51 protein-coding genes and 3 pseudogenes (1 of these 54 running past the window's edge) are annotated in these 56,639 nt (G+C 71.3%); 41 read left to right on the top strand and 13 right to left on the bottom strand.

Features of this window, described 5'->3' with window-relative positions; genetic code table 11:
- The 5 genes from QCN29_RS21815 to ftsH all read left to right on the top strand — a co-directional run.
- A protein-coding gene (locus QCN29_RS21815) for an ammonium transporter (protein WP_279930197.1) crosses the window boundary here: on the top strand, window positions 1-1,275 show its 3' portion. The gene continues 27 nt to the left of window position 1, outside the view; the window shows 1,275 of its 1,302 coding nt (coding positions 28-1,302); its start codon lies off the left edge, out of view; it ends in the stop codon at window positions 1,273-1,275.
- A complete protein-coding gene (locus tag QCN29_RS21810) occupies window positions 1,272-1,610 on the top strand; it encodes a P-II family nitrogen regulator (RefSeq protein ID WP_279930196.1) in 339 nt (112 codons plus the stop codon). The genes QCN29_RS21815 and QCN29_RS21810 overlap by 4 nt, the downstream gene beginning before the upstream one ends.
- Window positions 1,611-1,658: 48 nt before the next feature.
- Window positions 1,659-4,145: a [protein-PII] uridylyltransferase gene (locus tag QCN29_RS21805; RefSeq protein WP_279930195.1), complete on the top strand. Its 2,487-nt coding sequence runs from the start codon at window positions 1,659-1,661 to the stop codon at window positions 4,143-4,145.
- 97 nt (window positions 4,146-4,242) lie between these two features.
- Complete coding sequence (gene ffh, locus QCN29_RS21800) at window positions 4,243-5,796, top strand: signal recognition particle protein (RefSeq protein ID WP_279930193.1); 1,554 nt, start codon at window positions 4,243-4,245, stop codon at window positions 5,794-5,796.
- 162 nt (window positions 5,797-5,958) lie between these two features.
- Window positions 5,959-7,887 (top strand): ATP-dependent zinc metalloprotease FtsH, encoded by a 1,929-nt coding sequence (ftsH, locus tag QCN29_RS21795; RefSeq protein WP_279930192.1) that lies wholly within the window; start codon window positions 5,959-5,961, stop codon window positions 7,885-7,887.
- A gap of 135 nt (window positions 7,888-8,022) precedes the next feature.
- Here the strand turns inward: ftsH and QCN29_RS21790 are convergent, their stop codons facing one another.
- Window positions 8,023-8,940 carry a class I SAM-dependent methyltransferase gene (locus QCN29_RS21790; protein WP_279930190.1) on the bottom strand — a complete coding sequence of 306 codons (918 nt, stop codon included), beginning with the start codon at window positions 8,938-8,940 and terminating at the stop codon, window positions 8,023-8,025.
- Between the two features lie 223 nt (window positions 8,941-9,163).
- Between QCN29_RS21790 and proS the strand changes: the two genes are divergently transcribed.
- The 18 genes and pseudogenes from proS (at window position 9,164) to QCN29_RS21700 (ending at window position 24,256) form a co-directional block, all read left to right on the top strand.
- Window positions 9,164-10,579 (top strand): proline--tRNA ligase, encoded by a 1,416-nt coding sequence (gene proS, locus QCN29_RS21785; protein WP_279930189.1) that lies wholly within the window; start codon window positions 9,164-9,166, stop codon window positions 10,577-10,579.
- Between the two features lie 117 nt (window positions 10,580-10,696).
- Window positions 10,697-11,326 carry a hypothetical protein gene (locus tag QCN29_RS21780; protein ID WP_240136830.1) on the top strand — a complete coding sequence of 210 codons (630 nt, stop codon included), beginning with the start codon at window positions 10,697-10,699 and terminating at the stop codon, window positions 11,324-11,326.
- Window positions 11,327-11,651: 325 nt separating this feature from the next.
- Window positions 11,652-12,095, top strand: coding sequence for a 30S ribosomal protein S16 (rpsP, locus tag QCN29_RS21775; protein ID WP_279930187.1), 444 nt, complete (start codon window positions 11,652-11,654; stop codon window positions 12,093-12,095).
- 2 nt (window positions 12,096-12,097) lie between these two features.
- Window positions 12,098-12,337: an RNA-binding protein gene (locus QCN29_RS21770; protein WP_240136832.1), complete on the top strand. Its 240-nt coding sequence runs from the start codon at window positions 12,098-12,100 to the stop codon at window positions 12,335-12,337.
- 94 nt (window positions 12,338-12,431) lie between these two features.
- Window positions 12,432-13,019: a ribosome maturation factor RimM gene (gene rimM / locus QCN29_RS21765; protein ID WP_279930185.1), complete on the top strand. Its 588-nt coding sequence runs from the start codon at window positions 12,432-12,434 to the stop codon at window positions 13,017-13,019.
- Window positions 13,019-13,840: a tRNA (guanosine(37)-N1)-methyltransferase TrmD gene (gene trmD / locus QCN29_RS21760; RefSeq protein WP_279930184.1), complete on the top strand. Its 822-nt coding sequence runs from the start codon at window positions 13,019-13,021 to the stop codon at window positions 13,838-13,840. The genes rimM and trmD overlap by 1 nt, the downstream gene beginning before the upstream one ends.
- Before the next feature lie 131 nt (window positions 13,841-13,971).
- On the top strand, window positions 13,972-14,322 hold the full coding sequence (rplS, locus tag QCN29_RS21755) for a 50S ribosomal protein L19 (RefSeq protein WP_279930183.1): 351 nt from the start codon (window positions 13,972-13,974) through the stop codon (window positions 14,320-14,322).
- 72 nt (window positions 14,323-14,394) lie between these two features.
- Window positions 14,395-15,204: a signal peptidase I gene (lepB, locus tag QCN29_RS21750; RefSeq protein WP_279930182.1), complete on the top strand. Its 810-nt coding sequence runs from the start codon at window positions 14,395-14,397 to the stop codon at window positions 15,202-15,204.
- A pseudogene (gene lepB, locus QCN29_RS21745) lies at window positions 15,197-16,305 on the top strand (signal peptidase I). The gene lepB (QCN29_RS21750) and the pseudogene lepB (QCN29_RS21745) overlap by 8 nt, the downstream one beginning before the upstream one ends.
- Window positions 16,232-17,095, top strand: a pseudogene (gene lepB / locus QCN29_RS21740) (signal peptidase I); the annotation flags it as partial. The pseudogenes lepB (QCN29_RS21745) and lepB (QCN29_RS21740), both read left to right, overlap by 74 nt.
- 303 nt (window positions 17,096-17,398) lie before the next feature.
- Window positions 17,399-18,199 (top strand): signal peptidase I, encoded by an 801-nt coding sequence (lepB, locus tag QCN29_RS21735; RefSeq protein ID WP_279930179.1) that lies wholly within the window; start codon window positions 17,399-17,401, stop codon window positions 18,197-18,199.
- Window positions 18,189-18,749, top strand: coding sequence for an NUDIX hydrolase (locus QCN29_RS21730; RefSeq protein WP_279930177.1), 561 nt, complete (start codon window positions 18,189-18,191; stop codon window positions 18,747-18,749). The genes lepB (QCN29_RS21735) and QCN29_RS21730 overlap by 11 nt, the downstream gene beginning before the upstream one ends.
- A gap of 55 nt (window positions 18,750-18,804) precedes the next feature.
- Complete coding sequence (locus QCN29_RS21725; RefSeq protein ID WP_003965949.1) at window positions 18,805-19,113, top strand: DUF2469 domain-containing protein; 309 nt, start codon at window positions 18,805-18,807, stop codon at window positions 19,111-19,113.
- Between the two features lie 130 nt (window positions 19,114-19,243).
- Window positions 19,244-19,606 (top strand): YraN family protein, encoded by a 363-nt coding sequence (locus QCN29_RS21720; RefSeq protein ID WP_240136839.1) that lies wholly within the window; start codon window positions 19,244-19,246, stop codon window positions 19,604-19,606.
- Window positions 19,606-21,222 carry a YifB family Mg chelatase-like AAA ATPase gene (locus QCN29_RS21715; RefSeq protein ID WP_279930176.1) on the top strand — a complete coding sequence of 539 codons (1,617 nt, stop codon included), beginning with the start codon at window positions 19,606-19,608 and terminating at the stop codon, window positions 21,220-21,222. The genes QCN29_RS21720 and QCN29_RS21715 overlap by 1 nt, the downstream gene beginning before the upstream one ends.
- Window positions 21,219-22,538: a DNA-processing protein DprA gene (gene dprA / locus QCN29_RS21710; RefSeq protein ID WP_279930175.1), complete on the top strand. Its 1,320-nt coding sequence runs from the start codon at window positions 21,219-21,221 to the stop codon at window positions 22,536-22,538. Before QCN29_RS21715 ends, dprA begins: the two co-directional genes overlap by 4 nt.
- Before the next feature lie 245 nt (window positions 22,539-22,783).
- A complete protein-coding gene (gene whiG, locus QCN29_RS21705; RefSeq protein ID WP_279930173.1) occupies window positions 22,784-23,620 on the top strand; it encodes an RNA polymerase sigma factor WhiG in 837 nt (278 codons plus the stop codon).
- Window positions 23,621-23,692: 72 nt separating this feature from the next.
- Entirely contained in the window at window positions 23,693-24,256 is a 564-nt protein-coding gene (locus QCN29_RS21700; RefSeq protein ID WP_279930241.1) for a TetR/AcrR family transcriptional regulator, read from the top strand.
- Between the two features lie 361 nt (window positions 24,257-24,617).
- On the opposite strand, the gene QCN29_RS21695 is transcribed toward QCN29_RS21700, so the two are convergent.
- Window positions 24,618-25,106: a M23 family metallopeptidase gene (locus QCN29_RS21695; protein WP_279930171.1), complete on the bottom strand. Its 489-nt coding sequence runs from the start codon at window positions 25,104-25,106 to the stop codon at window positions 24,618-24,620.
- A gap of 273 nt (window positions 25,107-25,379) precedes the next feature.
- Between QCN29_RS21695 and rpsB the strand changes: the two genes are divergently transcribed.
- From rpsB to QCN29_RS21650, 9 genes are all read left to right on the top strand, one after another.
- The gene (rpsB, locus tag QCN29_RS21690; RefSeq protein WP_279930169.1) at window positions 25,380-26,261 is read left to right on the top strand and encodes a 30S ribosomal protein S2; all 882 of its coding nucleotides are present in this window, start codon (window positions 25,380-25,382) and stop codon (window positions 26,259-26,261) included.
- Window positions 26,262-26,367: 106 nt separating this feature from the next.
- Window positions 26,368-27,222 carry a translation elongation factor Ts gene (gene tsf, locus QCN29_RS21685; protein WP_279930167.1) on the top strand — a complete coding sequence of 285 codons (855 nt, stop codon included), beginning with the start codon at window positions 26,368-26,370 and terminating at the stop codon, window positions 27,220-27,222.
- A 160-nt stretch (window positions 27,223-27,382) separates the two neighbouring features.
- The gene (pyrH, locus tag QCN29_RS21680; RefSeq protein ID WP_279930166.1) at window positions 27,383-28,174 is read left to right on the top strand and encodes a UMP kinase; all 792 of its coding nucleotides are present in this window, start codon (window positions 27,383-27,385) and stop codon (window positions 28,172-28,174) included.
- 116 nt (window positions 28,175-28,290) lie between these two features.
- Window positions 28,291-28,848, top strand: coding sequence for a ribosome recycling factor (gene frr, locus QCN29_RS21675; protein ID WP_240136847.1), 558 nt, complete (start codon window positions 28,291-28,293; stop codon window positions 28,846-28,848).
- On the top strand, window positions 28,848-29,993 hold the full coding sequence (locus QCN29_RS21670; RefSeq protein WP_279930164.1) for a phosphatidate cytidylyltransferase: 1,146 nt from the start codon (window positions 28,848-28,850) through the stop codon (window positions 29,991-29,993). Before frr ends, QCN29_RS21670 begins: the two co-directional genes overlap by 1 nt.
- Window positions 29,994-30,161: 168 nt before the next feature.
- A complete protein-coding gene (gene rlmN / locus QCN29_RS21665) occupies window positions 30,162-31,274 on the top strand; it encodes a 23S rRNA (adenine(2503)-C(2))-methyltransferase RlmN (protein ID WP_279930162.1) in 1,113 nt (370 codons plus the stop codon).
- Window positions 31,275-31,532: 258 nt separating this feature from the next.
- Entirely contained in the window at window positions 31,533-32,639 is a 1,107-nt protein-coding gene (locus tag QCN29_RS21660) for a thiamine ABC transporter substrate-binding protein (protein ID WP_279930161.1), read from the top strand.
- Entirely contained in the window at window positions 32,615-34,318 is a 1,704-nt protein-coding gene (locus QCN29_RS21655) for an ABC transporter permease (protein WP_398859653.1), read from the top strand. Before QCN29_RS21660 ends, QCN29_RS21655 begins: the two co-directional genes overlap by 25 nt.
- Window positions 34,318-35,358, top strand: coding sequence for an ABC transporter ATP-binding protein (locus QCN29_RS21650; RefSeq protein WP_279930160.1), 1,041 nt, complete (start codon window positions 34,318-34,320; stop codon window positions 35,356-35,358). The genes QCN29_RS21655 and QCN29_RS21650 overlap by 1 nt, the downstream gene beginning before the upstream one ends.
- A 7-nt stretch (window positions 35,359-35,365) precedes the next feature.
- Here QCN29_RS21650 and QCN29_RS21645 read toward each other — a convergent pair whose 3' ends face one another.
- The 5 genes from QCN29_RS21645 to QCN29_RS21625 form a co-directional block, all read right to left on the bottom strand.
- Entirely contained in the window at window positions 35,366-35,815 is a 450-nt protein-coding gene (locus tag QCN29_RS21645; RefSeq protein WP_279930239.1) for a nuclear transport factor 2 family protein, read from the bottom strand.
- A gap of 165 nt (window positions 35,816-35,980) precedes the next feature.
- A complete protein-coding gene (locus tag QCN29_RS21640; RefSeq protein ID WP_279930159.1) occupies window positions 35,981-37,165 on the bottom strand; it encodes a hypothetical protein in 1,185 nt (394 codons plus the stop codon).
- Window positions 37,147-37,878: an ABC transporter ATP-binding protein gene (locus QCN29_RS21635; RefSeq protein WP_279930158.1), complete on the bottom strand. Its 732-nt coding sequence runs from the start codon at window positions 37,876-37,878 to the stop codon at window positions 37,147-37,149. The genes QCN29_RS21640 and QCN29_RS21635 overlap by 19 nt, the downstream gene beginning before the upstream one ends.
- Window positions 37,879-38,074: 196 nt before the next feature.
- The gene (locus QCN29_RS21630; RefSeq protein ID WP_279930157.1) at window positions 38,075-39,454 is read right to left on the bottom strand and encodes an aspartate aminotransferase family protein; all 1,380 of its coding nucleotides are present in this window, start codon (window positions 39,452-39,454) and stop codon (window positions 38,075-38,077) included.
- Window positions 39,439-39,957, bottom strand: a complete 519-nt coding sequence (locus QCN29_RS21625) for an Lrp/AsnC family transcriptional regulator (protein WP_240136856.1) — start codon at window positions 39,955-39,957, stop codon at window positions 39,439-39,441. The genes QCN29_RS21630 and QCN29_RS21625 overlap by 16 nt, the downstream gene beginning before the upstream one ends.
- Window positions 39,958-40,159: 202 nt before the next feature.
- Between QCN29_RS21625 and QCN29_RS21620 the strand changes: the two genes are divergently transcribed.
- The gene (locus tag QCN29_RS21620) at window positions 40,160-41,599 is read left to right on the top strand and encodes a gamma-aminobutyraldehyde dehydrogenase (protein WP_279930238.1); all 1,440 of its coding nucleotides are present in this window, start codon (window positions 40,160-40,162) and stop codon (window positions 41,597-41,599) included.
- Between the two features lie 135 nt (window positions 41,600-41,734).
- Window positions 41,735-42,523, top strand: a complete 789-nt coding sequence (locus tag QCN29_RS21615) for a hypothetical protein (protein ID WP_279930154.1) — start codon at window positions 41,735-41,737, stop codon at window positions 42,521-42,523.
- Window positions 42,524-42,679: 156 nt separating this feature from the next.
- On the opposite strand, the gene QCN29_RS21610 is transcribed toward QCN29_RS21615, so the two are convergent.
- On the bottom strand, window positions 42,680-43,366 hold the full coding sequence (locus QCN29_RS21610; protein WP_279930235.1) for a glycerophosphodiester phosphodiesterase: 687 nt from the start codon (window positions 43,364-43,366) through the stop codon (window positions 42,680-42,682).
- A 32-nt stretch (window positions 43,367-43,398) separates the two neighbouring features.
- A complete protein-coding gene (locus tag QCN29_RS21605) occupies window positions 43,399-44,424 on the bottom strand; it encodes an adenosine deaminase (protein ID WP_240136859.1) in 1,026 nt (341 codons plus the stop codon).
- Between the two features lie 124 nt (window positions 44,425-44,548).
- Here QCN29_RS21605 and QCN29_RS21600 point away from each other — a divergent pair, with 124 nt between their 5' ends.
- Window positions 44,549-45,271, top strand: coding sequence for a DUF4190 domain-containing protein (locus QCN29_RS21600; protein WP_279930153.1), 723 nt, complete (start codon window positions 44,549-44,551; stop codon window positions 45,269-45,271).
- Between the two features lie 613 nt (window positions 45,272-45,884).
- On the opposite strand, the gene QCN29_RS21595 is transcribed toward QCN29_RS21600, so the two are convergent.
- Window positions 45,885-46,457 (bottom strand): NADAR family protein, encoded by a 573-nt coding sequence (locus QCN29_RS21595; protein ID WP_279930152.1) that lies wholly within the window; start codon window positions 46,455-46,457, stop codon window positions 45,885-45,887.
- A gap of 175 nt (window positions 46,458-46,632) precedes the next feature.
- On the opposite strand from QCN29_RS21595, the gene QCN29_RS21590 reads away from it, so the two are divergent.
- The 6 genes from QCN29_RS21590 to QCN29_RS21565 all read left to right on the top strand — a co-directional run bounded on the left by QCN29_RS21590 (window position 46,633) and on the right by QCN29_RS21565 (window position 53,885).
- Window positions 46,633-48,147, top strand: coding sequence for a gamma-aminobutyraldehyde dehydrogenase (locus QCN29_RS21590; protein ID WP_279930151.1), 1,515 nt, complete (start codon window positions 46,633-46,635; stop codon window positions 48,145-48,147).
- 69 nt (window positions 48,148-48,216) lie between these two features.
- Window positions 48,217-49,476, top strand: a complete 1,260-nt coding sequence (locus QCN29_RS21585) for a polyamine ABC transporter substrate-binding protein (RefSeq protein ID WP_240136863.1) — start codon at window positions 48,217-48,219, stop codon at window positions 49,474-49,476.
- Window positions 49,477-49,521: 45 nt separating this feature from the next.
- A complete protein-coding gene (locus QCN29_RS21580; protein WP_240136864.1) occupies window positions 49,522-50,688 on the top strand; it encodes an ABC transporter ATP-binding protein in 1,167 nt (388 codons plus the stop codon).
- Entirely contained in the window at window positions 50,685-51,632 is a 948-nt protein-coding gene (locus QCN29_RS21575; protein WP_279930150.1) for an ABC transporter permease, read from the top strand. Before QCN29_RS21580 ends, QCN29_RS21575 begins: the two co-directional genes overlap by 4 nt.
- A complete protein-coding gene (locus QCN29_RS21570) occupies window positions 51,632-52,444 on the top strand; it encodes an ABC transporter permease (protein WP_279930148.1) in 813 nt (270 codons plus the stop codon). The genes QCN29_RS21575 and QCN29_RS21570 overlap by 1 nt, the downstream gene beginning before the upstream one ends.
- A gap of 25 nt (window positions 52,445-52,469) precedes the next feature.
- Entirely contained in the window at window positions 52,470-53,885 is a 1,416-nt protein-coding gene (locus tag QCN29_RS21565) for an NAD(P)/FAD-dependent oxidoreductase (RefSeq protein WP_279930146.1), read from the top strand.
- A gap of 62 nt (window positions 53,886-53,947) precedes the next feature.
- Here the strand turns inward: QCN29_RS21565 and QCN29_RS21560 are convergent, their stop codons facing one another.
- From QCN29_RS21560 to QCN29_RS21550, 3 genes and pseudogenes are all read right to left on the bottom strand, one after another.
- Window positions 53,948-54,508 (bottom strand): phosphatase PAP2 family protein, encoded by a 561-nt coding sequence (locus QCN29_RS21560; RefSeq protein ID WP_318036731.1) that lies wholly within the window; start codon window positions 54,506-54,508, stop codon window positions 53,948-53,950.
- Window positions 54,509-54,933: 425 nt separating this feature from the next.
- On the bottom strand, window positions 54,934-56,268 hold the full coding sequence (gene gabT, locus QCN29_RS21555; protein WP_279930142.1) for a 4-aminobutyrate--2-oxoglutarate transaminase: 1,335 nt from the start codon (window positions 56,266-56,268) through the stop codon (window positions 54,934-54,936).
- Between the two features lie 191 nt (window positions 56,269-56,459).
- Window positions 56,460-56,639, bottom strand: a pseudogene (locus QCN29_RS21550) (hypothetical protein); the annotation flags it as partial.

Raw genomic sequence — 56,639 nt, 5'->3', positions numbered from 1 at the left:
TTGATCAGTGCCGCGCTCGTCATGCTGATGACGCCCGGCTTGGCCTTCTTCTACGGCGGCATGGTCCGCGTGAAGAGCGCCCTCAACATGCTCATGATGTCCTTCATCTCGCTCGGCATCGTCAGCGTGCTGTGGGTGCTCTACGGGTACTCGCTCACTTTCGGTGACGACATCGGCGCGGGCCTGCTCGGCAACTTCGACCACATCGGGTTCCAGGGCATCAACGCGGAGACGCTGACCGGCGAGGGCGGCATCCCCGTCTTCGCGTTCGCGCTCTTCCAGCTGATGTTCGCCGTCCTGACCCCCGCCCTGATGAGCGGCGCCCTCGCCGACCGCGTGAAGTTCACCGCCTGGTCGCTGTTCATCGCCCTGTGGGTGACCGTGGTCTACTTCCCGGTCGCACACTGGGTGTGGCAGGCCGACGGATGGCTCTACAAGCTTGAGGTGATCGACTTCGCCGGCGGCACCGCCGTCCACATCAACGCGGGCATCGGCGCGCTCGCCGCCGTCCTCGTCGTCGGCAAGCGCATCGGCTTCAAGAAGGACGCCATGCGGCCGCACAGCCTGCCGCTCGTCGTCCTGGGCGCCGCACTGCTGTGGTTCGGCTGGTTCGGCTTCAACGCCGGCTCCGCCCTCGCCGCCGACGGCACCGCGGCCACCATGGCCTTCAACACCCAGATCGCCACCGGCGCCGCCATGATCGGCTGGCTGATCTACGAGCGCATCCGCCACGGCGCGCTCACCACGCTGGGCGCCGCCTCCGGCGCCATCGCCGGTCTGGTCGCCATCACCCCGTCGGGCGCCCACGTCAACCCCTTCGGCGCCCTCCTCATCGGCGTCGTCGCCGGCGCCGTCTGCTCCTGGGCCGTCAGCCTCAAGTTCAAGCTGGGCTACGACGACTCCCTCGACGTGGTCGGCGTCCACCTCGTCGGCGGCGTCGTCGGCACCCTGCTCGTCGGCGTCCTCGCCGTCGACGGCGTGGGCGGCTTCTCCCAGCTGGGCAAGCAGGCTGTCGGCGCCTTCGCGGTCATGGGCTACTCCTTCGTCGTCTCCTGGATCCTCGCCAAGTTCGTCGATGTGACCATCGGCTTCCGGGCCTCCGAGGACGACGAGGTCAGCGGTGTCGACATGGCCTTCCACGCCGAGTCCGCCTATGACTTCAGCGCTGTGGGAGGCTCGCCCGCGGGCCGTGCCGTCGCCGCGCCGACCGCCGACCAGGACGGGACCTCCGCTGCCGCGCAGCAGCAGTCGCAGAACAAGAAGGTGGACGCATGAAGCTCATCACCGCAGTCGTGAAGCCGCACAAGCTGGACGAGATCAAGGAGGCCCTCCAGGCCTTCGGCGTCCAGGGCCTCACGGTCACCGAGGCCAGCGGCTACGGCCGGCAGCGCGGCCACACCGAGGTCTACCGGGGCGCGGAGTACCAGGTCGACCTGGTACCCAAGATCCGCATCGAGGTGCTCGTCGAGGACGACGACGCCGAGGAACTGGTCAATGTGATCGTCAAGGCCGCCCGCACCGGGAAGATCGGCGACGGCAAGGTATGGGCCCTGCCCGTCGACACGGCCGTACGGGTCCGCACCGGCGAACGCGGCCCGGACGCGCTGTAAGCCGCACCGGACCGACCACGCCGGACACGGAAAAAAAGGAGCTGCTGGGTGACGAGCCTCGATCTGACTGCCGAAGCCGAAGACTCGGGACCCAGCGGCTACGCGGCGGCCCGGCTGCGCCTTCTCACCGAGAAGGCGCAGCCCGGGCCGCCGCGCCGTGCCGCGCTCGCCGAGCTCACCGACTCCTGGCTGGCCGCGCTCTTCACCGCCGCCGCCCAGGACACCGGCGTCCGCGGCGCCGCGCTGGTCGCCGTCGGCGGCTACGGCAGGGGAGAGCTGTCCCCGCGCAGCGACCTCGACCTGCTGCTGCTTGCCGACGGCTCGGCCGACCCCGGCGCGCTCGCCGCGCTCGCCGACCGCCTCTGGTACCCGGTCTGGGACCTCGGCCTCGCCCTCGACCACTCCGTACGCACCCCGGCCGAGGCCCGCAAGACCGCGGGGGAGGACCTCAAGGTCCAGCTGGGGCTGCTCGACGCGCGCCTTGTCGCAGGAGACCTCGGCATGGTCGCAGGGCTGCGCACCGCCGTCCTCGCCGACTGGCGCAACCAGGCCCCCAAACGCCTCCCCGAACTGCGTGAACTCTGCTGTGAACGCGCAGAACGCCAGGGCGAACTCCAGTTTCTGCTGGAGCCCGACCTCAAGGAGGCCCGCGGCGGGCTGCGGGACGCCACCGCACTGCGCGCCGTGGCTGCCTCCTGGCTCGCCGACGCGCCCCGCGAAGGGCTCGCCGACGCGCGCAGGCAGCTCCTCGACGCCCGCGACGCACTGCATCTGACCACCGGACGCGCCACCGACCGCCTCGCCCTCCAGGAACAGGACCAGGTCGCCGATGCCCTCGGCCTGCTCGACGCCGACGCCCTGCTCCGCCAGGTGTACGAGGCCGCCCGTACCGTCTCGTACGCCTCCGACGTCACCTGGCGCGAAGTCGGCCGGGTCCTCAAGGCCCGCTCGGCCCGCCCCCGGCTCCGCGCGCTGATCGGCGGCGGGCGCACCCCGCAACCGGATCGCAGCCCGCTCGCGGAGGGCGTCGTCGAACAGGAAGGCGAAGCGGTCCTGGCCCGCGCCGCCCGGCCCGAGCGCGACCCGGTGCTGCCGCTGCGCGCCGCCGCGGCCGCCGCCCAGTCCGGACTGCCCCTCTCCCTGCACACCGCACGCCGCCTCTCGGCAGCCGCCCGGCCGCTGCCCGTGCCCTGGCCCGCCGAGGCCCGCGAGGAGCTCGTCACGCTCCTCGGCGCGGGTGAGGCGACCGTGCCCGTATGGGAGGCGCTGGAGGCCGAAGGGCTGATCACCCGGCTGCTGCCCGACTGGGAGCGCGTACGGTGCCGGCCACAGCGCAACCCCGTGCACACCTTCACCGTCGACCGCCACCTCGTCGAGACCGCCGTCCGCGCCGCCTCGCTCACCCGGCGGGTCGGCCGCCCCGACCTGCTGCTGGTCGCCGCCCTCCTGCATGACATCGGCAAGGGCTGGCCCGGGGACCACTCCGTCGCGGGAGAGGTCATCGCCCGCGACGTCGCCGCCCGGATCGGCTTCGACACCGCGGACGTGGCCGTCGTCGCCACCCTCGTACGCAACCATCTGCTGCTGATCGACACCGCCACCCGGCGCGACCTGGACGATCCCGCGACCGTCGCCTCCGTCGCCCAGGCCGTCGGCTCCGCCGGCACCCTGGAGCTGCTGCACGCCCTGACCGAGGCCGACGCCCTGGCCACCGGGCCCGCCGCCTGGTCCTCCTGGCGCGCCTCGCTGGTGGCCGACCTGGTCAAACGCGTCGGCGCGGTCCTCGCGGGCGACACCCCCGCCGAACCGGACCCCGGCGAGCCCAGCGCGGAACAGGAGCGCCTCGCCGTCGAGGCCGTCCGCACCGGCGAACCGGCGCTCGCCCTGCACACGCAGAGCGAGCCGCCGGCGGAGGCCGAGTCCCACGGCGAGTCCCACGGCGAGTCCCAGGCCCCAGAGGCCGTCGGCGTCGAGTTGCTGATCGCGCTCCCCGACCAGCCCGGCGTCCTGCCCGCCGCGGCCGGCGTGCTGGCCCTGCACCGCCTCACCGTCCGCGCCGCCGACCTGCGCGCCATCGAACTGCCCAGCGAGCTGGGCCGCCGCTCGGATGTGCTGCTGCTGAGCTGGCGGGTCGCCGCCGAGTACGGCTCCCTGCCGCAGGCGGCCCGGCTGCGCGCCGATCTCGTACGCGCCCTCGACGGCTCCCTCGACATCGCCTCCCGCCTCGCCGAACGCGAGGCCGCCTACCCGCGCCGCCGCGGAGTGGCGGCCCCGCCGCCCCGTGTGACGGTCGCCCCGACGGGTTCCGCCCGTGCCACGGTCATCGAGATCCGTGCCCAGGACGCCCCCGGACTGCTGCACCGCATCGGGCGTGCGCTGGAGGACGCGCGGGTACGGGTGCGCAGCGCGCATGCCTCCACGCTGGGGGCGAACGCGGTGGACGCCTTCTATGTGACGGGCCCGGAGGGCGCGCCGCTGCCGGCCGAGGAGGCGGCACGGGTGGCCGGGGAGCTCGAGGCGGCCCTGCGGGTGTGAGGTGAGACCGCCCACAGGGCAGACCGCACCATGGGCGGCCGGATACCCTGGAGGACACTGTCCGCCTTCCCCCGAGACCTGAGGATCCGCGACCACCGTGTTCGATACCCTCTCCGACCGCTTGGCGAATACCTTCAAGAACCTGAGGGGCAAGGGCCGCCTCAGCGAGGCGGACATCGACGCCACGGCACGCGAGATCCGCATCGCCCTGCTCGAGGCGGATGTGGCGCTCCCGGTCGTCCGGGCCTTCATCAAGCAGATCAAGGAACGCGCGCTCGGCGTCGAGGTCTCGAAGGCCCTCAACCCCGCCCAGCAGGTCATCAAGATCGTCAACGAGGAGCTGATCGGCATCCTCGGCGGCGAGACCCGCCGGCTCCGGTTCGCCAAGCAGCCGCCGACCGTGATCATGCTGGCCGGTCTGCAGGGCGCGGGCAAGACCACCCTCGCCGGAAAGCTCGGCCAGTGGCTCAAGACCCAGGGCCACTCCCCGCTGCTCGTCGCCTGCGACCTCCAGCGGCCCAACGCCGTCAACCAGCTCTCCGTCGTCGCGGAGCGGGCCGGCGTCGGGATCTACGCGCCGGAGCCCGGCAACGGCGTGGGCGACCCGGTGCAGGTCGCCAAGGACTCCATCGAGTACGCGAAGTCGAAGGTCCACGACATCGTGATCGTGGACACCGCCGGCCGGCTGGGCATCGACCAGGAGATGATGCAGCAGGCCGCGGACATCCGAGACGCGGTCCAGCCGGACGAGATCCTTTTCGTCGTCGACGCGATGATCGGTCAGGACGCGGTCAACACCGCGGAGGCCTTCCGCGACGGCGTTGGCTTCGACGGCGTGGTGCTCTCCAAGCTCGACGGCGACGCCCGCGGCGGCGCCGCCCTGTCGATCGCGCATGTCACCGGGCGCCAGATCATGTTCGCCTCCAACGGCGAGAAGCTGGACGACTTCGACGCGTTCCACCCGGACCGCATGGCGTCCCGCATCCTCGGCATGGGCGACATGCTCAGCCTGATCGAGAAGGCCGAGCAGACCTTCAGCCAGGAAGAGGCCGCCAAGATGGCCTCCAAGCTGGCGTCCAGCAAGGGCAAGGACTTCACGCTGGACGACTTCCTGGCCCAGATGGAGCAGGTCCGCAAGATGGGCTCCATCAGCAAGCTCCTCGGCATGCTGCCCGGCATGGCCCAGATGAAGGACCAGATCAACAGCATCGACGAGCGGGACGTCGACCGCACCGCCGCGATCATCAAGTCGATGACTCCGGGCGAGCGCAACGACCCGACGGTCATCAACGGCTCGCGCCGGGCCCGTATCGCCCGCGGTTCGGGTGTGGACGTCAGCGCGGTGAAGAACCTGGTGGAGCGGTTCTTCGAGGCGCGCAAGATGATGTCGCGCATGGCACAGGGCGGCGGCATGCCCGGAATGCCGGGCATGCCCGGCATGGGGGGCGGCCCCGGCCGTCAGAAGAAGCAGCAGAAGCAGGCCAAGGGCAAGCGCAAGAGCGGCAACCCGATGAAGCGCAAGGCCGAGGAGCAGGCCGCCGCGGAGCGCAGGCAGGCCGCCCAGCAGCAGGGCGGGGCGTTCGGCCTCCCGCCCGGGCAGCCGGGCAAGGACTTCGAGCTGCCGGACGAGTTCAAGAAGTTCATGGGCTGATCCCCAGCTTCACGGGCCCGTGGCCGGGACGGACGGCCGCGGGCCCTCGGCATGTCTGCCGGGCAGCCGCGCCGGGGACGCCGTTGGACGCCGCTGACTGGCGGCGGACCCGCACCTGTGGGGAGATGGGCACAGGCGCCGGCGCAGAGGAGGGCAGCCAGCGTGGCCAACTCCGTACCTCCGCGCGACCGCACCGACCAGCCGTGGCGCTCCGAGGGCGCGCCGCCGCCGTCCCCGCCGAAGCGGCGGATTCCGGGCGGCTGGGGCTGGCTGCTGGTCGCGGTGGTGGCCGTCTTCCTGCTGACCAATCTGGTGCTGTCGCTGACGGGGGACGACGAGCCGACGACGGTCTCGTACACGGAGTTCAGCAAGCAGGTCGAAGACGGCAATGTGGAGAGGATCTACGCCAAGGGCGACCAGATCCAGGGCGATCTGAAGCAGAGCGCGCCGGTGCCCAACGGCGACGGCGGCACCTACGACCGGTTCGCCACCCAGCGGCCCGCTTTCGCCGACGACGATCTGTGGGCGGAGCTGACCCGGCAGAACGTCGTGGTCACGGCGGAGCCGGTGTACGAGGAACCGAACCTGCTGACCAATGTGCTGATCTCGCTCGCGCCGATCCTGCTGCTGGTCGCGCTGTGGGTGTTCATCACACGGCGGATGGCGTCCCGGCTGGGCGGCGCCGGGGGGATGCTGGGCCGCAAGGCGCCGCCCAGACCCGTCGAGCTGGAGACCGGCAGGCGCACCACGTTCGCCGACGTGGCGGGCATCGACGAGGTGCAGGGCGAGCTGAACGACGTCGTCGACTTCCTCAAGAACCCGGACGCCTACCGGCGGATGGGTGCGCGGATGCCCGGCGGCGTGCTGCTGTCGGGGCCGCCCGGGACCGGGAAGACGCTGCTGGCGCGGGCGGTGGCCGGTGAGGCGGGGGTGCCGTTCTTCTCGGCGTCGGCGTCGGAGTTCATCGAGATGATCGTGGGCGTGGGGGCGTCGCGGGTCCGGGAGCTCTTCGCCGAGGCACGCAAGGTGGCCCCCGCGATCATCTTCATCGACGAGATCGACACGATCGGGCGGGCGCGGGGCGGCGGCGCGGCGATGGGCGGCCACGACGAGCGCGAGCAGACGCTGAACCAGATCCTCACGGAGATGGACGGCTTCACCGGGTCGGAGGGGGTGGTCGTGGTCGCGGCTACCAACCGCGCCGACGTGCTGGACCCGGCGCTGACCCGGCCGGGGCGCTTCGACCGCACGGTGAGCGTCAGCCCCCCGGACCGGGGCGGGCGTGAGGCGATCCTGCGCATCCACACCCGGTACATCCCGCTCGACGCGAGAGTCGACCTGGCACAGGTGGCGCGCACCACCCCTGGGATGACGGGCGCGGATCTGGCCAATCTGGCGAACGAGGCGGCGCTGCTCGCGGTGAAGCGGGGGCGGCGCGAGGTGACCCAGTCGGATCTGTCCGAGGCGTTGGAGAAGGTCCAACTCGGCGCGGAACGGCCCTTGGTGATGCCGCCCGAGGAACGCCGCCGCACCGCCTACCACGAGAGCGGCCACGCCCTGCTCGGCATGCTCCAGCCGGGCGCCGACCCCGTCCGCAAGGTGACCATCGTGCCGCGGGGCCGGGCGCTGGGCGTGACGCTCTCCACGCCGGAGGCGGACCGGTACGCGTACACGGAGGAGTATCTGCGCGGCCGCATCGTGGGGGCGCTGGGCGGGATGGCCGCGGAGGAGGTGGTGTTCGGTGTGGTGACCACCGGGTCGGAGAGCGACCTGGAGCAGGTGACCGTGCTGGCGCGGGGGATGGTCGGGCGCTGGGGGATGAGCGAGCGGGTGGGGCGGCTGACGGCGATCCCGAGCGATGCGCAGCAGGCGTACGGGCTGTCGGCCGCGCCGGGAACGCTGGATGCGGTGGACACGGAGATGCGGCGGATCGTCGACGAGTGCTACGAGAGCGCATGCCGTCAGCTGCGCGACAACCGGGACCGCCTGGACTCTCTGGCGGGGGCGCTCCTGCAGAACGAGACCCTTGAAGAGGATGCCGCCTATGCCGCCGCGGGCATCCCCCGTCTGACGAAGGACCAGGAGACCTGAGACTCGCCCGCCCCCGCCGGGGCGGCGCGTCCGCGCCGCGCAAGGCCCGGTCCCCTCCAGGGGGCTGGGGCCAGGCCCCGGTCTCGGGACGGGACGGCGGAAGCTCGGGGCGGGACGGCGGAAGGGAGAAGGGCGCTACGCCGTCCGGGTGATCAGGTACCGGAAGACGTTCGGCATCCACACCGTCCCGTCCCCCCGCCGATACGGCTCCAGCGCCTCGTCGATCTCCTTCCGCACCTGTGCCTGGTCCGTCGCCCGCACCGCCTCCGAGTACAGCCCCGTCGACAACAGCCCCCGCACGGCGCTGTCGGCGTCGGCGTAGCCGAACGGGCAGGCCACGCGTCCCGAGCCGTCGGGCGCCAGGCCGGCCTTGGCGGCGACGTCCTCCAGGTCGTCCCGCAGGGCTGGACGCCAGGCGTCGCCCGGGCGGCCGTCCTCGGTGCGCAGACGTTCCGTCAGCCGGTCTGCGACCCGCAGGACTCCGGAGGTGGCGCAGCGCTCCGGCGGCCCCCATCCGGTGAGCACGACGGCGGCCCCGCGCGGGGCCAGCCGCACGGCCGCTTCGAGTTCCGCGACGAGTGCCTCGCAGTCGTCCGCCGTACAGCCGATCGGGTGAAACGCGACGATGACGTCGAAGGGGCCGGCCGACGCCGCGTCCGACGCCGCACCCTCCACGAGCACGGCGCGGGCCCGCCCGCCGTCCCCGCCGCCCGCGTCATCGGCGGAATCCAGCCGCTGTCGCGCCAGCGCCAGCCGCTCGAGGTCCGTGTCCACACCGGTCACTTCCGCCCCGCGGGCCGCTGCGAGCAGCAGTGCCAGCCCGGAGCCGCAGCCCAGGCCCAGGACTCTGGTCCCGGGACCGACCTCCAGGCGCTCGTACACCGCCTCGTACAGCGGCGCCAGCATCCGTTCCTGGATCTCGGCCCAGTCGCGGGCGGAGGCGGCGGCAGCGGACGTGTGCGCCGCGCTATGCGCCGTCGTGTCGTACCGGCCGTGCCGGCGGTGCTGGTGATCCTGGCGGTCCTGACGGTGCTGGACGAGCGTAGGAGTCATCGAAAGCGCCCCAATCCGACGAGCCGACGTGAGATCGCCCCCGTGTGCGTGCGTTGCGCTCCCCCCGGTGCCCTCCCCCTGTATGCCAGAGAACTCCGCATGCCTCCCCGCGTCCAGAGGGTGTGTGCGATTGCTTCGTGCCCCGGGCGTGCGCCCCAGTTGAGCCGCTTGATTCTCTTGCTGAATTCCCTTTTCCAACACTTCTCGCCGTACCATGCGCGCCATGGCAAAGGCACCCGTTCTCACGCCCCAGGCGGAAGACTTCCCACGCTGGTACCAGGACCTGATCAACAAGGCCGAGCTGGCGGACAACGGCCCGGTGCGCGGCACCATGGTCATCCGGCCGTACGGATACGGTCTGTGGGAGCGGATGCAGCAGGAGATGGACGCCCGCATCAAGGCGGCGGGCGCCTTGAACGCCTACTTCCCGCTCTTCATCCCCCAGTCTTACCTGACGAGGGAAGCTGAGCACGTCGAGGGATTCGCGCCGGAGCTGGCCGTGGTCACGCACGGCGGCGGCAAGGAGCTGGAGGAGCCCGTCGTCGTACGGCCCACCTCCGAGACGATCATCAACGACTACTTCTCGAAGTGGGTGCAGAGCTACCGGGATCTGCCGCTGCTGATCAACCAGTGGGCGAACGTGGTCCGTTGGGAGATGCGCCCGCGCGTCTTCCTGCGCACGACGGAGTTCCTGTGGCAGGAGGGGCACACCGCCCACGCCACATATGAGGACGCCCGTGACTATGCGGCCCACATCCACCGGAACGTCTACGCGGACTTCATGGAGAACGTCCTGGCGATCGACGTGGTGCTGGGCCGCAAGACGCCGCGCGAGCGCTTCGCGGGAGCCGTCAACACCCTCACCCTGGAAGGGATGATGGGCGACGGCAAGGCCCTGCAGATGGGTACCAGCCATGAGCTGGGGACCAACTTCTCCAAGGCGTTCAACACCACGTATCTGTCCAAGGAGGGCAGGCAGGAGCTCGCCTGGCAGACCTCCTGGGGCTCCTCCACCCGGATGGTCGGCGGGCTGATCATGTCCCACGGCGATGACGCAGGACTGCGGGTCCCGCCGCGTCTGGCCCCGGTCCAGGCGGTGGTGCTGGCCATCAAGGGCGACGACGCGGTGCTCGCCAAGGTCCGCGAGATCGGCGAACGGCTGACGGCCGCGGGCGTGCGGGTGCAGGTCGACGACCGCACGGACACGCCGTTCGGCCGCCGGGCCGTGGACTGGGAGCTCAAGGGCGTCCCGGTGCGGATCGAGGTCGGCCCGCGCGATCTGGAGGCGGGGACCGCGATGCTGGCGCGCCGGATCGCCGGCGGGAAGGAACCGGTGCGCATCGAGTCGCTTGCCGAACTGCTCCCGAAGGTCCTCGAAGAGGACCAGGCGCTGCTGCTGAAGCAGTCCCGGGACCGTCGCGAGGCCCGGACCAGCGACGTCTCCACGGTCACGGAGGCCGCAGAGGCGGCGAACGCCGGCGGCTGGGCCCGGATCCCGTGGGCGACTTTGGGCCAGGAGGGTGAGGCCGTCCTCGCGGAGCAGGCCGTGTCGGTACGCTGCCTGATCGCGGAGGACGGTTCCGTGCCGGAGTCGGACGACGAGCCCGGCGCGGTCGCCGTCGTGGGGCGCGCCTACTGAATGCGGCGGGCTCCGGTGGCCGCCCTCGGCGCTGTCAGGTACGTACCACCTTGGTGGGAGCTGTGTTGGCTCAATGGAAACTGACGGGTACGTGCAAATTATTTGAGATGCCCCGGAATGGAACCCGTGAGCGCTGCGGCTCGTTATCACGACGTGAGCACGACACCACCTGTTCTCGCAGCGGAGCTGGCACAGGCGTGGGCCGACATTCAACGGCACCACCCCGAGCTGCCGGATCTCGCCGCGCCAGAGTCCCTGATCGGAGAATCCTCGTCCGCTTGCGGCGCGGAGCTCTCCTTCGAGCGGCTGCTCCACGAGGCAGTCCACGGCATCGCCGCCGCGCGCGGCGTCCGTGACACCTCGCGTGCCGGCCGCTACCACAACCGCCGATTCCTGGCGATCGCCGAGGAGATGGGCCTGGACCACCCGGAGGAGCCACATCCCAGCAGCGGCTTCTCACTGGTGACGCTCAACCCCGAGGCGAAACGGCGCTATCGGCCCACGATCGAGAGACTGCAGCGCGCCCTGCGGGCGCACACGGCCGCCACGGCCGCCGACACCAAACGCTCCTTCCGCGGGCCGGCCGCCCGGCACGGCTCGTCGGGCGGCGGGGTGAGGGTGAAGGCCGTGTGCGACTGCGGGCGCAATGTCAGGGTCGTCCCCTCGGTGCTCGCCCAGGCGCCGATCGTCTGCGGCGGCTGCGGCAAACCCTTCCGCATCCCGGAGGCCCTGGGCGCGGCGAGCTGATCCGCGGTCCGCGCCTGACCGGGTCCGTGCCCGGCTCCCGGCACCGGTCACCGCCTGACCTGGTCCGCGCCCGGCGCCCGCCCGCGGCCCGACCCGCTCCGGACGCAGAGACCGGCCGCACAGCCGCGCCGGCCGGTGGCGTGCGGGCTGCGGGGGTACGCCGCTGCACCTCGCGGCGGTGTGGCACAATGGCTAGCTGTACTCGACAGCCGCACAGGACCCCTCTCGCCTCCGGCTGGCGCGTCCATCGGGCACCCCGAGTACCGCAACCCCACGTGGCATCTCGTTGTGCCCCACCACGTCAACACCAGGAGACACCACTCCCGTGGCAGTCAAGATCAAGCTGAAGCGTCTGGGCAAGATCCGTTCGCCTCACTACCGCATCGTCGTCGCCGACTCCCGCACCCGCCGTGACGGCCGGGCCATCGAGGAGATCGGCCTGTACCACCCGGTGCAGAACCCCTCCCGCATCGAGGTCGACTCGGAGCGTGCCCAGTACTGGCTGTCCGTCGGCGCCCAGCCGACCGAGCCGGTCCTCGCGATCCTGAAGCTCACCGGCGACTGGCAGAAGCACAAGGGCCTGCCGGCTCCCGAGCCGCTGAAGGTCGCCGAGCCGAAGGACAAGCGCGCCGCGTTCGAGGCCTTCACCAAGGCCCTCGAGGGCGACGAGGCCAAGGGTGAGGCCATCACCCCCAAGGCCAAGAAGGCCGACAAGAAGGCGGACGAGGCTGCTGAGGCGGCCGAGTCCACCGAGTCGACCGAGGCCTGAGCATGCTCGAGGAGGCTCTCGAGCACCTCGTGAAGGGCATCGTCGACTACCCGGACGATGTGCACGTGGCCTCGCGCAACCTGCGCCGCGGACGCGTGCTCGAGGTCCGGGTCCACCCCGACGATCTCGGCAAGGTGATCGGCCGCAACGGCCGCACCGCACGCGCGCTGCGCACCGTCGTAGGCGCCATCGGCGGCCGTGGCATCCGCGTCGACCTCGTCGACGTGGACCAGGTCCGCTGATCAGTTGGCTGTTTTACCTTCAGAGCGCCGGCGCGGGCCGGGGAGGGCTTACGGGCCCGCCCCGGCCCGTCGCCGTACGACAGGAGCAATGAGCGTGCAGTTGGTAGTCGCGCGGATCGGCCGTGCCCACGGCATCAAGGGCGAGGTCACCGTCGAGGTGCGGACCGACGAGCCGGAGCTGAGACTCGGCCCCGGCGCCGTACTGGCCACCGAGCCGGCCTCCGTCGGCCCGCTGGCCATCGAGTCCGGCCGGGTGCACAGCGGCAGGCTGCTGCTGCGCTTCGAGGGCGTACGCGACCGCAACGCCGCGGAGGCGCTGCGCAACACCCTCCTCATCGCGGAGGTCGACCCGGACGAGCTCCCCGAAGACCCCGACGAGTACTACGACCACCAGCTCATGGATCTGGACGTCGTCCTCGCCGACGGGACCGCCGTCGGGCGGATCACCGAGATCTCGCATCTGCCGTCGCAGGATCTGTTCATCGTGGAGCGCCCCGACGGCAGCGAGGTCATGATCCCGTTCGTCGAGGAGATCGTCACCGAGATCGACCTCGAAGAGCAGCGGGCCGTCATCACGCCGCCGCCCGGCCTCATCGACGACGGTCAGGCGGAGATCGCCTCCCCCGGGACGGCGGACGGCGCGTCGGCGGACGGCGCGTCGGCGGACGGGGGCGGCGACTGATGCGGCTCGACGTCGTCACGATCTTCCCCGAGTATCTGGAGCCGCTGAACGTCTCGCTCGTCGGCAAGGCCCGCGCCCGCGGGCAGCTCGGAGTGCATGTCCACGACCTGCGGGACTGGACCTACGACCGGCACAGCACCGTCGACGACACCCCCTACGGCGGCGGCCCCGGCATGGTGATGAAGACCGAGCCCTGGGGCGAGGCGCTGGACCAGATCCTCGCGGACGGCTATGAGTCGGGCGCCCGCGAACCCGCCCTCGTCGTCCCCACGCCGAGCGGCCGCCGCTTCACCCAGGAGGTCGCCCTCGAGCTCTCCCGGAAACCGTGGCTGATCTTCACCCCCGCCAGGTACGAGGGCATCGACCGCCGGGTCGCCGACGAGTACGCCACCCGGATGCCGGTGTACGAGGTGTCCATCGGGGACTATGTGCTGGCTGGCGGCGAGGCCGCTGTCCTGGTCATCACGGAGGCCGTGGCCCGGCTGCTGCCCGGAGTCCTCGGCAACGCCGAGTCCCACCGCGACGACTCCTTCGCCCCGGGCGCGATGGCCGACCTCCTGGAAGGGCCCGTCTACACCAAGCCCCCCGAGTGGCGCGGACGCGCCATCCCCGAGGTCCTGCTCAGCGGCCACCACGGGAAGATCGCCCGCTGGCGCCGGGACGAGGCCTTCCGCCGCACCGCCCGCAACCGGCCCGACCTGATCGAGCGCTGTGACGCCGCCGCCTTCGACAAGAAGGACCGGGAGATCCTCTCCATCCTGGGCTGGGAGCCGGAGCCCGACGGCCGATTTTGGCGCAGACGGGCGGACGTGGAAGAATGAGCCGCTGCTGTGCGTCCGGCCGGCGCCCCTGCCACAGGGGGACCGACGCCCGCCCGATGTGTACGGCACCCTGATTCTCATCACGATCATTCCGCTGATGACCTGTGGCATCGGCGAGGAAGCAGACCACCATGGCCCACCTGCTCGACGACGTCAACGCCGCTTCGCTGCGCACCGACGTCCCCGCCTTCCGCCCCGGCGACACCGTGAACGTCCACGTGCGCGTCATCGAGGGCAACCGCTCCCGCATCCAGCAGTTCAAGGGCGTCGTCATCCGCCGCCAGGGCGCTGGCGTGAGCGAGACCTTCACGGTCCGCAAGGTCTCCTTCTCCGTCGGCGTCGAGCGCACCTTCCCGGTGCACAGCCCGATCTTCGAGAAGATCGAGCTCGTCACCCGCGGTGATGTCCGCCGTGCCAAGCTGTACTACCTGCGTGAGCTGCGCGGCAAGGCTGCGAAGATCAAGGAGAAGCGCGAGAGCTGAGCCCTGCTGCCGACGGAGTCGGCCGCCGGCTCACACCGTGTTCACAGCGGGGCCGGATAGCATCTGGCCCCGATGGACACCGAAGCACTGCACACGGAGCGCGACCGCTCTTCCGCCCCTGAGACCGGGGAGGAGGGAGAGGGGTCGCGTTCCGTGCGTTCCGAGCGCGGGAGAGCGCGCGCTGCGGGCCGTACGGTGCTTCACCGGCTGAACCGGCGCCGTGCCGGCCTGCTCGGCGTCGTATGCGCGGTGTTCGTCCTGCTGCTGAGCCACTTCGTCATCCAGCCCTTCCAGATCCCCAGCGGCTCGATGGAGCCCACGCTCCAGGTCGGGGACCGGGTGCTGGTGAACAAGCTGGCGTACCGTTTCGGTGACCGGCCCGAACGGGGGGACGTCGTCGTGTTCGACGGGCGGGGGTCCTTTGTGCGCGAGGGCGCCGAGGAGAACCCGGTCAGCGCCTTCACCCGCGGCGCGCTGGCCATGGTGGGGCTCGCAGAGCCCGCGGAGACCGACTTTGTGAAGCGCGTGGTGGGCGTGGGCGGGGATCATGTGGTCTGCTGCGACGAGGGGGGCAGGGTCGAGGTGAACGGCGTACCGGTCGACGAGGCGTATCTGCACCCCGGCGACGCCCCCTCCCGGGTGCCCTTCGACATCGTCGTGCCCCAGGGCAGGCTCTGGATGATGGGCGACCATCGCAGCAGATCGCAGGACTCCCGCGACCACCTGGGACAGCCCGGCGGGGGAATGGTGCCGGTGGACAGGGTCATCGGGCGGGCGGACTGGATCGCCTGGCCGGCTGGCCGCTGGTCGTCCGTGTCCGGGACCGACGCCTTCGACGAGGTCCCGGACACCGCGCGAGGCACGGGCGGCGGCGATGGGTAACCGGGGGCGGCAGGCGAGTCACCGAGCGGACACCCGGCTGCCGACCGGGACACGCCCCACGGACGGCGGACGCGCCCTCCCTGGGCGTGCGGAGCGGCGCAGGCTGGCCCAGAAGGTCAAGCGCCGGCGTCGCCGTTCCGCCGCGAAGGAGATACCCCTCCTGATCACGGTGGCACTGCTGATCGCCCTGGTGCTCAAGACCTTCCTGGTGCAGGCATTCGTCATTCCTTCGGGCTCGATGGAGCAGACCATACGGATCCAGGACCGGGTGCTGGTCGACAAGCTCACCCCGTGGTTCGGCTCCAAGCCGCAGCGCGGCGACGTCGTCGTCTTCGAGGACCCGGGCGGCTGGCTGCAGCAGGAGCAGAACCAGCAGACGGGCGAGGATCCGGTCGGGATCAAGCAGATCAAGCAGGCACTGAGCTTCATCGGGCTGCTGCCTTCCGAGGACGAGCAGGATCTGATCAAGCGCGTGATCGCGGTGGGCGGTGACCGGGTGGTCTGCTGCAACGCGGACGGCCGCGTGACCGTCAACGGGACGCCCTTGAACGAGCCGTACCTCAACCCCGGGGACGCCCCCTCCGAGATCGCGTTCGACGTCCAGGTGCCCCAGGGGCGGTTCTTCGTCCTCGGCGATCACCGCTCCAACTCCGGCGACTCCCGTTTCCACCTCGACGAGCAGGGCGGCACCGTGTCGGAGGACTCGGTCGTCGGGCGCGCCGTGGTGATCGCCTGGCCGCTGAGCCACTGGCGCACACTGGAGGAGCGGGAGACCTACGCCTCGGTGCCCAACGCGCCGTCCGGGTCGACCGCCGCCCTGCCCGTGTCGCATAGGGTGTCACCTCAGGATCTCAAGGGAATGGTCCTGCTCCCGAGCCCTGCGGAACTCCCGCTCGTTATGGGAGTGGTGGGCTTGCGCCTCATTTGGCGCAGGCGGTTCGCACGGAGATGAGGAGTGGATGTGGGGGATGTGGCAGTCGGTGCACGATCCGGCCACGATGGGTCCGAGGACAGGCAGCCCCCAGCTGTGACGGATCAGTCGAACGAGCCGCAGGGACCGCAGGAACCCCAGGAACCACAGGGTTCCCAGGGACCGGGTGAGTCCCAGGGCGGCGGCGGTTCGGGTCAGAAGAAGCAGCGGTCCTTCTGGAAGGAACTGCCTCTTCTGATCGGCATCGCGCTGATCCTCGCCCTGCTGATCAAGACGTTTCTGCTGCAGGCCTTCTCGATCCCCTCGGATTCGATGCAGAACACTCTGCAGCGCGGTGACCGGGTGCTGGTCGACAAGCTCACTCCGTGGTTCGGCTCCGAGCCCGAGCGCGGCGAGGTCGTGGTCTTCGAGGACCCGGCCGGCTGGCTGGCGGGCGAGCCCACGGCCGACCCCAACGTGATCCAGCGGTTCCTCAGCCTCATCGGCCTGATGCCGTCCGTCGACGAGAAGGACCTGATCAAGCGGACGATCGCCATCGGCGGCGACACGGTGGAGTGCAAGAAGGGCGGCCCGGTCAAGGTCAACGGCAAGGCGCTGGACGAGCCCTACATCTACCCCGGGAACACGCCCTGCGACGACCAGCCCTTCGGGCCGTTCAAGGTGCCGGACGGCATGATCTGGGTGATGGGCGACCACCGTCAGAACTCCCAGGACTCCCGCTACCACATGGAGGACAAGAACGGCGGCTTCGTCCCGGTCGAGAAGGTAGTGGGGCGTGCCGTGGTGATCGCCTGGCCGGTGAACCGCTGGTCGACGCTGCCGGTGCCGGACACCTTCGAGCAGCCCGGGATCAACTCGCTCGCGATGCAGTCGCTCGGTACGGCCTCGGCGGCCGCCCCGGCGGCGCTGGGCCTCGCGGGCGCGCTGCCGGTCGTGCTGTGGCGCAGGCGGAGGCTGACCGCCCCCGGCGTCCGCACCGTCCCCACCGCCCCCGGCGTCCGCACCGTCCCCACCGCCCCCGGCGTCCGCACCGTCCCCACCGCCCCCGGCGTCCGCACCAGCCCCACCGCCCCCGCTGATCCCACCGTCCGCACCGGGGAGAGCGCACAGCGGACCGCGCAGGCCGTCGGCGAGACCGCACCGACGGCGGGGCAGGCCGCCTCGGGGCATACCGAAGGGTAGGACCGGCAGGTAGGGTGCCGTCCCAGAGCTCCGGCCCGCCGCGTGGGGGCCGGTGAGAACGCCGAGGCGGGGAGCGCTGGGATGGGCGGAACGGGACGTTCGGGCGGCGGCCGCGGCCGCCTCGGCAGTGCTCTGTCGGGGCTGGCCGTGGCCGTCGGCTGTGTGCTCTTCCTCGGCGGCTTCGCCTGGGGCGCCGTCGTCTACCAGCCCTACACCGTGCCGACCCGTTCGATGTCGCCGACCGTGCAGGCGGGCGACCGGGTGCTGGCCGAGCGGATATCCGGCGACGAGGTCAGACGCGGGGACATCGTCGTCTTCACCGACTCCACATGGGGCGATCTGCCGATGGTGAAGCGCGTCGTCGGGATCGGCGGCGACGAGATCGCCTGCTGTGACGCGCAAGGGCGGCTGACGGTCAACGGCACGCCGGTGGACGAACCTTACCTGAGCGCCGGCGGACCGGCCTCGCCGCAGGGCTTCAGCGCCTCGGTGCCGGAGGGGCAGCTGTTCCTGCTCGGCGACGAGCGCATGGGGTCGGTCGACTCCCGCGTCCACCTTCAGGAGCCCGGCGAAGGCTCCGTGCCGCGGTCGGCGGTGAGCGCCCGGCTGGACGCGGTGGCCTGGCCCCTCGACGGCGGCCTGGTGGAGCGGCCCGCTTCCTTCGCCGCGCTGCCGGGCGGGATCTCCCAGCCGGGGCCGGTGCGGCTGATCGTCGGGGCGATCGCGGCGGGCGTCGTGCTGATCCTGGGTGGTGCGGCGTACGGGCCGGTGGCGGCCCGACGGGCGGCACGCATGTCGCGGCGCGGGTCGCCGGGCCGCGCGGCGGCCGGAGGCGGAGCCGCCCGGGGCGGCGGTCGCGGGGTGACCTCCGATGCCCCCTGACTCGCTGACGCCCCCTGACGCCCTGGCGCCTGCCGGAGAGCCGACCCGTGACGCCCTGGCGTCTGGCGGCCCCCTGCGGAAGGTGGCGCGGGTCGTGCTGCTCGACCCCCGGGACCGCATTCTGCTGCTGCACGGCTATGAGCCCGGCGACCCGGCCGACTCATGGTGGTTCACGCCGGGCGGGGGCCTGGAGGGCGACGAGACCCGTGAGGCTGCCGCGCTGCGGGAGCTGGCGGAGGAGACCGGGATCACAGAGGTCGAGCTGGGCCCCGTGCTCTGGCGGCGCATCTGCTCGTTCCCCTTCGACGGACGCCGCTGGGACCAGGACGAGTGGTACTACCTGGCACGGACCGCCCAGACCGCCGCCTCGCCGCGCGGGCTGACCGAACTGGAGCGACGCAGCGTGGACGGTCTGCGGTGGTGGACCTCCGCCGAGCTGTCCGCGGCCCATGAGACGGTGTATCCGACCAGGCTCGCCGGGCTGCTGCGCACGCTGCTCGACGAGGGTCCCCCGCGTACGCCGGTGGTCCTGGCCCCGGAAATCGTCTAGGGGTGCGGATGGGTGACGCACAATGGGGGGACGCACGGCTGAAGGGGAACATGCCATGAGCGCCGAGGACCTCGAAAAGTACGAGACCGAGATGGAGCTGAAGCTCTACCGGGAGTACCGCGACGTCGTCGGGCTGTTCAAATATGTGATCGAGACCGAACGGCGCTTCTATCTCACCAATGACTACGAGATGCAGGTGCACTCGGTCCAGGGCGAGGTCTTCTTCGAGGTCTCGATGGCTGACGCCTGGGTCTGGGACATGTACCGCCCGGCCAGGTTCGTCAAGCAGGTACGCGTACTGACATTCAAGGATGTGAACATCGAGGAGCTGAACAAGAGCGACCTCGAGCTTCCGGGCGGCTGACCGGGAGCACCTGGCCAAGGCCCCCGTCACCGGACCGGGTGACGGAGTTGTCCACAGCGGACGGGTTTTCCACCAAGATCCACACATAGAGGTGTGACGCGTCACAGTCGGTGCCGGAGGTGGTGCCGACATGAACGCGACGGGGGCACTGGGACGGTACGGCGAGGAGCTGGCGGCACGGCTGCTGGCGAGCTCCGGCATGGCCGTGCTGGCGAGGAACTGGCGATGCGGCCGGTCCGGCGAGATCGACATCGTGGCGCGCGACGGGGACGCGCTGGTCGTCTGCGAGGTCAAGACGCGCAGGGCGGCCGCCTTCGAGCATCCGATGGCCGCGATCACCCCGCGGAAGGCCGCCCGGCTCAGACGACTGGCCGAATGCTGGCTGCAGCGGCACGACGGCCCACCGCCGGGCGGGGTGCGCATCGACCTCGTCGGTGTGCTGCTGCCCCGGCAGGGCGGGCCCGTGGTGGAGCACGCGCGAGGGGTGGCCTGATGGGATTCGCACGTGCGTGCTCCGTGGCGCTGGTCGGCGTCGAGGGCGTGGTCGTGGAGGTGCAGGCCGACCTCGAGCCGGGCGTCGCCGCCTTCACCCTGGTGGGACTGCCGGACAAGAGCCTCGTCGAGAGCCGGGACCGAGTGCGGGCGGCAGTGGTCAACTCCGGAGCGGAGTGGCCGCAGAAAAAGCTCACCGTGGGCCTCAGCCCCGCCTCCGTGCCCAAGTCCGGGAGCGGTTTCGATCTCGCCGTCGCGGTGGCCACGCTGGGGGCGGCCGAGTACATCTCTCCTGAGGACGTCGCCGACCTGGTGCTCATCGGCGAACTGGGCCTCGACGGCCGCGTCCGCCCCGTGCGCGGGGTGCTGCCCGCGGTCCTCGCGGCCGCGGAAGCGGGGTACCGCCAGGTCGTCGTCCCCGAGCAGACCGCCGGCGAGGCATCGCTGGTTCCCGGTGTGTCCGTCCTCGGTGTACGCAGCCTGCGGCAGCTCATCGCCGTCCTGACCAAGGAGCCCGTGCCCCGGGAGGAGCCGGGGCCGCCCGGCCGCCCCGACGCCATGCTCGCCGGCCTCATGGTGCCCGGCGCAGGAGTGGGCGCAGGGATCTCCGCCCCATCCGGCGACGCCCCGGACCTGGCGGACGTCGCAGGCCAGCGCGGTGCCCGCACCGCACTGGAGGTCGCCGCCGCGGGCCGTCACCATCTGCTGCTGCACGGCCCGCCCGGGGCGGGCAAGACCATGCTCGCCGAGCGGTTGCCCGGAGTGCTGCCACCGCTGACCCGGCGCGAGTCACTCGAGGTCACCGCCGTCCACTCCGTCGCGGGCATCCTGCCGCCCGGCGAACCCCTGGTGCGCACGCCGCCCTACTGCGCCCCCCACCACTCGGCGACCATGCCCTCCCTTGTCGGCGGCGGCAACGGCCTGCCCAGGCCGGGTGCGGTGTCCCTGGCTCACCGCGGAGTGCTCTTCCTGGACGAAACCCCAGAATTCTCCATGAAAGCCCTCGATGCGCTGCGGCAGCCGCTGGAGTCCGGCCATGTGGTGGTCGCCCGCAGCGGGGGAGTGGTGCGGCTGCCCGCCCGCTTTCTGATGGTTCTGGCCGCGAACCCCTGCCCCTGCGGCCGGCACACCCTCCACGGCGCGGGCTGCGAGTGCCCGCCCGCCGTCATCCGCCGCTATCAGTCACGGCTCTCCGGGCCACTGCTCGACCGGGTCGACCTGCGCGTCGAGGTGGAGCCCGTCGACCGCGGCGACCTTCTGGGCCAGGGCGGCCGCGGAGAGTCCACCCAGCAGGTCGCGGCCCGTGTGCTGGAGGCTCGTGAACGGGCCGCCGTACGGCTGAGCGGCACGCCCTGGAGCGTCAACAGCGAGGTGCCGGGCCATGAGCTCCGCACCCGGTGGCCCCTTGCCCCCGGCGCCCTCGCGGCCGCGGAGCGGGACATGGAGCGCGGCCTGCTCACCGCCCGCGGACTCGACCGGGTCGTACGCGTCGCCTGGACCGTCGCCGACCTCGCCGGACGGGACCGCCCGCACTCCCATGACATCGCCCTCGCCCTGGAACTGCGCACCGGTGTCGCGCGAGGCGCGCCGATGGCCGCGGCGGGAGGTGTCGTATGAGCGGCGGCGCGGCGCCCCCACCGGAACCTGATTCGGCTACGGCTACGGGCACGGACACGGACGCGGGCACGGGCACGGACGCGGACGCGGACGCGGGGCGCAGGGCCACGGCCGCAGCCGGCTCCCGGGGCTTCGGACGCGGACGCCGGGACCCGCGGGCGGCCGTCGAGGACGAGCGGACGGCACGGGCGGCGCTCACCAGGGTCATCGAACCGGGCGACGATCGCGGGGGGCGCTGGCTGCGGGAGTTCGGTGCACAAGGGCTGCTGGAGCGGCTCACCGGACCGCCGGACGAGCCCGACGCGCTGCCCGGGGCCACTCCCAGGGGGCTGGCCGGCTACCGCACACGGGCAGCCTCGGCCGACCCCGAGCGCGACCTCGCGGCCGTCGCCGCCGTCGGCGGCAGATTCATCGTCCCCGGTGATCCCGAGTGGCCCACGCAACTCGACGACCTCGGCGACGCCAGACCCATCGGGCTGTGGGCGTGTGGCAGGCCGGACCTGCGGAAATGGGCGCTTCGCTCGGTCGCCGTCGTCGGCGCGCGGGCCTGCACGCCCTACGGGGCGCACCTGGCCGCCGCGCTCGGCTCGGGACTGGCGGAGCGGGGCTGGGTCGTGGTCTCCGGGGCGGCCTTCGGCATCGACGGCGCAGCGCACAGGGGCGCGCTCGCCGCCGACGGGGCCACCGTCGCCGTGCTCGCCTGCGGAGTCGACGTGGTCTATCCGCGGGGCCATGCGCAGTTGATCCGCCGCGTGGCGGAACAGGGTCTGGTCGTCGGGGAGTTGCCACCCGGCGACCACCCCACACCCAGCAGATTCATCCTCAGGAACCGTGTGATCGCGGCGCTCACCCGCGGCACGGTCGTCGTCGAAGCCGAGTACCGCAGCGGCTCACTGGTCACCGCACGGGCAGCGCACCGGCTGGGCCGCCACACCATGGGCGTCCCCGGGCCCGTCACCAGCGGACTCTCGGCCGGGGTGCATGAACTGCTGCGCGGTGAGGCCACGCTGGTCACCGACGCCGCCGAAGTCGTCGAACTCGTCGGCGAGATGGGCGACCTCGCCCCGGAACGCAGAGGCCCCGTGCTGCCCCGGGATCTGCTCGACCCGCTCAGCGGGCGGCTGCTCGAGGCGTTTCCGGCCCGCGGCACGGCGGATTCCGGGGGCCTGGCGCGAGCCGTGGGGCTGACGCCGGACGAGACCGGCTGCAGACTGTATGAACTGCACTCTTTGGGGTTCGTCGAAAGGGTGGGTGACCGCTGGCAGTTGACGCGGTGTGCGAGTCAAGGACCGAACGTGCGGCGAGGCGGTGCTTGACCTGACGCATTCGGGTGACAGGGTGAGGCCGATGACCTCTGCAGCCCCGTCGTCAGCATCCGAGGGGCCGGCGCGTCTGGCGTCGGCCCTGGTTCGAAGGTGTGGGCGACGGGCTGTACCCGCACAGGTTCACTCCCCCGAGGATCGCCCACCGCGACGTGTCAGTCACGCTACGCTCACCGGAATTCCCTCACAGACGACGCCCGCCCCATCCCGCATCACAGCAGAACGGCTCAAGGCAACGCATGCCCCAGCACACCTCCGGGTCTGACCGCGCGGCAGTGCCCCCCGCTGCCCGCGGCGCCGTGCGGCCCTCCGCTCCCTCGTCGCTCGACGAGCTGTGGCGGTCGTACAAGGCCACGGGCGACGAGCGCCTGCGGGAGCAGCTGATCCTGCACTACTCGCCTCTGGTGAAGTATGTCGCGGGCCGGGTGAGCGTGGGGTTGCCGTCCAATGTCGAGCAGGCGGACTTCGTCTCCTCCGGGGTCTTCGGACTCATCGACGCCATCGAGAAGTTCGATCTCGACCGGTCGATCAAGTTCGAGACCTACGCCATCACCCGGATCCGCGGAGCCATGATCGACGAACTCCGCGCTCTGGACTGGATCCCGCGGTCCGTGCGGCAGAAGGCCAGGGCCGTGGAGCGGGCGTACGCGACGCTCGAGGCGCAGCTGAGGCGCACTCCGACCGAAGCCGAGGTGGCCTCGGAGATGGGCATCGCCGTCGACGAACTGCACACGGTTTTCAGCCAGTTGTCCCTGGCCAACGTGGTGGCCCTGGAAGAGCTGCTGCACGGGGGCGGCGAGGGCGGCGACGGGCTCAGCGTGATGGACACCCTGGAGGACACCGCGGCGGACAACCCCGTCGAGGTCGCCGAGGACCGGGAGCTACGGCGACTGCTGGCCAAGGCCGTCAACACCCTGCCCGAACGGGAGAAGACCGTCGTCACCCTCTACTACTACGAGGGCCTCACCCTCGCGGAGATCGGCAACGTGCTGGGGGTCACGGAGAGCAGGGTCAGTCAGATCCACACAAAGTCGGTGCTCCAGCTGCGGGCGAAGCTGGCCGACGTCGGACGCTGAGGATGCGTTTTCGCTGGAACGGGGCGGCCGGATCCGTACAGTAGTGGGGTGCCCAGGATTCGAGCGGCCTCCGTGGCCGAGCACCGGACGATGCAGCGCGACGCCCTGCTGGACGCCGCGCGTTCCCTGCTGTCGGAGGGCGGCACGGAGGCGCTGACATTCCCCGCCCTGGCCGAGCGCACGGGGCTCGCCCGGTCCTCCGTGTACGAGTACTTCCGCTCGCGGGCCGCCGTGGTCGAGGAGCTGTGCGCGGTCGACTTCCCCGTGTGGGCCGCGGAGGTCGAGGCCGCGATGGAGCGGGCGGCGACGCCTGAGGACAAGGTCGAGGTGTATGTGCGGCAGCAGCTCGAGCTGGTCGGGGACCGGCGGCACCGAGCCGTGGTCGCGATCTCGGCGAGCGAGCTGGACGCGGGGGCCCGGGAGAAGATCCGCGCGGCACACGGAGGCCTGGTCGCGATGATCGTCGAGGCGCTCGGGGAGCTGGGGCACGAGCAGCCCCGCCTGGCGGCGGTGCTCCTCCAGGGCGTGGTGGACGCGGCGGTCCGCCGTACGGAACTGGGTGCGGCGGAGGACCCCGCGAAGATCGCCGACGCGGCGGTCTCCATGGCTCTGAGCGGCGTGACCCCGCGGCACTAGCCACCCCAGCGGCCGGAGGCCGTGTCCGTCCCCCCTCCCCTTCCCCTTCCTTAAGCCGTGGATCTCGCCCCTGCCGCCTCCGGGGAAAGGCGCAGGGCTGCGTCGCCCCGTCCCCGTGCCCCCTGTATGCCGCGGCTTCGTGTCGGGCTGCGCGGCCCTGCACCCGTGGAGAGGGGACACCCGGTGTGTGCCCGCCCCGCCCGGCGCGGTGCTGATGCCTCCGCACAGCGGACGCGTCCGCCGGTGAAGGCGCGGGGGCGGCGGACCCGGGCTCCAGGGGCGAGAGCGAAGCCCCCTCGCACAGAGGCGGGGCCGCCCCCGGGGGCAACGAGGGGGGCCGTGGGAGAGGGGCCGCATGGGGCTACCGCGAGCGCGCGCCGGACAGCGGCAGCAGCCGGGACGGCGCGCGGGGGAGCAGCAGCAGCGGGTTGAGATAGGAGTCCGCGCGCAGCAGGCCCCAGTGGAGACACGGGCCCGTGCAATGCGAGGGCCCGGCGGCCAGGGTGGCCACGGTCTGTCCGGGCCGGACCGGGTCGCCGGCGCGCACCAACGGGCGGACGGGCTCGTATGTCGTCCGCAGCGGCGGCGCCCCCGTGCCGCTGAGCGCGATCACCAGCACGCCCCGGCCCGCCACCTTTCCGGCGAACAGCACCCGGCCCGCCGCCGCCGCGCGGACCTGCGCCCCGGCGCGGCCCGCCAGATCCACGCCCCGGTGCCCGGGGCCGTACGGCGACGGCGGTGGCTCCCAGCCCCTTACGACGTCAGGGCGAGGCGGGCCGAGCGGCCAGACGGCCTGACGGGGGAGGGCGGCGGGCAGGAGCAGGGCGAGCGTGAGGAGAAAGGTCGTCATGGCGGGAGCCTGCCCGGGTTGCCGGGCACCTCGCGGATCATGGGCCCGGCCTGTGGACTACTCCCCGGTTGTGGACAACGCCGTCACCCCGGCGGCGCGTCACCCGCCACCGCCCCCGTCCCGTACACTTCTTCTGGCGATCCGGGTCACCGGGTCGACTTCGCACGCCCCGCCACCGGACCCTCATCGGTCAGTGGCCGCGCCTCTCGGTCCTCTGTGGCACGGCGCGTCGGGGCGTCAGGACACAACCGAGAAACCCAAGGAGATACGGCCATGGCCGTCGTCACGATGCGGGAGCTGCTGGAGAGCGGCGTCCACTTCGGTCACCAGACCCGTCGCTGGAACCCGAAGATGAAGCGCTTCATCTTCACCGAGCGCAACGGCATCTACATCATCGACCTGCTCCAGTCGCTGTCGTACATCGACCGCGCCTACGAGTTCGTCAAGGAGACCGTCGCGCACGGCGGCTCCATCATGTTCGTCGGCACCAAGAAGCAGGCGCAGGAGGCCATCGCCGAGCAGGCGACCCGCGTCGGCATGCCGTACGTCAACCAGCGCTGGCTGGGCGGCATGCTCACCAACTTCTCCACCGTCTACAAGCGCCTTCAGCGCCTGAAGGAGCTTGAGCAGATCGACTTCGAGGATGTGGCCGCGTCCGGCCTCACCAAGAAGGAGCTGCTGGTCCTCTCCCGTGAGAAGGCCAAGCTGGAGAAGACCCTCGGCGGCATCCGCGAGATGCAGAAGGTGCCCAGCGCCGTCTGGATCGTCGACACCAAGAAGGAGCACATCGCCGTCGGCGAGGCTCGCAAGCTGAACATCCCGGTCGTCGCGATCCTCGACACCAACTGCGACCCCGACGAGGTCGACTACAAGATCCCGGGCAACGACGACGCGATCCGCTCCGTCACCCTGCTCACCCGCGTGATCGCCGACGCCGTCGCCGAGGGCCTCATCGCCCGCTCCGGCGCTGCGACCGGCGACCAGAAGCCCGGCGAGAAGGCCGCGGGCGAGCCGCTGGCCGAGTGGGAGCGCGACCTGCTCGAGGGTGAGAAGAAGGCCGACGAGGCGGCCAAGCCCGCCGAGGCCGAGAAGCCCGCCGAGGCCGAGAAGCCTGCCGAGGCCGAGAAGCCTGCCGCGGACGCCGAGCAGGCCTGACCTCAACGGTTCGGTTCCTGACGGCGGGGGACGGCGCAGCGTGAGCGCCGCCCCCGCCGCTCACCCGTAGATCTTCGACTTTCGACTTCGAGAGAGATTCAAGGACATGGCGAACTACACCGCCGCCGACGTCAAGAAGCTTCGCGAGCTCACCGGCGCCGGCATGATGGACTGCAAGAAGGCGCTGGACGAGGCCGAGGGCAACGTCGACAAGGCCGTCGAGCTGCTCCGCGTCAAGGGCCAGAAGGGCGTCGCCAAGCGTGAGGGCCGCTCCGCCGAGAACGGCGCCGTCGTCTCCCTCATCGCCGACGACAAGTCCTCCGGCGTGCTGCTTGAGCTGAAGTGCGAGACGGACTTCGTCGCCAAGGGCGAGAAGTTCCTCGCCGTGGCCGACGCGCTCGCCCAGCACGTCGCCGGCACCGGCCCGGCCGACATCGACGCGCTGCTCGCCTCCGAGATCGAGGCCGGCAAGACCGTCCAGGCATACGTCGACGAGGCCAACGCCAACCTCGGCGAGAAGATCGTCCTGGACCGCTTCGCGCAGTTCGCCGACGGGTACGTCGCCGCGTACATGCACCGCACCATGCCCGACCTCCCGCCGCAGGTCGGCGTGCTGGTCGAGCTGGACAAGGGGTCCGCCTCGGAGGAGACAGTCGCTGCGGTCGCCAAGGACGTCGCGCAGCACATCGCCGCCTTCGCACCGAAGTACCTCCGTCGCGAGGACGTCCCGGCCGAGGTCGTCGAGGCCGAGCGCCGCGTCGCCGAGGAGACCTCGCGCAACGAGGGCAAGCCCGAGGCCGCGCTCCCGAAGATCGTCGAGGGTCGCGTCAACGGCTTCTTCAAGGAGGTCACCCTCCTCGACCAGCCGTTCGCCAAGGACAACAAGAAGACCGTCCAGAAGGTCCTGGACGAGGCCGGTGTCTCGCTGAAGCGCTTCGCGCGCATCCGCGTCGGCGCCTGAGCCCGTAAGCGATCGACACAGGAGACCGCTAGGGTTTCCTACGCAGTCATCGGCCGGGTACGCGCCGCACGACCGCAGATCTGACGAGGAGGCCATTGCCGACAGGGACACCAGCACCCCAAGGCAGTGGCCTTCTTCGTATGTGCACGAGGAGATCTCCATGAACAAGGGCGCGAACGCCACCCAGGCAGCCGGCGACAAAGGCGACCACAACGGCGGCGACGGCAAGAAGGCCGTACGCTTCCTGCTGAAGCTGTCCGGAGAGGCGTTCTCCGGCGGCACGGGACTGGGCGTCGACCCCGACGTCGTACACAACATCGCACGCGAGATCGCCGCGGTGGTCCGGGACGGCGCGCAGATCGCGGTCGTCATCGGCGGCGGCAACTTCTTCCGCGGCGCAGAGCTCCAGCAGCGCGGCATGGACCGGGCGCGCTCCGACTACATGGGCATGCTCGGCACGGTCATGAACTGCCTCGCCCTCCAGGACTTCCTGGAGAAGGAGGGCATCGACTCCCGCGTCCAGACCGCCATCACCATGGGGCAGGTCGCGGAGCCGTACATCCCGCTGCGCGCGGTGCGCCATCTGGAGAAGGGCCGGGTCGTCATCTTCGGCGCGGGCATGGGCATGCCCTACTTCTCCACCGACACCACCGCCGCACAGCGTGCCCTGGAGATCGACGCCGCGGCTCTGCTGATGGGCAAGAACGGCGTGGACGGGGTCTACGACTCCGACCCCAAGACCAACCCCGACGCGGTGAAGTTCGACGCGCTGGAGTACGGCGAGGTGATCTCCCGCAACCTCAAGGTCGCCGACGCCACCGCCGTCACCCTCTGCCGCGACAACAACCTCCCGATCCTGGTCTTCGAGCTGCTGACGGAGGGCAACATCGCCCGCGCCGTCAAGGGTGAGAAGATCGGCACACTCGTGAGCGACCAGGGCACCCGGGCCTGATCGAGGGATGGACAACACCCCGCCGGTCGGACACCGTGCAGGGGTAGACGCGACACAGGTTCTTCCGCCGGCCCCCGCTGGACGCCGGGCCAACTCTAGACACGCAGGAGCAAGTGGTGATCGAAGAGACCCTCCTCGAGGCCGAGGAGAAGATGGAGAAGGCCGTCCTGGTCGCCAAGGAGGACTTCGCCGCGATCCGCACGGGACGCGCCCACCCCGCCATGTTCAACAAGATCGTGGCGGACTACTACGGCGCTGCGACGCCGATCAACCAGCTCGCCTCGTTCGCGGTCCCCGAGGCACGCATGGCCGTGGTGACTCCGTTCGACAAGAGCGCGCTGCGCAATATCGAGCAGGCCATCCGCGACTCCGACCTGGGCGTCAACCCCACCAATGACGGCAACGTCATCCGCGTGGTGTTCCCGGAGCTGACCGAGGAGCGCCGCCGCGAGTACATCAAGGTCGCCAAGGGCAAGGGCGAGGACGCCAAGATCTCGATCCGCTCGGTCCGTCGCAAGGCCAAGGAGGCCATCGACAAGCTGATCAAGGACGGCGGCGTCGGCGAGGACGAGGGACGCCGCGCGGAGAAGGAGCTCGACGACACCACCTCGAAGTATGTGGCGCAGGTGGATGAGCTGCTCAAGCACAAGGAAGCCGAGCTGCTCGAGGTCTGATGAACGACTCTTCCCGGGGGGCCGCCCCGCACCACCGGCAGCACGCCGGATACGCGGGTCAGCGGCCGCCGTCCGACCAGGGGCGCGCCCCGGCGGGTCCCGCATACGATGAGCGAGCCGCGCCGCAGACTCGGCCCATGCCCATCGTGCCGGACTTCCCCGACGCAGGTAGAGACGGTGAGAACCGAGGCAGCCGCGCAGACGGCCGCAGTGATCAGGAAGACCGCGACCGGGGGGCCGCTCGGCTGAGCGGCCCCCTGTTCCGTGACGAGATGCCGCAGGAGCCCATGCCCACCGCGCCGCCGACCGCGCCCACCCCGCAGCCGAAGAAGCGGGCAGGCCGTGACCTGCGGGCCGCCATAGGAGTCGGGATCGGGCTCGGCGCGGTCATCGTCGCCTCGCTCTTCATCGTCAAGGCCGTGTTCGTCGGCGTGATAGCGGTCGCCGTCGTCGTCGGCCTGTGGGAGCTCACCTCCCGCCTGCAGGAGCGCAAGCAGATCAAGGCCCCGCTGGTGCCGCTGGCCGTGGGCGGCGTGGCCATGGTGGTGGCCGGCTATGTGCGCGGCGCCGAAGGCGCCTGGGTCGCCATGGCGCTGACCGCGCTCGCGGTGCTGGTGTGGCGGATGACCGAACCGCCCGACGGCTATCTCAGGGACGTCACCGCGGGCCTGTTCGCCGCGTTCTACGTCCCCTTCCTGGCGACGTTCGTGGCCATGATGCTCACCGCCGAGGACGGGCCGCAGCGGGTGCTCACCTTCCTGCTGCTCACCGTCGTCAGCGACACCGGGGCGTACGCGGTCGGCTGGCGCTTCGGCAGGCACAAGCTGGCCCCCCGCATCAGTCCCGGCAAGACCCGTGAAGGTCTGGCCGGAGCCGTGGCGTTCGCCATGGCCGCGGGCGCGCTGTGCATGCAGTTCCTCATCGACGGCGGCGCCTGGTGGCAGGGGCTGCTGCTGGGCCTCGCGGTCGCCGTCAGCGCCACGCTGGGCGACCTCGGCGAGTCCATGATCAAGCGCGATCTCGGCATCAAGGACATGGGCACCCTGCTCCCCGGCCACGGCGGCATCATGGACCGTCTCGACTCGCTGCTGCCCACGGCGCCGGTGGTCTGGCTGCTGATGGTGATCTTCGTCGGGGCGAGCTGACCTCAGCGGGTACGCTGGAAGAGCCCGTGGCGCCGTACCGCGGGCCCTTTCCATCGGTCCCCGCCGACGCGGGGGCGGTCCCGTGAGGTCTCCCGGCTTCGGCATGGTCTTGCCGTTGTCCCCGCGACAGCGGGGGCCGGACCTCGTCGTCCTGAGGAGTTGCTCGACGTGGCACGCCCTGTCCCCGGCGAACTGACATTCGTCGCCCCGCGCGGAGCCAAGAAGCCCCCGCGGCATCTCGCCGACCTCTCGCCCGCCGAGCGCAAGGAGGCAGTCGCCGCCATCGGCGAGAAGCCGTTCCGCGCCAAGCAGCTCTCCCAGCACTACTTCGCGCGGTACGCCCACGACCCCGCCCAGTGGACGGACATCCCCGCCACGGCGCGCGAGAGGCTCGCCTCGGAGCTGCTGCCCGAGCTGATGTCCGTCGTACGGCACATCTCCTGCGACGACGACACCACCCGCAAGACCCTGTGGCGGCTGCACGACGGCACGCTCGTCGAGTCGGTGCTGATGCGCTACCCGGACCGGGTGACCATGTGCATTTCCTCGCAGGCCGGCTGCGGGATGAACTGCCCCTTCTGCGCCACGGGGCAGGCCGGTCTGGACCGCAATCTGTCCACCGCCGAGATCGTCCACCAGATCGTCGACGGCATGCGCGCCCTGCGCGACGGCGAGGTTCCCGGAGGACCCGCCCGGCTGTCGAACATCGTCTTCATGGGCATGGGGGAGCCGCTCGCCAACTACAAGCGGGTCGTCGGCGCCGTCCGCCGGCTCACCGACCCCGAGCCGGACGGCCTCGGCCTCTCCCAGCGCGGGATCACCGTCTCCACCGTCGGCCTGGTCCCTGCGATGCTGCGGTTCGCCGACGAGGGTTTCAAGTGCCGGCTGGCCGTCTCGCTGCACGCACCCGACGACGAGCTGCGCGACACCCTCGTCCCCGTCAACACCCGCTGGAAGGTCCGCGAGGTCCTCGACGCCGCGTGGGAGTACGCGGAGAAGTCCGGCCGCCGCATCTCCGTCGAGTACGCGCTGATCCGCGACATCAACGACCAGGCCTGGCGGGGCGATCTGCTGGGCCGACTGCTCAAGGGTAAGCGCGTCCATGTCAATCTGATCCCGCTCAACCCCACCCCCGGCTCCAAGTGGACGGCCTCCCGACCCGAGGACGAGAAGGCGTTCATCGAGGCCATCGCCGCCCACGGCGTGCCGGTGACCGTGCGGGACACCCGCGGCCAGGAGATCGACGGAGCCTGCGGCCAGCTCGCCGCCTCCGAGCGCTGAACCGGGCTGCCGGCCCCCGGAACGGCCCATGTAATGTGGCTGGAAAATATTTGCATATTCATTCCGACAGGGGAGCGCCACAGCGCTGAGAGTGCGACACCGTCAGGTCGCAGACCCTCTGAACCTCGCCCCGGTCATTCGGGGTAGGAAGTTCGGTCATCACTCACCAGCTGTTGCGCCCTGCCCGGCACCCGATCCGCTCGCTTCGGGGCCGGGCGGGGCCGCGTCTCTTCCTGGTCATCTCCAGGAGGAAATCCGATGAGCACCAAGAAGATCACGGCCGTCGTGGCCGCCACCGCGCTCGGCGTCGGTGTGCTCGCCGCCTGCGGCGGGGAGTCCGAGGACGCCAAGAGCGCCGAGGGCGCCGCCGCCACGGGCTCCGGCTCAAAGACCGTGACCCTCGTCAGCCATGAGTCGTTCGCCGCCTCCGAGGACGTGCTGAAGCAGTTCACGAAGGAGACCGGCTACACGGTCAAGGTGCTCAAGAGCGGGGACGCGGGCGAGGCGCTCAACAAGGAGATCCTCACCAAGGGCTCCCCGCAGGGCGATGTCTTCTTCGGCGTCGACAACACCCTGCTGTCGCGCGCCCTCGACCACGGCCTGTTCACGCCGTACGAGGCCAAGGGCCTGGCGCAGGTACGCGACGAGGTCCGCCTCGACAAGGAGCAGCACCGCGTCACCCCCGTCGACACTGGCGACATCTGCGTCAACTACGACAAGAAGTACTTCGCCGACAAGAAGCTCGCCCCGCCGCGGACCTTCGACGACCTGGCCAAGCCCGAGTACAGGAACCTCCTCGTCGTCGAGAACGCCGCCACCTCCTCGCCGGGCCTCGGCTTCCTCCTCGGCACCGTCGGCGCCTACGGAGCCGACGGCTGGCAGGACTACTGGAAGAAGCTCGACGCCAACGGCGTCAAGGTCGTCGACGGCTGGGAGCAGGCCTACAACGAGGAGTTCTCCGGCTCCGCGGGCGGCAAGAAGGCCGGAGCGGACCGGCCGCTCGTCGTCTCGTACGCCTCCAGTCCGCCGGTCGAGGTCCTCTACTCCGAGCCGCAGCCGGACGAGGCTCCCACCGGCGTCGCCACCGGCACCTGCTTCCGACAGATCGAGTTCGCCGGGCTGCTCAAGGGCGCGAAGAACGAGGCGGGCGGCAAGGCGCTGCTGGACTTCCTGGTCTCCAAGACCTTCCAGGAGGACATGCCGCTCAACATGTTCGTCAACCCCGTCCGCGACGACGCGAAGCTGCCCGAACTGTTCACCAAGCACGGCGAGGTCGTGGAGAAGCCCGCGACCGTGCCCGCGGACGACATCGCGAAGAACCGTGAGCAGTGGATCCAGTCGTGGTCCTCGCTCGTCCTGAAGTAGGCAGGCCGCCGCGCGCCCGCGGTGCGCGGCGGCGCGGCAGCGCGGCGCGGCTCGCCCTCATGGCCGGGCCCGTCGCGTTCTTCGCCGTCTTCTTCGCCTACCCCGTGGCCGCGATCGTCGCCCGCGGCCTCAAGACCGGCGGAAACTGGCAGTTCGGGCGCTTCGGCGAGGTGCTGGCCCGCTCCGACATCCAGCACGTGCTGTGGTTCACCACCTGGCAGGCGCTCGCGTCCACCGCGCTGACCCTGCTGCTCGCGCTGCCCGGCGCATACGTCTTCGCCCGGCTCGACTTCCCCGGGAAGCAGCTGCTGCGGGCCGCGGTCACCGTGCCGTTCGTGCTCCCCACCGTCGTCGTCGGCTCCGCCTTCCTCGCTCTTCTCGGACGGGGCGGACTGCTCGACGAGGCCCTCGGCTTGCGCCTGGACACCACCGTCTGGGCGATCCTGCTGGCCCATGTCTTCTTCAACTACGCCGTCGTCGTGCGGACCGTCGGCGGACTCTGGGCCCAGCTCGACCCGCGCCAGGAAGAGGCCGCGCGCGTACTCGGGGCCGGGCGGTTCGACGCCTGGCGGCGCGTCACCCTGCCTGCCCTCACACCCGCCGTCGCGGCTGCCGCGCTGATGGTCTTCCTGTTCACGTTCACCTCCTTCGGCGTCGTGCAGATCCTCGGCGGGCCTGCCTTCGCCACCCTGGAGGTGGAGATCTACCGGCAGACCGCCCAGCTGCTCGATCTGCCCACCGCGGCCGTGCTGACCATGCTCCAGTTCCTCGCCGTCGGCGCCGTCCTCGCCGTGCACGCCCGCACCGTGCGGCGCCGGGAGAGCGCGCTCCGGCTGACCGACCCGGCGCGCACGGCGCGCAGGCCGCGCGGAGCCGGCCAGTGGGCGCTGCTCGGAGGCGTCCTCGCCAGTGTGGCCGCCCTGCTGCTGACTCCCCTCGCCGTGCTCGTCGAACGCTCCCTCGACGGCCCCGGCGGCTACGGCCTGCACTACTACCGGGCCCTCACCACACTCGACGCACGCGGCGGGGCCTTCCTCGTGCCGCCCATCGAGGCCGTGTGGAACTCCCTCGAGTACGCGCTGGCCGCGACGGCCATCGCGGTCGCCGTCGGAGGGCTCGCGGCCGCCGCGCTCACCCGGCGCGCGGGAAGGCTCGTACGCGGCCTCGACGCACTGCTGATGCTGCCGCTCGGCGTCTCCGCCGTCACCGTCGGCTTCGGCTTCCTGATCGCCCTCGACGAGCCGCCGCTGGACCTGCGGGCCTCCTGGATTCTGGTGCCGCTGGCGCAGGCGCTGGTCGGCGTGCCCTTCGTCGTACGGATCATGCTGCCGGTGCTGCGGGCGGTGGACGAGCGGCTGCGGGAGGCCGCCGCGGTCCTCGGAGCGTCGCCGCTCCGCGCCTGGCGCGAGGTCGACTTCCCCCTGGTGCGGCGCGCCCTGCTGATCGCGGCGGGCTTCGCCTTCGCCGTCTCCCTGGGCGAGTTCGGGGCGACGGTCTTCATCGCCCGGCCCGACCGGCCGACGCTGCCGGTGGCGGTGGCGCGGCTGCTGGGACGGCCCGGCGAGCTCAACTACGGCCAGGCGATGGCGCTGAGCACCATTCTGATGGCGGTGTGCGCCGCCGCGCTGCTGCTGCTCGAACGAGTCCGCGGCTCGTCCAAGACGTCAGGGGAGTTCTGATGCCGTTGCTGCGGCTGGATGGTGTGACCGTGCGGTTCGGGGGCCGCGCGGCGGTCGACGCGGTGGACCTGGAGGTCGCCCGGCACGAGGTCGTCTGTCTCCTCGGCCCCAGCGGCAGCGGCAAGTCCACGCTGCTGCGGGCCGTCGCCGGACTGCAGCCGGCGGACGCGGGACGGGTGCTCCTCGGCGACGCCGACCAGGCAGGGGTGCCGGTGCACCGGCGGGGCGTCGGGCTGATGTTCCAGGACCATCAGCTCTTCCCGCAGCGCGATGTCGCAGGGAACGTCGCGTTCGGCCTGCGGATGCACAAGGTCGCCCGCCGGGAGCGCGACCGCCGGGTGGCCGAACTGCTGGACCTCGTCGGACTGCCCGGCGCGCAGCGGCGCGCCGTCGCGTCCCTGTCCGGCGGCGAACAGCAGCGGGTCGCGCTGGCGCGGGCGCTCGCCCCCGAGCCGCGGCTGCTGATGCTGGACGAGCCGCTCGGGCAGCTCGACCGCGGGCTGCGGGAGCGGCTCGTCGGTGAACTGCGGGAACTCTTCGGGCGCCTGGGTACGACCGTGCTCGCCGTCACCCACGACCAGGGGGAGGCGTTCGCGCTCGCCGACCGCGTGGTGGTCATGCGGGACGGCCGCATCGCGCAGACGGGCACCCCGCTGGAGGTCTGGCAGCGGCCCGCCTCCGCGTTCGTGGCGCGCTTCCTCGGCTTCGACAACATCGTCGACGCCACGGTTTCCGGCGCGGCCGCCGACACCCCCTGGGGCAAGATCCCCGTACCCGACGGCTCCCCGCAGGGGGTCCGAAAGCTGCTGGTCCGGCCGGCCGGCGTGCGGCTCGTCCCACCCGCCGAAGGCCTGCGCTGCACGGTCGAGGCCCGCACCTTCCGCGGCACGCATGTGGCCGTGCTGCTCCGGCCCCGCATGCCCGCCGCGGACAGCCCTCCCCTGGAGGCGGAGTGCCCGCTGCGTGACGCTCCCGCGACGGGAGCGGAGACCGGCGTGGTCTTCTCGGCCGAGGAGGCCGTGGTGCTGGAGGGGGAGTGAGCGGCAGTCAGTCCACTGGAACACCGGGCCCGTCCGGATTGCAGGCGGCGGCGATCGCCAGGCTGTCCTCGTAGACGCGGTAACGGGTGATCAGGCCGTCCTCCACGGTCAGCCGCATCGCGAACGGCGAGGTGAAGTACTTGCCGGTGGCCCGCACGGTCCCGGCGAGCCGGCCGCTCAGCATGGCTTCCGAGCCCTCGACGACGACCACGTCGACGGCGGTGGCGTCGGGGTCGGGCTGCTGGCCCTCGGCGAGCTCACGGAAGTGGGCCGCGACCTCGGCGCGGGTGGAGCGGGGGCGGATCCAGGGGACGGAGGGGTTGCCGGCGATCTCCCAGTCGACGTCATGGGCGAAGAGCGCGGCGATGTCGTCGGGGGAGGCGGCCGCGGTCCTGGCGAGGAACTCCTGGACGGTGGCGCGGGTGTGGCCCTGGCGGTGAGTGGGACGTGACGGCAGGGCATCGAGCCCTGCTGGCGATTGAGGCGTGAGGGCAGCACATCCAGCCCCGCCGGCGTTTGAGGCGCGGGGGTCCGGGGGCGGAGCCCCCGAGAAAGGGGGTCTGGGGCGGAGCCCCGGGTTCGGGAAGGGGCGGGGTGGGGGAACAAGCCCCGCAGGGAACCGTCAGTGGCGCAGGGGAACCGCCGCAAGCATGGCGACCGTCCAGGTCAGCGGCGCGAAGACGGTCAGCAGCACGGCCGCCCGCAACCCCGCTGCACTGCGGAGCAGACCGGCAGGCGCGCCCTGCTCGAGCAGGCACTCTGCCGTGCCGGCCCGGGTCGTCCGGGATTCGAGCGCGGCGGTGAGCAGCGTCGCCGTCGTGCAGATCACGACCAGCGCCGCCCCGAGCGCGGTGAGCGGTCCGAAGGGGCGCGGCCCCGCCGCGTGCAGGGACCACGCCGCCACCCCGCCCGCCGCCACGGCGCAGACCAGGCCGAGGGGGCGACCGATGCGGCGGGCGTCCTCCATCAGGATGCGCCCGGCCAGCAGCCGGGTCGGTCCGGGGCGAACCCCCTGCAGAAGTCGCCCGCACCGGTATGTGAGGCCGGGGCCGGTCAGCGCCAGGCCCAGCGCGGTGAGCGCCCAGCCCGCCAGCACTCCGGCCGGGCTGCCGTCGAAGTGTCCGGGCAGCACCAGCGGCGGAGCGGAGGCGGTCCCGCCGGCCGCCGTGGCCTCCGGGCTCGTGTAGACCTCCACTGCCAGGCCTGCGGCGATGAGCGCCACGCCCCACGGCAGTCCTGTGGGCGCCGCCGCCGGCGCGGCCGGCCGGTCGGGGTCGGTCTCCCCGCCCGGTCTGACCCGCCGCGGCCGCAGCGTCAGCGCCGCCGCCGCGGACGACACGACGGGCACCACCGCGAGGAGCGTCAGCGCCGCCCCCACCGGCAGCGGCATGCCGGCGGCCAGCAGCCGGCCGGCCCCGTCGTCGAACGGCAACCCGGTGAGATCGCCGCGCAGATGCAGGAACACCAGCAGTGCCACCATGCTGCCGAGCGCCGTGGACAGGGCCGTGGTGGTCGCGGCGATCGCGGTGAGCCGGGCCGGGCCGAGACCGATCGCGGACAGCCCGGGCCTCGGCCGCGTACCTGGGTCCGTACGCGCCACCGCCACGGCGAGATGTACCGTCGCGGCGAGCGGCACGGCGCACCACAGCAGCCGCAGCAGCGAGGCGGAGGACTCCCCGGGGTGGGCCAGCGCGTGCGCCATGGCGGACAGCAGGAGGAAGCCGACCCCCGCGGAGGCCGCCGCCACGGTCAGCCGGCGCAGCAGGACCAGCGGGTGGGAGCCGCGGGCTAGACGGAGAGCGAGCACGCGGCCCGGCCTTCCGCCTCGGTGATCACGGGTGCCGCGGCCACCCGCCGGCCGTCTACCAGGGTGATCGAGCGGTCGGCGAGGCCCGCCACCTCCGCGTCATGGGTGGCGAGGATGACGGTGATCCGGTGCGAGCGGGCCGCGGCCGTGATCGTACGCAGCACATGCGCCCGGTCCGTCTGGTGCAGGGTGGCCGTCGGCTCGTCGGCGAACAGCACGGACGGGGTGGTGGCCAGGGCGCGTGCGGTCGCCACCCGCTGCCGCTGCGCCTGGCTCAGTGCATACGGCCGTGTGCGGGCGTGCGCGCCGATGTCGAGCCGTTCCAGCCACTCCGCCGCCGTCGCCTTGGCGGCACGGTGCGAAATGCCGCGCAGCAGCAGCGGCAGGGCCGCGTTCTCCCAGGCCGTCAGCTCCGGCACCAGTGTCGGTTCGGGGGAGATCCAGCCGAAGCGGTCGCGCCGCAGCCGTTCCCGCGCGGCCGCGGACATGGTGTGCACGGGCGCGCTGTTGAACCACACTTCGCCCTGCTCGGCGACGAGCTGGCCGGACAGGGCGCGCAGCAGTGTGGTCTTGCCGCTGCCCCGGGCCCCGCACACGGCGAGGATCTCGCCTTCCCGCACCCCCAGCGACACCCCCGCCAGCGCGGGTGAGCCGCTGTAGGAGCAGTGCAGTGAGCGTGCCCAGATCACATCGTTGTCCGGCGGGGCCACCATGGCGTACACCTCGGTTCTGATCTGACGTTTCCCTCCTGCGTACTCCCTCGCACGGGGGAACGAACGCAGGGCCGATCGGTCACTCGGCACGCTAGGGAGTCGGAACGGGGGGTGCGCGAAGCACGCGGCCCGGTCGCCGCCCATCTCACTCGAATGGCGGCAACCGGGCCGGGTGTGTCAGGGGCCGGGTTCAGTGCTAGAGCTTGGTCCACGCCTCCGTGAGCACGGTGCGCAGGATCTGCTCGATCTCGTCGAACGTCGACTGGTCCGCGATCAGCGGCGGGGCCAGCTGGATGACCGGGTCGCCGCGGTCGTCGGCCCTGCAGTACAGGCCGTTGTCGAAGAGCGCCTTGGAGAGGAAGCCGTACAGGACGCGCTCCGTCTCCTCATCCGTGAAGGTCTCCTTGGCGGCCTTGTCCTTCACCAGCTCGATGCCGTAGAAGTAGCCGTTTCCGCGGACGTCGCCGACGATCGGCAGGTCGTGCAGCTTCTGCAGCGTGTTCAGGAACGCGCTCTCGTTGTCGAGGACGTGCCGGTTGAGGTTCTCCCGCTCGAAGATGTCGAGGTTGGCGAGGCCGACGGCGGCGGAGACTGGGTGGCCGCCGAAGGTGTAGCCGTGCAGGAAGGTGTTGTCGCCCTGGTAGAACGGCTCGGCGAGGCGGTCGGAGACGATGCAGGCGCCGATCGGGGAGTAGCCCGAGGTCATGCCCTTGGCACAGGTGATCATGTCCGGGACGTAGCCGAACTTGTCACAGGCGAAGATCGTGCCGAGGCGGCCGAAGGCGCAGATGACCTCGTCGGAGACGAGCAGCACGTCGTACTGGTCGCAGATCTCGCGAACCCGCTGGAAGTACCCGGGAGGCGGCGGGAAGCAGCCGCCGGCGTTCTGCACCGGCTCCAGGAAGACCGCGGCGACGGTGTCGGGGCCCTCGAAGAGGATCTGCTGCTCGATCTGGTCGGCGGCCCAGCGGCCGAAGGCCTCCGGGTCGTCGCCGTGGATCGGCGCGCGGTAGATGTTGGTGTTCGGCACCTTGTGCGCGCCGGGCACCAGCGGCTCGAAGGGGGCCTTCAGGCCCGGCAGGCCGGTGATGGACAGGGCGCCCTGCGGGGTGCCGTGGTAGGCGACGGCCCGCGAGATGACCTTGTATTTGGTCGGCTTGCCCTTGAGCTTGAAGTACTGCTTGGCCAGCTTCCAGGCGGTCTCCACCGCCTCGCCGCCGCCGGTGGTGAAGAAGACCTTGTTGAGATCGCCCGGGGCGTAGTCGGCGAGCCGCTCGGCCAGTTCGACGGCCTTGGGGTGGGCGTAGGACCACACCGGGAAGAAGGCGAGCTCCTGCGCCTGCTTGAAGGCGGTCTCGGCGAGCTCGGCACGGCCATGACCGGCGTTGACGACGAACAGGCCGGCGAGCCCGTCGAGGTAGCGCTTGCCCTTGTCGTCGTAGATGTAGGCGCCCTCGCCGCGCACGATCGTGGGGACGGGGGCGTTCTCGTACGACGACATGCGGGTGAAGTGCATCCACAAGTGGTCGTAGGCGGTCTGGGAGAGGTCCTTGCTCACGGCTATCGGGTTCCCCACATATAGGTCTGCTTCTTGAGCTTGAGGTAGACGAAGCTCTCTGTGGAGCGCACGCCGGGGAGCGCACGAATCCGCTTGTTGATCACTTCGAGCAGGTGGTCGTCGTCCTCGCAGACGATCTCCACCATCAGGTCGAACGAGCCCGCGGTCAGCACCACGTACTCGCACTCGGCCATGGCCGTCACCGCATCAGCCACCGGGTCGACATCGCCCTCGACGTTGATGCCGACCATCGCCTGGCGTCGCAGACCCACGGTGAGCGGGTCGGTGACGGCGACGATCTGCATCACGCCCTGGTCGAGCAGCTTCTGGACGCGCTGTCGCACGGCCGCTTCGGAGAGGCCGACGGCCTTGCCTATCGCGGCGTACGGGCGCCGCCCGTCCTCCTGAAGCTGTTCGATGATCGCGAGCGAGACGGCGTCGATGGTCGGAGGCGACCCTGATCCGCCGCCGCTGGAGTTCCTGGAGTCTGCACTACGGCTGGCCACGACTTCACTGTGCACGGGTCTCGTCTGTCGCGCAACCCCTCAGCGATGGAATACGTAGTTTTTCGGCTCTGAACTCACTGAATCCGAAGTTGGCGAGCGTCGGCCCTGTCGAAAGCGTCACCCCAGGAGCTAGTGTGGGGCTCAGTCGTCCAGCATGTGGGCATCTCACCCATCGGACCATCGCACCACAGGACATCTGACAGGAGGGGTGGCAACAGTGACCACCGAGCTGCGTCGTCTGCGCAACTACATCAACGGGGAGTTCAAGGACGCCGCCGACGGGGGGACCATCGAGGTGATCAACCCGGCGACGGGTGACGCCTACGCGACATCGCCGCTCTCCGGGGAGGCCGACGTCGACGCCGCCATGGCGGCCGCCGCGGCCGCCTTCCCCGCCTGGCGCGACGCCACCCCCGCCGAGCGCCAGAAGGCCCTGCTGAAGATCGCGGACGCCTTCGAGGAGCGCGCCGAGGACCTGCTCGCCGCCGAGTGTGAGAACACGGGCAAGCCCGTGGAGCTCACCCGCAGCGAGGAGTTCCCGATGATGGTGGACCAGATCCGCTTCTTCGCGGGCGCGGCGCGCATGCTGGAGGGCCGGGCGTCCGGCGAGTACATGGAGGGCTTCACCTCCATGGTGCGCCGTGAGCCGGTCGGCGTCTGCGCCCAGGTCGCGCCGTGGAACTACCCGATGATGATGGCCGTGTGGAAGTTCGCTCCGGCGCTGGCCGCGGGCAACACGGTCGTCCTCAAGCCCTCGGACACCACGCCCGCCTCGACCGTGCTCATCGCGGAGATCATCGGCGCCATCCTCCCCAAGGGCGTCTTCAACGTGATCTGCGGCGACCGGGAGACCGGCCGCCTGATGGTCGAGCACTCCACGCCCGCCATGGCCTCCATCACCGGCTCGGTGCGGGCCGGCATGCAGGTCGCCGCGTCCGCGGCCAAGGACGTCAAGCGGGTCCACCTGGAGCTGGGCGGCAAGGCGCCGGTCGTCGTGTTCGAGGACACCGACATCGCCAAGGCCGTCGAGGACATCTCCGTCGCCGGCTACTTCAACGCGGGCCAGGACTGCACCGCCGCAACGCGCGTACTGGTGCACGAGGCGATCCACGACGAGTTCGTCGAGGCCCTGGCCAAGGCCGCCGCGGACACCAAGACGGGCGGGCCGGACGACGCCGACGTGCTGTACGGCCCGCTGAACAACGCCAACCAGCTGGAGCAGGTCACCGGCTTCATCGACCGGCTCCCGGCCCACGCCAAGGTCGAGGCGGGCGGCCACCGGGTCGGCGACAAGGGCTACTTCTACGCCCCGACCGTCGTCTCCGGCCTCAAGCAGGACGACGAGATCGTCCAGCAGGAGGTGTTCGGCCCGGTCATCACCGTGCAGTCCTTCCGTGACGAGGCCCAGGCGGTCGAGTGGGCCAACGGAGTGGAGTACGCGCTGGCGTCGTCGGTGTGGACCAAGGACCACGGGCGTGCCATGCGGCTGTCCAAGGCGCTGGACTTTGGCTGCGTCTGGATCAACACGCACATTCCGCTGGTGGCGGAGATGCCGCACGGCGGCTTCAAGAAGTCCGGCTACGGCAAGGACCTGTCGGCGTACGGCTTCGACGACTACACGCGCATCAAGCATGTGATGACCTCGCTCGACGGGTAGTCGCACACCTGACCGGGAGCGCGCCCCGGACGCCCGACGGGTGTCCGGGGCGCGGATCCGCGTCAGGCTGCCTAAGCTGACAGTACGGCTCGGGGACGTACGGTCGGCTCGGGGATGCTCGCGTGGGAGGCCACGATGACGGCGTCGCAGAGCGTGGAAGTCACCTCGCACAAGGACGTCTGGCCCGGAATCGCGGGAGTGGTGTCCGGCGGGCTGCTGATCGCCGTCCAGGCGCTGTGGTACCGCACCCCGGACACCGGCGACCGCGGGGCGATCCGCGACGTCGTCCTCTTCTACGCCGACGACGGCAACCGCGATCTCGCCGAGGCCACGGCGCTGATGACGCTGCTGGCGAGCCTGCTCTTCCTGTTCTTCCTCGTCGCGCTCGCCCGGCTGGCCGGGAACCGCTCCCACCAAGTGCTGCTGGGCGGGGTGGCGTTCACGGTGCTGCTGCTCGTCGCGGTGATCGCCGGCAATGTGTACGCCATCACCGTCGACTACTCCGACGTCTTCCCGGTCGCCCCGCAGACAGCGCTGATCGCGATACTGCTGCTGGAGGTGCAGTACGCGGGGATGGTCGCGGCCATGGTCGCCGCGGCCGTGATGCTCTTCGCCGTCTGGCGGGTGGCGACGGCGGCGCAGGCCGCGCCGCCGTGGCTGGGCTGGTCCGCGTTCGCGGTGGCCGTCGTCTGCCTGGTCGGCCCGATCACGGCCTGGCTGACGCCGCTGCTGCTGGGAGTCTGGCTGATCGCGGCCGGGGTGCTGATGATCCTCAGGTCCCGGGAGGAGACCGCGGGGCACACGGCTGCGGGGCACACCGGGCCGGAGCCGGGGCCCGCCGGGCCGGGCGCCTCCGGTCCGGGCACGGCGCCTCCGGTCCCGGGCCCGACGCAGGGAGGCACGCAGGGGCCGCCCGCGCCCTGAGACCGCCGATCGGACGCTGGAACGCGACCGTGGGCCCGGAACGCCGCGGACGCACATGCCCGTCACACCGGGCGTACTCGGACGGCAGACGCCGCCGTCCGCTCGCACACCGTCGCCCCCGGACGCCGCGGGCCCCGCAAAACGGAAGCCGCTCCGTCAGCGGTGCGAGGACAGCACGGCGTCGAGGACGTCCACCCGGTTGGTGGTGATCGAGTCGACGCCGTGGGCGACCAGCCGCCGCATCGTGCGCCGGGTGTCCGCGGTCCAGGCCGAGACCAGACAGCCGTCGCGGTGGACCCGGTCGGCCAGGTCCCGACTGACCAGCCCGAAGCGGTAGTTGAGCCAGCGGGGGCCGACGGCGGCCAGCAGCACGGGGCGGGGCGGGGCCAGGGTCGTCCAGGTCAGGGCGATTTCGGCGGAAGGGTCGGCGGCGCGGACCGCGAGCATCGCGGCGGGGCCGGCGCTGTAGTACACCCGCTCGGCCGCGCCGTACTCGCGCACCATGCCCACGATCGCCCGTACCGACCGCTCCGAAGCGCCCGGCAAGTCGACCATCAGCCGGTGGTCGCCCGTGGCGAGCAGCGCCTCGGCCAGCGTCGGCACTCCGCCCAGGGTGAGCTCCTTCAGCTGCGCCAGGGTGAGCCGGTCGAGGGGCCGGTCGTGGCCCCACAGCCGCTTCAGCGAGGCGTCGTGCAGCAGCACGGGCATCTCGTCCCCGGTCAGCCGGACGTCGATCTCCACCGCGTCCGCACCCCGCTCGATCGCCGACCGCAGCGAGCCGAGCGTGTTCTCCCGGACGCGGTACGGATCTCCGCGATGGGCCACGGCGGTGACGGGGCGCATCAGGACGGGCTGCTGCATTGTGGCGGCCGGTTTCAGCGGGCCTGCCACGCGGCGGTGTACGCGTCGATCTCCGAGGCGATCCGCGCCTTGCCCGCCGGGTCAAGGAACGACGCCTCCACCGCGTTCTTGGCCAGGTCGGCCACGCCCCGCTCGTCCAGCTCCAGCAGCCGGGCGGCCACCGCGTACTCGTTGTTGAGGTCGGTGCCGAACATGGGCGGGTCGTCGCTGTTGACCGTGACCAGCACGCCGGCCGCGACCATCTCCCGGATCGGGTGCAGGTCCAGGTCCGTGACGGCGCGCGTGGCGATGTTGGAGGTGGGGCAGACCTCCAGGGGGATCCGGTGCTCGGCGAGATGGGCGAGCAGCTCCGGGTCCCGGACGGAGCTGGTGCCATGGCCGATGCGTTCGGCACGCAGCTCGGTGAGGGCGTCCCACACCGTCTGCGGCCCGGTGGTCTCTCCGGCGTGCGGCACGGAGTGCAGACCGGCGTCGATGGCGCGGTCGAAGTACGGCTTGAACTGCGGCCGCGGCACACCGATCTCCGGGCCTCCCAGCCCGAAGGAGACCAGACCCTCTGGGCGCAGGTCGACCGCCAGCCGGGCCGTCTCCTCCGCCGCCTCGAGACCGGCCTCGCCGGGGATGTCGAAGCACCAGCGCAGGACCACCCCGAGCTCGTCCTCGGCGGCCTTGCGGGCGTCCTCTATCGCCGCCATGAACGCCTTCTCGTCGATGCCGCGGCGGGTCGAGCTGAAGGGGGTGACGGTCAGTTCGGCGTAACGGATGTTCTGCCGCGCCATGTCGCGGGCGACCTCGAAGGTGAGCAGCCGCACGTCCTCGGGGGTGCGGATCAGATCCACGACCGAGAGATAGACCTCGATGAAGTGCGCGAAGTCGGTGAAGGTGAAGTAGGAGGCGAGCGCCGAGGGGTCGACGGGGACCTTGGAGTCCGGGTGCCGGGCGGCCAGTTCCGCGACGATGCGCGGCGAGGCCGAGCCGATGTGGTGCACATGCAGCTCGGCCTTGGGCAGCCCCGCGATAAAGGGGCGAAGATCGGTCATCGAGGTCCTCCGGGAGCAGTGGGATCGCGGCGGGTCCGGCCGGCTGTCACGGATCATCGTAGGCCGCCCGGTTCGGCGGGAAGCACACGCCGTAGCATGGCCGGACCACCGATGGGGGAGAGCAATGTCTGACAGTCAGGACGGCCGCGGGACGGGCGGGCCGGAGCCGCGGGACCGCGATCCCTGGGCCCCGCCGGAGCACGGAGCGCCCGGTGCGGCCGTGCCGGGCGGCGCGCAGGGCGGAGTGCCGCTGGGCAAGTCCTGGGACGCGCCGCAGCCCGCGCCGGTGCACGACCAGCCGACGGTCGCCGCGATGCCGGCGGCGTCGCCGACGCCTGACGCCGGTGCGGTGCCTCCGCCGCCCACCGCCCCCGGCGGCCCGGCGGCCGGCGGCTACGGCTACCCCACGGCCGGGACCGCGAACACCCCGTACGGCTCGGGCGCCTACCCCGCGTACCCGGCGACCGGCTACCAGAGCTACGGGCAGCCCGGGTGGCAGCCCTCGCCCTCCAACGGCATGGGCATCACCGCGATGGTGCTCGGCATCCTCTCCGTCTGCCTGTTCTGCCTGTACGGGGTCGTCGGCCTGATCCTCGGCCTGCTCGCCCTGATCTTCGGCATCCTCGGCCGGAAGAAGGCACAGCGCGGTGAGGCCACCAACGGCGGCATGGCCCTGGCGGGCATCATCCTCGGCTCCATCGGCATGCTGCTGGGGGCGGTGGTGATCGGGCTGCTGGCGTGGGGGATCACGACGGCGATCAACGAGGAGCGGGACAGGGTCGAGTACGAGTACGACTACGACAGCTACTCGAACGTCCTGGTCGTCGACGAGCGGGCGGGCCGCTAGGCGCGCCCGGCGACGTCCGGCGCGGTCCGGCTGCGCCCCGACGGGCGCGGGGCCGTCTCGATATGCGACTCCGCCGGGTGGGCGCGACCGGCCGAGATGCGCCCGCAACATCCCCGCCGGCCGGCCGCGGCGCTTCCCGCGGAACGCTTGAGCGGGGGCCTTTCCCCCGCCCCGCTCCCCCCGGAGCGCGGCAGCTTCGCGATGCGAGGTACCCGTTTCCCCCGGACGCGAGATCTTTCGCGCTGGAGCCCGTCCCCCCAGAACGCCACGGTTTGGCGCCGGGGACCGATCCCAGGCCCTGGGGTTCACGCCGGCGCGGCAGCCATGCCCTGCGGGTTTCCCGCCCCTGAACGCGGGCGGCTGCACCGGAGGCTCCCCGATCTCCGGAACGCGGGCGGCGCCGCCTCGCGAGGTCTCCGTCACCCGCACGCGGCGGCTGCGGGCAGTGGACCCCCTGTCTGAGCGGGAGTTGCCTCAGCAGCTGTGATGCGGGGCTTCTCCGCGCGGGCGGGGGTCCGCTGGCCGAGGCTGCGCGCCGGGGCCGGGTTGCTGTCGGAGAGAAGGCCGTGGCCCCGCCGTGAGGAGCGGGGCCCGGGGCAGAGTCCCGGCTGCATCAGAGGGTCTGCGCTCGCAGTGCGTCCCGTGCCTCCATCAGTGCAAAGCCCAGCAGGTTCAGTCCCCGCCACCGCGCCGGGTCATGGGCACGTTCGTCCGTCGCCGTGAGCCCGATGCCCCAGACACGGTCCCGGGGGCTCGCCTCGACCAGCACCCGGTCGCCCGTCGCCAGCAGGAAGTCCCGCAGGTCCGCATGCCGGCCGAACTTGTGCAGGCTGCCGGTGCGCACGATCGCGAAGCGTTCGCGCTTCCATATCCGCTCGTCGAAGCCGCGCACCAACCGCCCGGCGGTCTTCGCCGCACCCGGGCTCGTCGCCTCCAGCGCCATGCGCTCCGCGTCCGCGTCGGCGAAGAGCCTCGCCTTCTCCGCCATCATCCAGTGCTCCGCCGTGGCGTACCGCACGCCGTCGACCACGAAGGGTGACGGCCACCACTGGCTCAGGCAGCTCGCGCCGATCCGGCCGTCCTTCCTTGGAGCGTGGCCCCAGAAGTGCAGGTACTTGACTCTCTCTCCGCTGTTCAGGCGGCTGATCAGCGCTTCGGTCGCTTCGGTCCCCGCAGGTGTTCCCATGTGGGCGAGTCTGGCAGTCGCTGCTGACAGTCCGTATGCGAATAGCCCCGCCGACCCGACACATGGTCGACCGATTCCGTCGCGTAACCAAAAGGCAACTACGGAATCGCTTGTTAGACGGCGGTTGCTCTGTCAGGATCGGCACTCAATTCGAGCTGGAACTACGGAGAGCGTGATGGGCAACCGCTTCCAGGCACAGGACCGCTTCGCGGACGGCGCGCAGTACATCGCCGGCCGGCTCAGCCCCGGGACCTCGGGGCGTATCCAGGACGTGGTCGATCCGGCCACCGGGCAGACCGTCCACACCTACGAACTCGCAGGACCCGGGGACGTCGACGCGGCGGTCGCCGCCGCACGCGAGGCGCTGCCGGGCTGGGCCGGGGCCACTCCCGGTGAGCGCTCCGACGCGATGCACCGCTTCGCCGCCGTGCTCGCCGGGCAGGCGGACGAACTGGCGCGCGCCGAGTCCCTGCAGTGCGGCAAGCCCATCAAGCTGACGACGGAGTTCGACGTGCCCGGCACCGTCGACAACACGGCCTTCTTCGCGGGCGCGGCCCGTCTGCTCCAGGGCCAGTCGGCGGGCGAGTACAGCGGCGACCACACCTCTTACGTACGCCGGGAGCCGATCGGCGTGGTCGGCTCCATCGCCCCCTGGAACTATCCGCTCCAGATGGCCGCCTGGAAGGTCCTCCCGGCCATCGCCGCAGGCAACACGATCGTCCTCAAGCCCGCCGAACTCACCCCGTTCACCTCCCTGATGTTCGCCGCCGCCGCTGCCGAGGCCGGCATCCCCGACGGCGTCGTGAACGTCGTCAGCGGCGCGGGCCGGGACGCGGGCGAACGTCTGGCGGGCCACCCGGATGTGGCCATGACGTCCTTCACCGGCTCCACCGCCGTCGGCAAGCGCGTCGCGGAACTCGCCGTCGCCACCGTCAAACGCCTCCACCTGGAACTCGGCGGCAAGGCCCCCTTCGTCGTCTTCGACGACGCGGACCTGGAAGCCGCCGTGCACGGCGCCGTCGCCGGGGCGCTGATCAACACCGGTCAGGACTGCACCGCCGCCACCCGCGCCTACGTCCAGCGGCCGCTGTACGACGCATTCGTCTCCGGCGTCGCCGACCTGATGGCGACCGTGCGTCTGGGCGACCCCTTCGACCCCGCCACCGACCTCGGCCCGCTGGTCTCCCACGCCCAGCGCGACCGGGTGGCCGCCTTCGTCGAACGCGCCCGCGGTTATGCGACCGTCGTCACCGGCGGGGAAGCGCCTCAGGGCGAGCTGAAGAACGGCGCGTACTACCGGCCCACCCTGATCACCGGAGCCGCCCAGACCAGCGAGGCCGTCCAGTCGGAGATCTTCGGCCCCGTCCTCGTCGTCCTGCCCTTCGACTCCGACGACGAGGGCATCGCACTCGCCAACGACACCCCGTACGGCCTGGCCGCCTCCGCCTGGAGCCGGGACGTCTTCCGCGCCAACCGCGCCACCCGCGAGATCAAGGCGGGCTGCGTCTGGATCAACGACCACATCCCGATCATCAGCGAGATGCCGCACGGCGGATACCGCGCATCGGGCTTCGGCAAGGACATGTCGACCTACTCCTTCGAGGAGTACACGCAGGTCAAACATGTGATGTTCGACAACACCGCGGTCGCTGCGAAGGACTGGCACCGCACGGTATTCGGGGACAGGTAGGACCGACGAACGCCGGCCGCCGACCACGGCCACCCTCCCACCACGGCACATCCCGAAAGGGCACAGCGCATGGAACAGTACGAGCCGGAGCCCTACGGCCCCCTGTCCCGGGCCCAGCTGGCCGCGACGCGACGCAGCCTGGCCCGCAGCCAAGGACGCGGCCTCACCCGCCGCTCGATGCTGCGCGCCTCCGGCGTCGGCGCGCTCACCGTCGGCGGCTTCGCCGCCCTGAGCGCCTGCGGCATCCCGCCCGCCAAACGCTCGGGCGACGCGGGCGCCGCCGACGACCACTCGGCAGAGGAGAAGCGGCTCAACTTCTCCAACTGGACCCAGTACATCGACATCAGTGACGACGAGAAGCACCGTCCCTCGCTGGAGGCGTTCACCAAGCGCAGCGGGATCAAGGTCAAGTACACCGAGGACATCAACGACAACGTCGAGTTCTTCGGCAAGATCCAGCCCCAGCTCGCCGCCGGCCAGGACACCGGCCGCGATCTGATCTGCGTCACCGACTGGCTCGCCGCCCGGATGATCCGCCTCGGCTGGGCGCAGAAGCTCGACCCGGCGAACCTCCCGCACGCCTACGCCAACCTCAGCCCGCAGTTCCGCGCGCCCGACTGGGACCCCGGCCGCGCCTACACCTACCCCTGGACCGGCATCTCCACCGTCATCGCCTACAACGCCAAGGCCACCGGCGGCCGCGAGATCACCTCGGTGTCCCAGCTGCTGGACGACCCGGCGCTCAAGGGCCGCGTCGCCTTCCTGTCCGAGATGCGCGACACCGTCGGCATGACCCTCCTCGACATGGGCAAGGACCCGGCCACGGTCACGGACGACGACTTCGGCGCGGCCGTCGCCCGCCTCCAGAAGGCCGTCGACCGTCGGCAGATCCGCCGCTTCACCGGCAACGACTACACCTCGGACCTCAACAAGGGCGACATCGCCGCCTGTCTGGCCTGGGCGGGCGACCTGATCCAGCTCCAGGTCGACAACCCGGACATCCGGTTCGCCATCCCGGACGCCGGCTATATGACCTCCACCGACAACCTCCTGGTCCCGGCGCAGGCCCGGCACAAGGCCAACGCCGAGAAGCTGATCGACTACTACTACGAGCCGCCGATCGCGGCCCAGCTCGCCGCATACATCAACTACGTCTGCCCCGTCGCAGGCGTGCGCGAGGAACTGGCGAAGATCGACGACTCGCTGGCGTCCAACACCCTGATCCTCCCGGACGAGGCCATGGCGGCGAAGTCAAACGCCTTCCGCTCCCTCGCCACCGAGGAAGAGACGGCGTACGAGGAGAAGTTCGCCGCTCTCATCGGCGCCTGACCGGCCCGCCCGCCCCCGCCCCCGACACCACTGGGACCGCGACCCATGACACAGAAGTCCACAGGCGGCGACGTCCGCCTCTCCGGGATCAGCAAGACCTACGGCTCCTTCACCGCCGTCCACCCCCTCGATCTGACGGTGCCCCAGGGCTCCTTCTTCGCCCTGCTCGGCGCATCCGGCTGCGGCAAGACCACCACCCTGCGCATGATCGCCGGACTGGAGGACCCCACGACGGGAACGGTGTTCCTCGGCGACCGCGATGTCACCGAGCTCCCCCCGTACAAGCGCCCCGTCAACACCGTCTTCCAGTCGTACGCGCTCTTCCCGCACCTCGACATCTACGAGAACGTCGCCTTCGGGCTGCGCAGACGCGGCATAAAATCCGTGAAGAAGCAGGTCGGCGAGATGCTCGACCTGGTGCAGCTCGGTGACTTCGCACGCCGCAAGCCGCACCAGCTCTCCGGCGGCCAGCAGCAGCGCGTCGCCGTCGCCCGCGCCCTGATCAACCACCCGCAGGTGCTGCTCCTCGACGAGCCGCTCGGCGCCCTCGACCTCAAACTGCGCCGCCAGATGCAGCTGGAACTCAAGCGCATCCAGACCGAGGTCGGCATCACCTTCATCCATGTCACCCACGACCAGGAAGAGGCCATGACCATGGCCGACACGGTCGCGGTGATGAACGCCGGCCGGGTGGAACAGCTCGGCGCGCCCGCCGAGCTCTACGAGCACCCCCGCTCCACCTTCGTCGCCAACTTCCTCGGCACCTCCAACCTCATCGAGGCGGAGGTCGTCGAGTCCGGCGGCACGGGCCCCGGCGCGGAGATCGCCGTCACCGCCGGCGGCGGCAAGCTGCGGCTGCCCGCCGGACGCTCCTCGGCCGGGGGCGGCAGCGTCGGCAGCAAGCTCCTCGTCGGCGTCCGCCCGGAGAAGATCTCCCTCGCGCTCGCCGAGGAAGCCGGGTCCGTCCCCGACGGCCGCAACACCGTCACCGGCCGGATCGCCGCCTCGTCCTTCATCGGCGTCTCCACCCAGTACGTCGTCGACTCCCCGGTCGGCCAGGGCCTCGAGGTGTACGTCCAGAACACCGAGCACCGCGACGGGCTGGCCCCCGGCGCCGACGTCGTCCTGCACTGGAACCCCGACCACACCTTCGGCCTGGACGCGGCCCAGGACCGCACCGCGGGCACCGAAAAGGTGGAGGACGCCACATGAGCACCTCCACCCTCACCGAAGCACCGCCGCCCGTACCCCAGCCGCAGCGCCCCGAGCAGCCCGTCCGGCGCACGGTCCCCACGCGCCGCAGGCTCGTCCCGTATCTGCTGTTGCTCCCCGGCATCCTGTGGCTGGTGGTCTTCTTCGCGCTGCCGCTGGCCTACCAGGCATCCACATCCGTCCAGACCGGCTCCCTCGAAGAAGGCTTCGAGGTCACCTGGCACTTCCCGACGTACTGGGAGGCGCTGCAGGAGTACTATCCGCAGTTCATCCGCTCCCTGCTGTACGCGGGCACCGCCACCGTTCTGTGTCTGCTGCTCGGCTACCCGCTGGCGTATCTGATCGCCTTCAAGGCCGGACGCTGGCGCAATCTGCTGCTCGTGCTCGTCATCGCGCCCTTCTTCACCAGCTTCCTCATCCGCACCCTGGCCTGGAAGACGATCCTCGCCGACGGCGGCGCGGTCGTCGGCGCGCTCGACGCCCTGCACGTCCTGGACGTCACCAACTGGCTCGGCTGGACCGAGGGCAACCGGGTCCTCGCCACCCCCATGGCCGTCGTCACCGGTCTGACGTACAACTTCCTGCCCTTTATGATCCTGCCGCTCTACACCTCGCTGGAGCGCATCGACGGCAGACTGCACGAGGCCGCGAAGGACCTGTACGCCTCCCCGGCCACCACCTTCCGCAAGGTGACGTTCCCGCTGTCCATGCCGGGCGTCGTCTCCGGCACGCTGCTCACCTTCATCCCGGCCAGCGGCGACTACGTCAACGCCGAACTCCTCGGCTCCACCGACACCAAGATGGTCGGCAACGTCATCCAGTCGCAGTTCCTCAGAGTCCTCGACTATCCGACCGCCGCCGCTCTCTCCTTCATCCTCATGGCGATCGTGCTGCTCATGGTCACCGTCTACATCCGCCGGTCGGGAACGGAGGACCTGCTCTGATGGCCGCACCGCTGAAGTGGCTCAGGCGCAATCTCGTCGTCGTCGCGGGCCTGCTCACCCTCGCCTATCTGATCATGCCGAACATCGTCGTGCTGGTGTTCTCCTTCAACAAGCCGCGCGGCCGGTTCAACTACGCCTGGCAGGAGTTCTCCCTCGACGCCTGGAAGGACCCGTGCGGCGTCGCCGACATGTGCGGCTCGCTCGCCCTCTCCCTCCAGATCGCCGGCTGGGCCACGCTCGTCGCCACCGCGCTGGGCACCCTCATCGCCTTCGCCCTGGTCCGCTACCGCTTCCGGGCGCGCGGCGCGATCAACTCGCTGATCTTCCTGCCGATGGCGATGCCCGAGGTCGTGATGGCCGCCTCGCTGCTCACGCTCTTCCTCAACATGGGCGCGGAGCTCGGCTTCTACACCGTCCTCATAGCCCACATCATGTTCTGCCTCAGCTTCGTCGTCGTCGCCGTCAAGGCGCGGGTGATGTCCATGGATCCGCGCCTCGAGGAGGCCGCCCGGGATCTGTACGCGGGCCCGGTGCAGACCTTCCTGCGGGTCACCCTGCCGATCGCCGCGCCCGGCATCGCGGCGGGCGCGATGCTCGCCTTCGCGCTCTCCTTCGACGACTTCATCATCACCAACTTCAACGCGGGCTCCACCGTGACCTTCCCGATGTTCGTCTGGGGATCGGCGCAGAGGGGCACGCCCGTGGAGATCAACGTCATCGGCACGGCGATGTTCGCCGTGGCCGTCCTGGTCGTGGTCGCCGGCCAGCTGATCAGCGGCCGGCGACAGCGCGCCGCGGCGCAACAACCCTGAGCACACTCCGAAGGAGCTGGAAACCATGGCCCCAGCTGCCATGCGTCTCGCTGCACAGTCACTCTCCGACGCCCAGCCCGTCCCCTTCTGGCTGGACGACCCCGCGAAGCCCGGCGCCCTGCCTGCCCTCGCCGGGGACGAACACTGCGACCTGCTGGTCGTCGGCGGCGGCTACAGCGGTCTGTGGACCGCGCTGCTCGCCAAGGAACGCGCCCCGGAAAGGGACGTCGTCCTGATCGAGGCCCATGAGGCGGGCTGGGCCGCCTCGGGCCGCAACGGCGGCTTCTGCGCCGCCTCCCTCACCCACGGCTTCGCCAACGGCCTGGCCCGCTGGCCGGACGAGCTGGCTGTCCTGGAGGAGCTCGGCGCCCGCAACCTCGACGCCATCGAGGCGGCGGTCGCCGCGTACTCCATCGACTGCGACTTCGAACGCACCGGCGAGATCGACGTGGCCACCGAGCCGTACCAGCTCGACGAACTGCGCGAGACATACGAGGAGGCGACCCGCCTCGGCCTCACCGGCTACGAGCTGCTGGACCGGGACCGGGTGCGCGCCGAGGTCGGCTCCCCGACCTTCCTCGGCGGGCTGTGGGACCGGCGCGGGGTCGCCATGCTCCACCCGGCCAGGCTGGCCTGGGGACTCAAGCGCGCCTGCGCGGAACTGGGCGTGCGGATCTACGAGAACACCCCCGGACTCAAGCTGTCGTCGAGCGCCGGCCGGGTGGGGGTGCGCACCCCGTACGGCAGGGTCTTCGCCCGCCGGGCGGCGCTCGGCACCAACGTCTTCCCCTCGCTGGTCAGGCGGGTCCGGTCGTACACCGTCCCGGTCTACGACTACGCGCTGACAACCGAGCCGCTGACCGAGGAGCAGCTCGCCTCGGTCGGCTGGAAGAACCGCCAGGGCCTCAGCGACACCGCCAACCAGTTCCACTATTTCCGCATCACCGCCGACCACCGCATCCTGTGGGGCGGGTACGACGCCGTCTATCCCTACGGCGGCCGCGTCACCGCCGAGATGGACCACAGGCCCGAGACCTATCTGAAGCTCGCCGGGCAGTTCTTCGACTGCTTCCCGCAGCTGGAGGGCATCCGCTTCAGCCACGCCTGGGGCGGGGCCATCGACACCTGCTCCCGCTTCTCCGCCTTCTTCGGCACCGCACACGGCGGTAAGGTCGCCTACGCCGCAGGCTTCACGGGGCTCGGGGTGGGCGCGACCCGGTTCGGCGCGGACGTGATGCTCGACCTGCTGTCGGGGGAGCGCACCGAACGCACCGAGCTCGAGATGGTGCGCACCAAGCCGCTGCCGTTCCCACCCGAGCCGATCGCGTGGGCGGGCATCGGGCTGACCAAGTGGTCGCTGGCGCGGGCGGACGCGCACGGCGGCCGGCGGAACCTATGGCTCAAGGCCATGGACCGCCTCGGTCTGGGCTTCGACAGCTGACAGACGGCGACAGTCCGTTCCCATGTGACCCGGTTCACCACGCATCCGCAGCTGAACCCGCGTCATAGTCCGGGCCCGTCCCGCTCTCTCCCCCTGTGCAGTACGCATGGCCACCGCAACACCGACCGCAACACCAGCAGCAGCACCCCGCACAGGCACAGGCTGCCGACCACGTCCAGCGGCCAGTGATAGCCGCGCAGCACCAGACCGACGCCCGTCGCCAGTGTCAGCGTTCCGGCGACGGGCATCACCCACGGCCGCAGCCGGAGGGGCAGGTAAGGGGCGAGCAGCAGGGCCGCCGCACCGTACGCCACCGCCGCGGTGGCCGTATGCCCCGACGGGTACAAGCCCGTGCCGGGCTCCAGGGGCCCGGGGCGGGCGATCCACAGCTTGAGCGGAAGGACGAGGGCGGGCACGGCGGCCATGGCGAGGGCGGCGGCGAGCGCCCGCAGCCAGTCGCGGCCGCGCCACACGACGTACACCGCCGCCGCGGTGAGGACGGGAACGGCGACCGTCGTACTGCCCAGATCGGCGAGGAGTTCCGTGACGGGGGCCGGGCCGTCGCCGAAGAGGGACCTGCCGAGGCGCTCGTCGGCCGAGCGCAGTGGCCCATGGGCGGCCACCTGCCAGGTGACCAGGGCGAAGAGGGCCGCACATCCGAGAAGGGGGAGAAGAGCGAGAAGCGCCGGCTTCCCCGGATCAGGGGGGGTGGTTCCGGGGAAGCCGGCCCGACCGGTGCACCGCGCGCCCCGGGGGGTTTGGGGCGGGCGGCCGTCCGATCGGTGAGGAGTTCCGGAACACGAGGCTCCGACGGTGTGCGCAAAGGCACCGCCAGGCCGGGGCTGGGGAGGCTCCGCCCTGGCATCGTCCGCAGTCCCCTGCGGACGGGGTGTTTCTCTCATCTGCGGAGACCGTACGTCAGCGGCCGGGGGACCGACAGCCGGATCGCCATCCCGCCATCGGCCCCCCACAGCTTCTTCACCAATCACCGGTGAGCGGTGCCGTATCCGACCGGTCCCGTCCGCAACCGACCGGATCAGTCGGAGACTCAGATCCCGGCGAGCGCCTGCTCGATGACGTCCAGGCCCTCGTTCAGCAGGTCCTCGCCGATCACCAGCGGCGGCAGGAAGCGCAGCACATTGCCGTAGGTGCCGCAGGTGAGCACCAGCACGCCCTCCGCGTGGCACGCCTTGGCGAGCGCGGCGGCCGCCTCGGGGGCGGGCTCCTTGGTGCCGCGGTCCTTCACCAGCTCGATCGCGATCATCGCGCCGCGCCCGCGGATGTCGCCGATCACGTCGAACTTCTCGGCCATGGCGGCGAGGCGGCTCTTCATGACCTCCTCGATCCGCTTGGCCTTGCCGTTGAGGTCGAGCTCCTTCATGGTCTCGATCGCGCCCAGGGCGCCGGCGCAGGCCACCGGGTTGCCGCCGTAGGTGCCGCCGAGGCCGCCGGGGTGGGCGGCATCCATGATCTCGGCGCGGCCGGTCACGGCGGCCAGCGGCAGACCGCCGGCGATGCCCTTGGCAGTGGTGATCAGGTCGGGCACGACGCCCTCGTCCTCGCAGGCGAACCACTGGCCGGTGCGGCAGAAGCCGGACTGGATCTCATCGGCGACGAACACGATGCCGTTGTCCCCGGCGAACTGCGCCAGGGCGGGCAGAAAGCCCTTCGCCGGCTCGATGAAGCCGCCCTCGCCGAGGACCGGCTCGATCACGATGGCGGCCACATTCTCCGCGCCGACCTGCTTGTGGATCTGGTCGATCGCCTGGGCGGCGGCCTCCGGGCCGCAGTTCTCCGGTCCGGTCGGCCAGCGGTAGCCGTAGGCCACCGGCACCCGGTACACCTCGGGCGCGAACGGGCCAAAGCCATGCTTGTACGGCATGTTCTTCGAGGTCAGCGCCATCGTCAGATTGGTGCGCCCATGGTAGCCGTGGTCAAACACCACCACGGCCTGCCGCTTGGTGTACGAGCGTGCGATCTTGACCGCGTTCTCCACGGCCTCCGCGCCCGAGTTGAACAGCGCGGACTTCTTCGCGTGGTCGCCGGGGGTCAGCTCGGCCAGCTTCTCGCAGACCTCCACATAGCCCTCGTACGGCGTGACCATGAAACAGGTGTGGGTGAAGTCGGCGAGCTGTGCGGACGCACGGCGTACCACGGCTTCGGCGGAGGCGCCGACGCTGGTCACGGCGATGCCGGAGCCGAAGTCGATCAGGCGGTTGCCGTCCACGTCCTCGACGACGCCGCCGCCGACGCGGGCGGTGAAGACGGGCAGCACGGACCCCACACCACCGGCGACCGCGGCGGTACGGCGGGCCTGAAGCTCCTGGGACTTCGGGCCGGGGATGGCGGTGACGACGCGGCGCTCCTGCGGGATTGCGGTCATGAGGGGCTCCTGGGATCTTCCGGACGCATTGCTTCTGTCTCGCAGGCTAGGCGCGGGCGCATCGGCCGGGCATGCTCCGTTCGGGAGTGTTGGACGCGTGCCCTTGTCCGCGGCGGAGTGTCACCCGAACGCCCGGGCCGCCGCAGGCCCGGGCCCGCGGCGGGGATCGGTGAACTCCCTCTGACGGGGCACTAGATTGACGGGTGCACACGGCGGGCCTGGCTGGTCAGGGGGCAGCGGTTCATGAATTCCGACGGCACATCCGACACACGCGGCACTCGGGACTCACGGCTCCCGCGGCCCGCTCCGCCGGTGCCGCCGCGCCCCGCCGCCCCGCCGGCGTCCGCGCCCGCCCCGCCGGCGTCCGCGCC

Origin of the sequence: Streptomyces chengmaiensis, from assembly GCF_029846775.1 — a bacterium.
GTDB lineage: Bacteria > Actinomycetota > Actinomycetes > Streptomycetales > Streptomycetaceae > Streptomyces > Streptomyces chengmaiensis.
Note: the sequence above shows the minus strand (reverse complement) of the source record. Positions and strands in the feature narration are given on the sequence as shown.

Excerpts from the sequence above, each read along its gene's own strand:
- QCN29_RS21810 (WP_279930196.1), top strand. The coding sequence starts at position 1,272 with ATGAAGCTCATCACCGCAGTCGTGAAGCCGCACAAGCTGGACGAGATC.
- QCN29_RS21790 (WP_279930190.1), bottom strand. The coding sequence starts at position 8,940 with ATGACTCCTACGCTCGTCCAGCACCGTCAGGACCGCCAGGATCACCAG.
- proS (WP_279930189.1), top strand. The coding sequence starts at position 9,164 with ATGGCAAAGGCACCCGTTCTCACGCCCCAGGCGGAAGACTTCCCACGC.
- QCN29_RS21780 (WP_240136830.1), top strand. The coding sequence starts at position 10,697 with ATGGAACCCGTGAGCGCTGCGGCTCGTTATCACGACGTGAGCACGACA.
- QCN29_RS21770 (WP_240136832.1), top strand. The coding sequence starts at position 12,098 with ATGCTCGAGGAGGCTCTCGAGCACCTCGTGAAGGGCATCGTCGACTAC.
- trmD (WP_279930184.1), top strand. The coding sequence starts at position 13,019 with ATGCGGCTCGACGTCGTCACGATCTTCCCCGAGTATCTGGAGCCGCTG.
- rplS (WP_279930183.1), top strand. The coding sequence starts at position 13,972 with ATGGCCCACCTGCTCGACGACGTCAACGCCGCTTCGCTGCGCACCGAC.
- lepB (WP_279930182.1), top strand. The coding sequence starts at position 14,395 with ATGGACACCGAAGCACTGCACACGGAGCGCGACCGCTCTTCCGCCCCT.
- lepB (WP_279930179.1), top strand. The coding sequence starts at position 17,399 with ATGGGCGGAACGGGACGTTCGGGCGGCGGCCGCGGCCGCCTCGGCAGT.
- QCN29_RS21730 (WP_279930177.1), top strand. The coding sequence starts at position 18,189 with ATGCCCCCTGACTCGCTGACGCCCCCTGACGCCCTGGCGCCTGCCGGA.
- QCN29_RS21725 (WP_003965949.1), top strand. The coding sequence starts at position 18,805 with ATGAGCGCCGAGGACCTCGAAAAGTACGAGACCGAGATGGAGCTGAAG.
- QCN29_RS21720 (WP_240136839.1), top strand. The coding sequence starts at position 19,244 with ATGAACGCGACGGGGGCACTGGGACGGTACGGCGAGGAGCTGGCGGCA.
- QCN29_RS21715 (WP_279930176.1), top strand. The coding sequence starts at position 19,606 with ATGGGATTCGCACGTGCGTGCTCCGTGGCGCTGGTCGGCGTCGAGGGC.
- dprA (WP_279930175.1), top strand. The coding sequence starts at position 21,219 with ATGAGCGGCGGCGCGGCGCCCCCACCGGAACCTGATTCGGCTACGGCT.
- whiG (WP_279930173.1), top strand. The coding sequence starts at position 22,784 with ATGCCCCAGCACACCTCCGGGTCTGACCGCGCGGCAGTGCCCCCCGCT.
- QCN29_RS21695 (WP_279930171.1), bottom strand. The coding sequence starts at position 25,106 with ATGACGACCTTTCTCCTCACGCTCGCCCTGCTCCTGCCCGCCGCCCTC.
- rpsB (WP_279930169.1), top strand. The coding sequence starts at position 25,380 with ATGGCCGTCGTCACGATGCGGGAGCTGCTGGAGAGCGGCGTCCACTTC.
- tsf (WP_279930167.1), top strand. The coding sequence starts at position 26,368 with ATGGCGAACTACACCGCCGCCGACGTCAAGAAGCTTCGCGAGCTCACC.
- pyrH (WP_279930166.1), top strand. The coding sequence starts at position 27,383 with ATGAACAAGGGCGCGAACGCCACCCAGGCAGCCGGCGACAAAGGCGAC.
- QCN29_RS21670 (WP_279930164.1), top strand. The coding sequence starts at position 28,848 with ATGAACGACTCTTCCCGGGGGGCCGCCCCGCACCACCGGCAGCACGCC.
- QCN29_RS21660 (WP_279930161.1), top strand. The coding sequence starts at position 31,533 with ATGAGCACCAAGAAGATCACGGCCGTCGTGGCCGCCACCGCGCTCGGC.
- QCN29_RS21650 (WP_279930160.1), top strand. The coding sequence starts at position 34,318 with ATGCCGTTGCTGCGGCTGGATGGTGTGACCGTGCGGTTCGGGGGCCGC.
- QCN29_RS21635 (WP_279930158.1), bottom strand. The coding sequence starts at position 37,878 with ATGGTGGCCCCGCCGGACAACGATGTGATCTGGGCACGCTCACTGCAC.
- QCN29_RS21615 (WP_279930154.1), top strand. The coding sequence starts at position 41,735 with ATGACGGCGTCGCAGAGCGTGGAAGTCACCTCGCACAAGGACGTCTGG.
- QCN29_RS21610 (WP_279930235.1), bottom strand. The coding sequence starts at position 43,366 with ATGCGCCCCGTCACCGCCGTGGCCCATCGCGGAGATCCGTACCGCGTC.
- QCN29_RS21605 (WP_240136859.1), bottom strand. The coding sequence starts at position 44,424 with ATGACCGATCTTCGCCCCTTTATCGCGGGGCTGCCCAAGGCCGAGCTG.
- QCN29_RS21600 (WP_279930153.1), top strand. The coding sequence starts at position 44,549 with ATGTCTGACAGTCAGGACGGCCGCGGGACGGGCGGGCCGGAGCCGCGG.
- QCN29_RS21595 (WP_279930152.1), bottom strand. The coding sequence starts at position 46,457 with ATGGGAACACCTGCGGGGACCGAAGCGACCGAAGCGCTGATCAGCCGC.
- QCN29_RS21590 (WP_279930151.1), top strand. The coding sequence starts at position 46,633 with ATGGGCAACCGCTTCCAGGCACAGGACCGCTTCGCGGACGGCGCGCAG.
- QCN29_RS21585 (WP_240136863.1), top strand. The coding sequence starts at position 48,217 with ATGGAACAGTACGAGCCGGAGCCCTACGGCCCCCTGTCCCGGGCCCAG.
- QCN29_RS21580 (WP_240136864.1), top strand. The coding sequence starts at position 49,522 with ATGACACAGAAGTCCACAGGCGGCGACGTCCGCCTCTCCGGGATCAGC.
- QCN29_RS21575 (WP_279930150.1), top strand. The coding sequence starts at position 50,685 with ATGAGCACCTCCACCCTCACCGAAGCACCGCCGCCCGTACCCCAGCCG.
- QCN29_RS21570 (WP_279930148.1), top strand. The coding sequence starts at position 51,632 with ATGGCCGCACCGCTGAAGTGGCTCAGGCGCAATCTCGTCGTCGTCGCG.
- QCN29_RS21565 (WP_279930146.1), top strand. The coding sequence starts at position 52,470 with ATGGCCCCAGCTGCCATGCGTCTCGCTGCACAGTCACTCTCCGACGCC.
- gabT (WP_279930142.1), bottom strand. The coding sequence starts at position 56,268 with ATGACCGCAATCCCGCAGGAGCGCCGCGTCGTCACCGCCATCCCCGGC.